Genomic DNA, 49990 nt, shown 5'->3' with positions numbered 1-49990 from the left:
GGGCTGAGGGAGCGGAGGGGGCTGAGGGAGCGGAGGGAACGGAGCGAGTAAAAATCGGGCGAGCGACGGCTCGCCCGAAACGGTCGCCGCCCTGAAATCGGTCGCCGCCCCGGGAGCCGTCGCCGGCCCGGAAACGGTCGCCGCCCGGAAGCGGTCGCCGCGGCCGAACGGTTGGATTCAAGTCCGCCGCAGGGGAAGCGGGTGGTATGCAACCGGGAGATCGCGTCCGCGTCGAGCGCGGGGACGTCACGAACGAGGGCGTACTGCTCCCCTCGACGACTCGCGACCACCTCGTCGTCAAGCTCGACGGGGGGTACAACGTCGGCGTCGACCGCGACGAGGCCGACGTCGAAGTGCTCGAATCGGGCGCCCGCGACGTCGACGACGGGGCCGACGCGGGCGGCGGCGAGGCCTCCGAGATCACCTTCGACGACGACCTGCCGACGGTGTCGCTCATCTCGACCGGCGGGACGATCGCCTCGACCGTCGACTACCGGACCGGCGCGGTCACCGCCCAGTTCGACGCCGAGGACGTGCTTCGGGCCGTGCCCGACCTAGCCGGCCGCGCGAACTACCGCGGGCGCGTCGTCGCCAACATCCTCTCCGAGAACATGGAGCCGTCCATCTGGCGGGAGCTCGCCGAGGCGGTCGCCGAGGAGGTCGCGGCCGGCGCCGACGGCGTCGTCGTGATGCACGGCACCGACACGATGCAGTACTCCGCCTCCGCGCTCTCCTTCATGCTCGACTCGCCCGTTCCGGTCGTGTTCACCGGGAGCCAGCGCTCCGCGGACCGCCCCTCCTCGGACAACGTGATGAACGCGGTGTGCGCGGTCGAGGCCGCGAAGGCCGACCACGCGGAGACGCTCGTCTGCATGCACGCGAGCCCCTCCGACGACGCCTGCGCGCTCCACCGCGGCACCCGCGTCCGGAAGAACCACACCTCTCGCCGCGACGCCTTCGAGACGGTCGGCGCCCGATCGCTCGGCGTCATCGACTACGAGGCCGCGGCCGAGGCGGGCGCCGAGGGCGACGCGGCCGACGCCGCCATCGAGTGGAACCGAGAGCCGCTCCCGCGGGGGAGTGAGGCGAGCGAGGGCGACGGAGACGCGGAGGCCGGCCTCGCGCCCGACCTCGACGGCGACGTGGAGCTCGCGAAGTTCACGCCGGGCATGGACCCGGCCGCGTGGGACTACCTCGACGGCAAGGACGGCGTCGTGATCGAGGGGACCGGTCTCGGCCACGTCCACACCGACCTCGTCCCGCGGATCGCGGAGCTGGTCGAGGACGGCACCGTCGTCGCGATGACGAGCCAGTGCCTCGACGGCCGCGTCTGCGACCGCGTGTACGACACCGGCCGCGACCTGCTCGACGCGGGCGTCGTCGAGGCGGGCGACACCCTCCCCGGCACCGCGAAGGTGAAGCTCATGTGGGCGCTCGCGAACCTGTCGGACCCCGCCGAGGCGATGGCCCGCGACCTCGCCGGCGAGCTCACCGAGGAGTCGCAGCCCTGGCGATGACGGAGTCGGACGGGGAGCCGCCGCGCGCCCCCGGCTCGACGCCCGCCGGACCGACCGTCGTCGTCCGCGAGGCCCGCCCCGCCGACGCCGACGCGGTCGCGGCGTTCACGCGGGACACGTGGGGCGAGCGGCACGAGGACTACCTCCCGCGGGTGTTCCCCGACTGGGTCGCCGCCGACGACCCTGACCGCGGCACCTTCGTCGCGACGCTTCCGCCCGAGGCGATCGACGGAAGCGACGCGGTCGCGGGGAACGACGACCGCGATCCGGGTGACACCGTGATCGAGGGCGACGGCGCGGGCGCCGCCGCCCCCGGCGAACCGGAGGCCGTCGTCGGCTGCATCCGGGGCGCCCTGCTCACCGAGTGGGAGGCGTGGGGACAGGGGATCCGCGTCGACCCCGCCGCCCGCGGCTTCGGCGTCGGGACCGCCCTCTCGACCGGCGCGCTCGACTGGGCGCGCGACCGCGGCGCGACGGTCTGCCGGAATATGGTCTTCTCGTGGAACGTCGCCGGACTCGGCCAGTCTCGCGCGGTCGGCTTCGAGCCGGAGACCGAGTTCCGGTTCGCGCGGCCGGAGCCGGCGGCGGACGTCGGCGATCCGGAGACCGCGGCGACTGCCTCCGACTCCGACGGGCTCCGCGTCCTCGACGGTCCGGACCCGAACGCCGCGTGGGCGTTCTGGGCCGACAGCGACGCCCGAGACCACCTCCGGGGCCTCGCGCTCGACGACGGCGAGTCGTGGGCCTGTTCCGAACTCACTCGCGAGCGGCTCCGGGTCGCGGCCGACGACGACCGCCTCCTGGCGGTCGCCGACGCCGACGCGCTCGCCGGGGTCGCGCTCCGGGCCCGCGTCTCGGAGCGGCCGGGCGACGACGAGGACGACGCCCCCGAGCGCGTCGCCGTGTACGGCGTCGCCGCCTGGCGAGACGTCGACGCGGCGGGCGCGCTTTATAAATCGATCGCCGCGGACGCGGCCGCGGTCGACGCCGACGCCGCGCGCGTGCTGATCCCCGAGACGGTGGAGCACGTGAGCGACACCGGCGCGAACCGGGTGCCGGTCGCCGGCGAGCCCGACTTCGTCATGCGGGCCGACCTCACGGGCGAACTATAAGCGTCGCCCGCCGAACAGGGTATCATGACGCTCCTCTCCGGGGTCGCCCTCCCGTGGTCGCTCCCGCTCACGCTCGTGGTCTACGGGGTCGTCGTCGCCGCCGCGGCGTGGATCTACCGCGACGCGAGGGAGCGCGGGAGCCGCTACGCGCCCCTCTGGGCGGTCGCGACCCTCGCGTTCACCATCGTCCCCGTGCTCGCGTACCTCTACCTCCACCGCGACGCCGGCCCGGCGCGGTGAGCGTCGCGGACCGTTTTTAGGCTCGGGACACAGATCGACGATCGGAATGCCCTCCACCGCTCGCTCCGGTCCGTTGAGCGCGCTCGCTCGGGGTCGCCGCTTCAGGGCGCTCGCGCTCTTCGTCTCGAATCTCCTCCCGCTCGCGGGCGTCGTCGCGCTCGGCTGGAACGCGGCCGCGCTGATGACGCTGTACTGGTTCGAACTCGGGATCGCCTCGCTCTGGGCCCTCGTCCGCGCGCTGTTCGCCGGCCGACCGTCCGAGATCGAGCGCACCGCGCTGATCGCCGGGCCGCTCGCGAGCCGCCGCGCCGCGCTCTCCGTCCCTCGCACGGGAGTTCAGATCCGTCTCTCATCGCTGCTCGTGCTCCCGGTCATCGCTCCGATACTCTGTGTCGTCTGGCTGTTCGTCGGGGGACTCACGGTGGGCGTCGTCGCCGACGGCGGCCTCTCGCCGAACGCGCTCGACACCGTGACCCTCGCGGTCCTCGCCGTCTTCGTCGGCGAGGGAGCGACGACGCTCGCCGAGTACTTCGCCGGCGGCGAGTACCGCGACCACAGCGCGCAGACGGCCGTTCGCGGCGTGTTCGTCCACGCCGGAGCCGTGTTCTTCGCCGCGCTGTTCACCGTCGCGCTCGTCGGTGCGGCGACGCTCGACGGGGACGCGCCGATATCGGCGCTCGATCCCGGCGCGGTCGGCCTCCCCCTCCTGCTCGGCGTGATCGGGTTGAAGGCCGCCGTCGACCTCGCGGGGCTGTACCGCGACCGGCTGGACGCGTTCGACGAGTCGCAGGCGTTGGACCTCGGGTTCTCGTACGACCCGCCGACCACCGACTCGGTCCACAGCTCCCTCGACGGTCCGGTCGATGCGGTCCGTCTCCCCCGGCGCTCGCGGTTCGCCGGGGCGCTCGCGACGGTCTCCGTCCACCCGGGGCTGTGGTGGCTCGCCGCTGTCCCCGCGTTCGTCGCGGCGCTGTTCGCGATCGGCGGCGACTGGACGACCGTCACCGTCCTCTCGGTCGTCGCCGTCGCAGTCCCGCTCTCTCTCGCCGCGGTCGACCACGAGCTCCGGCACGGTCTCGTCGCGTACCGCGCCGGCGACGACGCGCTCGTCGCCCGCGACCGCCTGTTCGGCGCGACGCTGTGGCGCGTCGAGTCGTGGGATGAGACCGGCTTGCGCGTGGAACGGACGTGGCTCGACCGCCGGCTCGGCACCGAGACGGTCGTGATCGAACTCCGCGACGAGGAGCACCGGGTCCCGGGGCTGTCGGACCCCGACACGGTGCTCGCGGCGTTCGATCGGCGCGCCGATCGACCGGACGACTGACTTCGCGTCGCCCTCGGGTCCGCTATCGATATCGATACCCGAACCCGAACGCCTAATTACGCCCGCGGCGGCCGTGGGGACATGGTCGCCACGCTGCCGGACCTCCTGCGACTGCTCGTCGTCCCCGTCTTCGCGTGGGCGGCGCTGCGGGACGTCCGGACCCGACGCCTCCCGAACCGGATCTGGCCGCCGCTGTACGCGTTCGGGGCGCTGCTGTTGGTCTGGGAGGTGGCGTCGATATGGCCGATCGCCGGGATAGAAGAGACGCGGTTCGCCGTCCAGGTCGCGATCAGCCTCCTGTTCGTCGCGCCGCTGGGCTACGCGTTCTGGTTCCTCGGCGCGTTCGGCGGGGCGGACGCGAAGGCGCTGATCGCGCTCGCGATTCTCTTTCCCACCTTCCCGGAGTACGCCGTCGCCGGCGCGGAACTCCCGCTCGTCGAGACCCAGATCGGCGTGTTCTCGCTCACGGTCCTCACGAACACGGTGCTGCTCGGGCTCGCGTACCCCCTCGGCCTCGCCGCGGTGAACCTCGCGCGCGGCGAGCGCTCCGCGAACATGTTCCTCGCCCGCCCGGTGGCGACGGAGTCGCTGTCGGACCGCCACGGCCGGCTCTTCGAGGACGACGACGGGGAGACGCGGAGCGGGCTGGACCTGGACGCGCTCCGGATGTACCTCCGGTGGCGCGGACTGCGGCTCGCCGACGTCCGCGCCGACCCGGGCCGCCTCCGCGACCCGGAGAGCGTCGGCGAGACGTTCGAGCCGACCGACGGCGGGACGCACGTCGGCCCCCTGACCGACGGTGGGACCGCGGCCGACTCGGACGTCGAGGCCGCCTCGCAGTCGGGTCTCGGACCGGCGGCGTTCGACGACCCGTGGGCCGCCGAGCGGTTCCTCGCCGAGATCGACCACGGCGCGTACGGCACCGACGCCGAGACGCTCCGCGGCGGACTGGCGGTCGTCGCCCGGAAGGACCGCGTGCTGGTGTCGCCCGGCATGCCGTTCGTCGTCCCGATGGCGGTCGGGCTGGTCGTCGCGCTGACGTACGGCGACGCGCTGTTCGCGCTGCTCGGCGTCGTCGGACTGGTCTGAGAGAACCCCGCGGGACGGTCGTCGCGCGGCGCCGCCAGCTCCCGGCGCTGTCAGCTCCCGGCCCGGAGGTCCCCGACCGTGAGCACGCGGGTCCCGACGGGCCGTTTCACGAACTCGCCGATCTCTCGGCCGAGCAGTTCGCTGACCCCGCGCTGGGCCGACACGTCGAGGAGGCGCTGATCGATCCGGCCGTCGACGACGACCGTGTGCGGCGCCGTCTCGGCCGCCTCGACCGCGTCGAAGGCGTCGGCGGCGTCGACCTCCGCGAGGACGCCGCGGTCGTCGCCGAGCAAGCGGGCGCGGTCGCTCCCCGAGTCGACGACCTCCTGTACGTGCTCCTCGATCGATCGCGGCTCGTCGTCGACGGGGGCGTCGTCTGACGGTTCGGCCGGCTCCTCGTCGGTCTCCGTTCCCGACCCCTCGTCGGTCTCCGTTCCCGACCCCTCGTCGGTCTCCGTCATCGGCTCCTCGCCGGGTTTCGTCCCCGACCCCTCGCTGGTCTCCGCCCCCGACTCCGCTTCGGCCGTCTCCGCGGACCCGTCGTCCGCCGGTTCGGTGGCCGTCGCCTCGGCGTCGACGACGTCGACCTCGACAGAGTCGGCGCCCCCGTCGTCCCCCGCGGTCGCGGGGTGCTTCCCGACGGCCTCGACCAGGGCGCTCTCCGTCTCGTCGTTGGCCGCACCGGCCACGACGCCGTCGGTCTCCGGACCCTCGGGGTCGGGCGAACCGGGGTCGGAGGCGTCGGGGCCCGGCGTCTCGGACCCGCCGTCCTCCGCGTCGCCGCCGGTCCCTCGACCCGCGTCGTCCTCCCCGACGCCCTCTCGCCCGGCACCGCCGGCGTTCTCGCGTTCCACGTCCCCGGGACCCTCGTCGTCCGCGGCCGCCTCGCGGAGGTTGGGCTCGTCGGCGAGGGTGTCGTACGGGACCTTCCCGCGGAGCGACTCGAAGACGGCGTTGCGGTCGAGGTCCTCGACCGACTCGCCGGGCGGCGCGAACGCGACGTAGTCGACGTCGCCCACCTGCGCGAGTTCGCGGAGGATGAGCTCGCCCCCGCGGTCGCCGTCGAGGAAGGCGGTGACGGTCCGGTCGGCGGTGAGCTCGGCCACCGCGTCCGGGACGTTCGTCCCCTCGACGGCGACCGCGTTCTTAATTCCGCACTCGAGCAGCGTGAGCACGTCCGCGCGCCCCTCGACGACGATGACGGCGTCGGAGTCGCCGACGCGGGGGCCGGCCGGGAGCCCCTCGTAGTCGACGATCCCCTCGACGCGGGCGGCCTCGCGGACCTCCTCGAGGATGTCGTCGCTCGCGAGGCTCGTCTCCTCGAAGCCGCCGGCGATCAGCTCCTTGGCGCGCTCGACGACCTCGCGGCGCTTCGCCGCCCGCACGTCCTCGATGCTCGTCACCTCCACGGAGGCCTGGCAGGGACCGATGCGGTCGATCGTCTCCAAGGCCGCCGCGAGGATCGCCGTCTCGACTTTGTCGAGGCTCGACGCGACGGTGACCTCGCCGAACGACTGCCCGTTCTCGGACTGGACGGAGACGTCGATCCGGCCGACCCGCGACGACTCCTGGAGGTCGCGGAGGTCCAGCTCCTCGCCGAGGAGCCCCTCCGTCTGGCCGAACACCGCGCCGACGACGTCGCTGCGCTCGACGACGCCGTCCGCCGCGATGGTGGCGTGTATCAGGTATTTCTCTGTGTCTTTCATGATGGTGAATGGTGATGATCGGGCGGCGTCGCCGCCCGTGCGCTGTTGTGCGCGTCGCCGAAAATAGTTATCGCACCCGCCTCCGTCGAGGCCCTTTGAAGAAATATATTCTACAAAAGCCAATATCGAACTCTTTTGGTAAGATTTATCCGTTCAAAGTAGTTATAGTTCGACATGAGGAGACCTCGGAGAGATATCGTGTGGATTCCGACGTTCGCACTGCTCGTCGCGTTCGCGGTGCCGTGGCCGCTGTGGGGCGTCGACCGCGTCGTCGCCGGGCTGCCGGTGTGGATCTGGTGGCACGTCGCGTGGCTCGGCCTGTGTACGGTCCTGTTCTCCCGGTTCGCTCGGAGCGGCGCGTGGGAGCGCGGGATGGGGCTCCGCCCCGGCGGAGACGGCGACGACCGGGCCGCGGGCGGCGACGCGGGGGCCCCCGCCGCCGGGGGTGAGCGGCCGTGACGCTCGGGCTCTCGCTCGGGATCGTCGTCGGCTACCTCTTCCTCGCGCTCGCGGTGGGCCTCGTCGCCTACCGCGTCTCCGAGACGACGGCCGAGGACTACTACCTGGCCAGCCGGTCGATCGGGACGGTGGTCCTGCTTTTCACCACCTTCGCCACGCTGCTGTCGGCGTTCACCTTCTTCGGCGGTCCGAACCTCGCGTTCGCCGCCGGCCCGGAGTGGCTGATCGTGATGGGGACGCTGGACGGCGTGCTGTTCGCGGTGCTGTGGTACGCGATCGGCTACAAGCAGTGGCTGATCGGGAACCGCAACGGCTACGTGACGCTCGGGGAGATGCTCGGCGACCGGTTCGGCTCGACGGGCCTCCGCGCGCTCGTCGCCGGCGTGAGCCTCCTCTGGCTGTTCCCGTACGTCATGCTCCAGCAGATGGGCGCCGGCGAGGCGCTCGTCGGGCTCACGAACGGCGTCGTCCCCTACTGGGGCGGCGCGGCGCTCATCACGGCGTTCATGATCCTCTACGTCGTCCTCGCCGGGATGCGCGGGGTCGCGTGGACGGACACGATTCAGGGGCTGTTCATGCTCTCCGTCGTCTGGGTCGCCGCGGTCTGGGTGGTATCCGCCGTCGGCGGCGTCGGCGCGGCCACCGGCGCGATGCTCGACGCTCGGCCCGACTTCGGGTCGTTCGGCGGCGGGACCTACTCCGTCGGGTTCATCGTCTCCACGGCGATCACCATCGCGTTCGGCGTGACGATGTTCCCGCAGATCAACCAGCGGTTCTTCGTCGCGAAGTCGGGCGAGACGCTGAAGCGGTCGTTCGTGCTGTGGCCCGTGCTCGTCCTCCTGCTGTTCGTCCCCGCGTTCATGCTCGGCGCGTGGGCGGCCGGGATGCCGGTCGACGTGCCGGAGGGCGCGAACGTGCTCCCGGTCGTGCTGAACGAGTACACGCCGGCGTGGTTCGCGGCGCTCGTGATCGCCGGCGCGATGGCCGCGATGATGTCCTCGTCGGACTCGATGCTCCTCTCGGGGTCGTCGTACTTCACCCGGGACCTCTACCGGCCCGTCGTCAACGCCGACGCCTCCGAGCGACGCGAGGCGTGGGTCGCCCGGATCGGCGTCGCCGCCTTCGCGCTGCTGGCGTTCGCCGCGAGCCTCTTCCGGCCCGGCACCCTGATCGAGGTCGGCAGCACCGCCTTCTCCGGGTTCGCGCTGCTCGCCCTCCCGGTTATCTGCGCGCTCTACTGGGAGCGGACCACCCGCACCGGGATGATCGTCGGCGTGCTCGTCCCGCAGCTCGCGTACCTCGCGGTGGTGCTGTCGGCGGTCGTCGGCTTCGTCCCGACGCTCCCCCGCACAGTCGCCGGCGGGTGGGACGTCGCGCTCGGGCTGATGGCGCTCTCGGCGCTCCTCACCGTCGGCGTCTCGCTCCTCACCGCGCCCAGCGCGGAGGGCGACGCCTCGCGGTTCGCGGTCGCCGGGGACTGAGTCCGATCGGGGAGAAAGAGCGCGCGGCGGCCGGCTACTCGGACGCCTCCGACTTCTGCACCTTTGAGACGACGACGTCCCAGTCGGGGTGGCCGGGCCCGTTCCGGCAGTCCCACCCGCCCTCGACGTCGATGCCCTCGTCGTGCGCCTCGCGGAGCAGCGTCTGCAGCTCGTCGCGGAACTCCGCCTCAGCCGTCGGCGCGTCGTCGTCGGGGCTCATGCGGACCGCGCTCCGTCGCTCTCGACGGACGAGAGTTCCGCTCGGACGGGTCGCACCGGGGACGTCACCGAGCTCGGACCGAAAATGACCGAATCGAGGGTAGCACCGCTATCACTAACATACATGCGTAGATCGAACCGGCCGCGTCGGTTCAACTGTACTACTGTTAGTACAGTAGGTATTTATAACGAGTGGCTGTCCCCGTCGGAGGGGGATCGCCTCCTCGTCACGCCGGGGCGACGGTCCCCTCGATGAGCCGGCGATGGCCGCGTTTGATCCGGGAGGAAAGCGACTGCTGGGAGATGCCGAGCTCCGCCGCGACCTCGTCCAGCGACGCCGTTCGCGGCGAGTCGAAGTAGCCGCGCTCCTACGCCAACACGAGCGCCTCCCGCTGGGTCTCCGTCAGGTCGTACCCGTCCCCCTGGACCGGCAGGAGCGAGTGGACCGCCGTGATCCCGATGTCGATGTCGCGGTCCTGGCAGTCCGTCCGGAACTCGCCGATCGCCTCGCGGTCCTCCCCACGGACCTCGAACCGCCAGCCGTCCCGCGTCCCCGCGCCGGAGAGCACGGCGATGTTGGCGTGTGCCAGCGCGTTCAATACGCCGTAGTAGTCGTCGTCCCACTCCGCGCGCATCATGTACTCGTCGTCGACGTCGTCGACGAGATCGACGCCGGCGACGCCGCGATGGGCCTCGAACGCGGACTCGATGTCGGCCGGGCGCGCGCCGCGGACCCAGAAGTAGGGGACGACCACCTCCCGTTCAGGATGAGCCGCTCCAGCTCGACCGTCGCCCCCGGGAGGTTCCCGAAGACCGTCCCAGCGGGAACTCATCCGCCGGGCTCGTGAACTCTATGACCGTGGCCATACCGAACGGTGACGCGCGACGCCCATAACCGACGACGATGGTGTACCAAGCAGCGCGGTCGCGGCGGGGGTCCCGCCGTCCGCCCCCGCGATCGCCCAAACCCTGATATACCAAGCTTTCCCTATTTAACGGGGAATCGAGAACGGATCAACGAGTCCAACCGATGAGTGTAATCGTGGAGTTCCGCGTCCTGTCCAGCGATTTCGAGCTCGGCCAGATCCTCTCCGTCGAAGGGGACTCCACCATCGAGCTCGAGACGCTCGTCCCGCTCGGCGAGGCTTCCGTCCCGCTGTTCTGGATCCGCAACTCCACGCGCGAGTCGTTCGTCGAAAGCGTCCAGCGCCACCCGTCGGTCGAGGAGGCCACGCGGGTCGACGCGTTCGAGGAGCGGACGCTGTTCACCCTCGACTGGGACGCGAACCAGGACCACCTCGTCAGCGCCGTGCAATCGAACGACGGACAGATGTTGAGCGCCGTCGGATCGGCGGCGTCGTGGACGTTCGAGGTCCGGTTCCCGACCCACGAGTCGCTCAGCGCGTTCTCGACGGACTGCGAGGAGGCCGGCATCGAAATGACGGTGACGCGCGTGTACAACCCCTCTGAGCCGGACGTACAGCCGTGGCTCGGCCTGACGGAGCCGCAGCTCGAGGCGCTCACGCTCGCGATCGAGATGGGGTACTACGACATCCCGCGCGGCTGTACGACGAAGGAGCTCGCCGACGAGCTGGGTATCTCCGACCAGGCCGTCACCGAACGACTCCGGCGCGCCATCACGGCGCTGGTGACCTATACCCTCCCGATCGACAGTGAGAGCCGGTGACACCGGTCGCCGAAAGTCAAAAGACCGTTTACCACCGACTGCGGGTATGAACGAGCCCGGCACCGAGGGCGTGCTGTTGGACCAAGGGGCGCTCCACGATCGGCTCGACGACGCGCCCGGGTGGCTGCGGGAGCACTACCGGACCTTCCGCGAGTCGATGCTCGGCGAGCGCGACGGCTCGCCGTTCCCCTGCTACTTCGGCATCGAAGTCGAGCGCGAGGGCGACCTGCTGTACGCCGCCTGCGAGTCGACGACCGACCCCGCCGCGCTCCTCCGGTTCCGCGACGTCCTCTTGGAGTACCTCGACGCCTACGAGGACCACGCCGACCGCGCTCCCCTCGCCGTCTTCTTCCGACCGCCCGACGGCGACCGGGGCGAGGCGCACTACCACGAGCGGCTGTGGCACGTCCTCGAGTTCCTCCACGTCCACGACCCGGAGCCGTGGCCGGAGGAGATCCCGACGGACCCTGACACCCCGCGCTGGGAGTTCTGTTTCGGCGGCGAGCCGCTGTTTCCGACCTCCCGAGCGCCCTTCTACGACGAGCGGAAGAGCCGCTACTCGCCCGTCGGGCTGGAGATCACCGTCCAGCCGCGCGCCGTCTTCGAGGGGATCACCGCCGACACGGAGGCCGGCGAACAGGCGCGGGAGGCGATCCGCGGGCGCATGGAGGAGTACGACGGCGTCTGTCCCCACGCCGACCTCGGCGACTGGGGCGTCGAGGGCGACCGCGAGTGGACGCAGTACCTGTTCCGCGAGGACGACGCGGCGAGCCCCGACGCCTGTCCGCTGACGCCGACCCGGGAGCACCCGAAAGCGCCCGAGGCGCTGCTGGAACCGGGCGCCTGGCGCCGGTTCGCGGAGTCGCCGCCCTCGGAGAGCGCCTCCGGGTCCGACGCGGACGCGGCCGTCACCTCGGGGCTCGACGATGACTGAGGCGGACGTCGCCGACTCGGCCCGCTCGGAGGGCGGCTCCGCGCCCCCCGACGACGCGGTCCTCCTGCTGATCGACTTCCAGGTCGGCTTCGACGAGCCGGGGTGGGGCGAGCGCAACAACCCCGACGCGGAGGCGGTCGCGGGCGCGCTCCTCGACCGGTGGCGCGCGGCCGACCGCCCGGTCGCGCACGTCCGACACGCCTCGACGGAGCCGGACTCGCCGCTCCGCCCCGACGCCCCGGGGTTCGCGTGGAAGTCAGAGACGGCGCCCGCCGAGGGCGAACCGACCTTCGAGAAGTCGGTCAACGGCGCGTTCCTCGACTCGGGGCTCGACGCGTGGCTCCGCGAGACGGACCACGAGTCGCTCGTCGTCTGCGGGCTCACCACCGACCACTGCGTCTCGACGACGACCCGCGAGGCCGAGAACCGCGGCTACGACGTGCGCGTCGTCGCCGACGCGACGGCGACCCACGCCCGCGAGGGGTACGACGGAGAGGCGATCGGCGCCGACACGTCCCACCGCGTCGCGCTCGCGCATCTCGACGGGGAGTTCGCGACCGTCGTCGAGGCCGAGGACCTCCGTTAGGCTCCGCCCCGTCAGTTTCCGGTCGGTTCCGATCCGGTCAGTCGTCCGCGGTCCCCGCGGCCCCGCCCTCGCCGTCGTCTCTCGCGCGGTCCGCGGCGTTCGCGAACATCCCCCGCCGCGTCGTGTACGCGAAGTACGCGCCCAGCCCGAGGAACCCGACGACGTTCGAGACGGCGACCGCCCAGAACACGGCCTCGACGCCCCAGCCGAGTCCCGGCGCGACGGCGACGCCGAACGCCCCGAACGTCGCCGTCGCGGGCACGGCGGCGACCGCGATCGGGAACCGGATCCCCCAGTACTTGAGAACGTCGGCGGCGAGCGAGGTCCGGGTGCGCGAGGCGCCGTTGAATCCGGCGAGCAGCGTGTAGGTCCCGCCGAGCGCCCAGTAGGAGACCGCGAGCAGCCGCAGGTACAGCACTGCGAGCGACCGTCCACCCGGCGTGAGGTCGGGGGCGAGGAGGTCGACGACCCCGCCGGCGACCGCGAACTGGACGGCGCCGAGCGCGAGGAACGCGCCGACGATTATCCCGGTTCCGACCGTCGCGGTGCGTCGGGCGCGGCGCGGGGCGTCCGCGCCGAGGTTCTGGCCGATCATCGACTGAGCGGCCTGTTGGGTCCCGAGCGCGGGGACGACCGCGAGGGTCGCGACGCGCGCGCCGACCGTGTACGCCGCGACTCCGGCCGCGCCGCCGGCGACCGCGACGAGGCTCACGACCAGCACGCGCACCAGTTCGGTCGCGCCGCGCTGGCCGCCCAGCGGGAGCCCGACGGAAACGATCTCGCGGAGGTCGCCGGCGTCGACGGCGAGGGCGTCTCGGGTGAGCCGGAACGTGTCGCGACCGATCCCGGCCGCGTACGCGAGGACGTGAACCAGCCCGGCGACGCCCGCGAGCACCGTTCCGAGCGCCGCGCCCTCGACGCCGAGCGCGGGGAGCGGGCCGAGCCCGAATATCAGCGTCGGCGCCGCGACGAGGTTGACGAGGACGCTCGCGACGCTCACGTGGAGGACGGCCCGCGTGTCGCCGTAGGCGGTGAAGCAGTTCTCGACGGTGTCGCCCACCGCGCCGACCGGGAGGACCGCGGCGATTATCGCGAGGTAGGCGGCCGTGGTGCCGGCGAGCGCTGGGTCGGCCCCGAGGAACCGCACCAGCTCCTCGGCGTAGAGGGCGACGGGGACCGCGACGGCCGCCGTGACCGCGAGGGCGACGAGGCCGCCGTTGACCGCGACGCGACGGGCCCCCGCGTCGTCACCGCCGCCGGCCCGCTGCGCGACGAGGAGCTGCGTGCCGACCGCGGCGACGACGACGACCGCGCCGAGGAGCGACTGGATCGGGAGGCTGAGCCCGACAGCCGCGACCGCGTCCTCGCTCACGCGGCCGAGCCAGAACGTGTCGACGAGGGCGTTGGCGACGTAAACGAGGTTCTGCGCGACGAGCGGGGCCGCGAGCAGCAGGAGCACCCGCCCCACCGGCCCGTCGGTGATCGCCTCATTGTCGACGTCGAACATCGGATAGTTCCGTATCTGGGGCCTCTAATAAAACGCTATTGGTGTCGGATACGATACGTTTTGTCCCCGGGTGAGCGGTGGTGAACTCGTCGGTGTGATCCTCACGTTTTTGCACTCGGCCGCCGTGGTTCGGGTATGCAACGCGGCCGTCGAAAGCCGGACTGGCTGAAGTCGCGGCCACCGTCCGGGTCCCGGTTCACGGAGATCAAGGAGCGCCTCCGCGAGCGCGACCTCCACACCGTCTGCGAGGAGGCTAACTGCCCGAACATGGGCGAGTGCTGGTCCGGCCGCGACGGCCCCGGCACCGCGACGTTCATGCTCATGGGCGACCGCTGCTCGCGGGGCTGTAACTTCTGTGACGTCGCGACGGGCGGGATGGAGCCGCTCGACCCCGAGGAGCCGGAGAACGTCGCCGAGGCCGTCACCGAGATCGGGCTCGACTACGTCGTCTTGACCTCCGTCGACCGCGACGACTTGGCGGACGGCGGCTCGGCGCACTTCGCCGAGACGATCCGCCAGATCAAGCGACGGGATCCGGAGGTCCTCGTCGAGACGCTGATCCCCGACTTCCAGGGGGACCCGGCGGCGATCGACCGGATCGTCGACGCGGGGCCGGACGTGATCGCGCACAACGTCGAGACGGTCGAGCGCCTCCAGTGGCCCGTGCGCGACCGCCGCGCCGACTACGAGCAGTCGCTCGCGGTGCTCGACCGCGTCGACCGAACGTCCGACGTGCACACGAAGACGAGCCTCATGCTCGGGGTCGGCGAGTACGCCCACGAGGTGTACCGGACGCTCGGCGACCTCAGCGAGGTCGGCGTCGACGTCGTCACCTTCGGGCAGTACCTCCGGCCGTCGCGCTCGCACCTCGACGTGTTCGACTACGTCCACCCGGACGCCTTCGAGACGTGGCGCGCGGTCGCCGAGGAGGAGTTCGACTTCCTCTACTGCGCCTCGGGGCCGATGGTCCGCTCGTCGTACAAGGCCGGCGAGCTGTTCGTCGAGGCGCTGCTCCGCGAGGGCCGCTCGCCCGAGGACGCCCGGCGGCACGCGCGCGCCGCCGGTGGCGACTGATCGAGACGACCCGACCGACGGACGTCCTCGAACGAACGATTCTTCGCTCCGGACCGACCGCGCGCGAGCCGCGCCCGTCTCCCTCTGAACCGGCCGGCCTGCGAGGCCCGAGGTCCCCGATAGCGATACTGTCTAAAATTCGGCACGATCGACGCGAAACGCGCCCCGAGCGCCGGTGGAAGTTATATACCTTATATGAGAGTTATTGACAGGACTTGTGTAGGAGTTGACAGGGATATACTTATCAGAGAGGGGTCTATATGAGTGGGTATGTCATACCACAAACGACGGCGTGACGTGTTGAAGACTGTCGGTGTCGCTGGCGCGGTCGGACTCGCCGGCTGTGCGGGCGGGGACGGCGGCGACGGGAGCGACGGCGGGGACGGCGGCGACGGCGACGACGGAATGGACGGCGACGATGGCAGCGATGGCAGCGATGGCGGAGACGGCGGCGACGGTGGCAGCGGCGGTCCGGACCTGCTCACCGTCATCGGTTACCCCGAGAGCGGGATCCAGCTGTTCCGCGACTACTACGCCGCGTCCGACGGGGCGGAGGACATCCTCATCCCCGACGGGCTTCAGGACCCATCGTTACCCGGGCAGGTCGGCAACGAGATGAGCAACGTCACCGGGACCGCGCCGGCGGCGGGCGGCCCGAACCAGGAGGCGTTCGAGAGCCTCTACCAGGACGCCTACGACGAGACGCCGGGCGTGTTCACCTCGCAGTCGTACGACTCCGCGGCCGCGCTGATACTCGCGAACGTCGCGGCGGGAGAGAACAGCGGGACGGCGATCCGCGACCAGCTCCGGCGGATCGCGAACCCGGACGGCACCGCGTACGGTCCGGGAGAGTTCCTCGACGCGGTCGAGGCGGCCGCCAACGGCGAGAACATCAACTACCAGGGGGCGTCCAGCGCCGTCAACTTCGACCAGAACGGCGACCCCGCGTCGGCGGCCTACTCCATCTGGGAGTTCGCCGGGCAGGACGCCGACTCCGTCGACGTCCAGGAGACGCAGAGCTTCGAGGGGGAGAACCCCGACGGCGCCGGCCCCTCGGCCGACTCGTCGCCCGGCGGGCTCGGCCGCGAGGTGAGCGTCGGGATCCTGCTTCCGGAGACCGGCGACCTGGCGTCGACGGGGCAGCCCATGATCCGCGCGGCCGAGATCCCGGCCCAGCAGGTCAACGACTCCGACCTCGACCTGACCGTGAACGCTCAGTTCGAGGACACGAACACCTCGCCCGACCAGGGGGTCAGCGGCGCCGAGTCCCTCGTCAGCGCGGGGGTTCCCGCGGTGTGCGGGACGGCCTCCTCCGGCGTGAACGTCCCCGTCTGTCAGGAGACGCTCATCCCGAACGAGGTCGTCGGCTGCTCGCCGTCCAGCACCGCGCTGTCGGTGACGAACCTCGATGACGACGACTACATCTTCCGGACCGCCCCGAGCGACCAGCTCCAGGGCCGGGTCATGGCGCAGGTCGCCTCGGAGCGGCTCGGCGCCTCGACCGCCGCGACGCTGTACGTCAACAACGACTACGGTCAGCAGCTCTCCGAGCGGTTCAGCAACGTGTTCGAGGACACGTTCGACGGCGAGGTGTTCGACCAGATCAGCTTCAACATCGGCGAGTCGTCGTACTCCAACGTCATCGAGCAGGCGCTCTCCAGCGGGAACTGACCGCGATCGGAACCGACGCGTCTCTCGGGCGGCCGATCAAGCGCTACTGTTTTTTCAGACTACCCGACCGAGAAGCGGTGCGGGTCTGACGCGCATCGCTCGCGAGCGACGCGTCGCTTCTGGGCCTTTCGCTCCGCCTCAAAAACGGACCGCCGCCGCGTGGGGCCGACGGCGCGCGGACGCGACCGACTACCCGCCGAGGAACTCCCGGCGGACCTCCTCGTCGTGCAGCAGCACGGCCCCCTCGTCCTCGAACCGGTTCTGCCCGTTCGCGAGCACGTACCCGCGGTCGCAGCGTCTGAGCGCCTCCTTGGCGTTCTGTTCGACCATCAGGACCGCCGTCCCCGACTCGTTGATCTCGTCGATCTTGTCGAACATCTCGTCGACGAGGTCGGGGGCGAGCCCCGCGCTCGGCTCGTCGAGGAGGAGGAGATCGGGGTCGAGCATCAGCGCCCGACCCATCGCGAGCATCTGGCGCTGACCGCCGCTCATCGTCCCCGCCTGCTGGTGTTTCCGCTCCTCTAAGATCGGGAAGCGATCGTACACCTTTCGGAGCTCCTCCTGCGGGACCTCGTCGAGGATGTACGCGCCCATCTCGAGGTTCTCCTCCACGTCGAGCTCCGCGAAGATGTTCTCGTTCTGCGGGACGTACCCCAGTCCCTTGTGGATGACGTCCTCGGGCTTCGTCCCGCTGATGTCCTCGCCGTCGAACGTCACCGTCCCGCCCATGTGCGTCGTCAGTCCGAACACCGACTTCATCACGGTCGACTTGCCGGCCCCGTTCGGGCCGACGATGGTGACGTACTCCTCGTCGTCGACGTCGAGGTCGACGTCGGTGAGGATCTGGAGGTCGCCGTAGCCGGCGTCCAGGTCGCGGACCTCGAGGAGGCTCACACCTCACCCCCGAGGTACGCCTCGATGACCTCCTCGCTCTCCTTGATCTCCGTCGGGGTCCCGTCCTTCAGGATCCGGCCCTGGTGCATGACGATGACCCGCTCGCAGTTGTTCATGATGAGGTCCATGTCGTGTTCCACGATGAGGAAGGTGTACCCCTGCTCGCGCAGCTCGTGGACGTGTTCGAGCAGCCGCTTCTCCAGCGAGGGGTTGACCCCGGCGAACGGCTCGTCCAGGAGCAGCACGTCCGGGTCCGTCAGGAGCGCTCGGGCCATCTCCAGCAGCTTCCGCTGGCCGCCGGAGAGGTTCCCCGCGTACTCCTGCGCGAGGTGGTCGATCTCGAAGAAGTCGAGCACCTCCCAGACCCGTTCGAGCTGTTCGGTCTCCTGCTCGCGGACCGCCCCGCGCGTCATCGGCATGATCGACCGCCACAGCGACTCGCCGACCTGTCCCTTCGGCGCGAGCATCATGTTCTCGAGGACCGTCATCTCCTCCAGCTCGCGCGCGATCTGGAACGTCCGGGCGAGCCCGCGGTTCGCGACCTCGTGGGGCTGGAGCCCCGTGACATCCTCGCCGTTGAACCGGACCGCCCCCTCGTCGGGGTTCAGCATCCCCGTGATGAGGTTGAACGTCGTCGACTTCCCGGCGCCGTTCGGGCCGATGAGTCCGGTGAGCGTCCCCTCCTCGACATCGAAGCTGACGTCGTCGACGGCGACGATTCCCCCGAACTCCTTGCGGAGCCCCTCGACCTCGAGCGGGGCGTACCGCTCCCCGTCGCTCCCGCTCGGGAAGTCGGCCTCGGACCCCATCGCCTCGTTCAGACCGGTCTCGGACGCCGACCCGTCGGCGGGGGCCTCGCCCGCGGCGTCGTCGCCGTCCGTCTGGGCGTCGTCCGTCGCGGCGTCATCGACCGGCGTCGACGCGCTCGGGGCGGACTCGTCGGTCTCGCTCATCGCTCTTCACCCCCGTCGGCGGCCGCCGGCTTTCCGGGCGCCTCGTCGGTTCCCGGCCGCGCGAGGTCGACGCTCGACGCGGTCTCCTTGCGGTGGCCGAGCAGCCCCTCCGGTCGGTTGTGCATCAGCCAGATCAGCACCACGCCCATGATCACCAGCCGCAGCTGGCTGACGCTGTCGAGCGTGTACAGGACGAACGGCATCGGGTCGAGCGAGGCGAACCCCGCCATCGCCTCGCCGAAGTTCCGCGGCGCGTCGCCGAGCTCGAACGCCGTCTCGACGAGGTTCTTGAAGTACCGCGGCCCCTCGTACAGCAGTCCGGCGAATATCGCGCCGCCGAGGAAGCTCCCGGTGTTCGAACCCGCGCCCCCGATGATCAGCGCGATCCAGATGAAGAACGTGATGTTCGGGCGGAACGAGGGCGGCGTGATGCTCCCGCGGCTGGAGTACCAGAGGATCCCGCCGAGCCCCATCAGCGCGGAGCCGAGCACGAACGCCGTGAGCTTGAACCGGTCGGTGTCTTTCCCCAGCGCGTTCGCGACGTCCTCGTCCTCGCGGATCGCCTTCAGGACGCGCCCGAACGGCGACTTGCCGGTCCGCGAGAGCAGGACGTAGAACAGCCCGACGCCGACGAGGAGGAGGATCCCGTACGCCACCCCGTCGATCACCGGCTTGGGGTTGTTCGGGATGTAGTTCCGCTCGACGAACGCGACGACGCCGAGGTACGGCTCCCAGAGGAACAGGGATCTGAGCAGCGCCTCGAGCGGGTCCGCGTAGTTCAGGATGAGCCCGCCGCCGCCGCCGAGACCGACCGTGTCGGCCGTCGGGTCGAACGTGAACAGCCAGAGGTCGATCGTGTCCGGCACCGTGAACGTCTGGAACGTCCGGGACATCATCGTGAACCGGACGATCTCGGAGAACGCGACCGTGACGATCGCGAGGTAGTCCGCCCGGAGGCGGAGCGCGGGCAACGCGACGAGGAGCCCGAACAGCCCCGCCGCGATCACGCCGGCGGCGATCCCGACGCTGAGCGGGAGCCCGAAGCCGCCGACCTGCGCGGCGCCGCCCTCGGCGACCGGCGGCTTCGACACCAGCGCGGTCACGTAAATGCCGATTCCCATGAAGCCGACGATGCCGATGTTGAACAGCCCGGTGTACCCCCAGTGGAGGTTCAACGCCAGCGCGAGCATGCCGAAGACGCCGATGTAGAACGTGAGGTTCGCGACCGAGTTCAGCTGTCCCCGGAGCCCGTATCCGAACGCGACCCCGGCGAGGATGTACGCGAGGTAGAGCGTTCCGAGGACGGCGAGGACGAGCGTCACGTCCCGCTCGAAGAGGCCCTCGATCCGCCCGCGGATGTCAGTGGCGCTCATGCCGTCGTCCTCCCGCTGAAGATGCCTTCGGGCTTGAACAGTAGGATCACGATCATCACCAGGAACGCGGCCGCGCGGCCGAACTCGGAGGGGATCCAGACCACGGAAACGGACGCGGTCAGACCGATGATGATGCCCCCGCCGATCGCGCCGTAGATCGACCCGATACCGCCGAGGATGACCGCGGCGAACACGAGCAGCAGCAGCAGCCACCCGTCGTTGAACCCGAGCGTCCCCTTCCAGAGGACGAACATGTAGCCGGCGACGCCCGTGAGCCCGGCGCCGACGATCCACGTCGTGCGGATGACGCGCTCGGTCGGGATGCCGGTGATCCGCGCGAGGTCCTCGTTGTCGGACATGGCGCGCATGGCCTTCCCGAGCTTCGTCCGCTGCAGGAGCAGGTGCACCCCCAGCATGAGGCCGCCCGCGACGACCACGAGGCTGATGTCGTGGGCCGTCACCCGGAACGTCCCGTCTATCGCGGGGACGTTCACGCGCGGGACCGACCCCGCCGCGGTCGTTCCGCGCACGCCCGCCCCGTAGACGAACTGGAGCAGGTACCGCAGCGCGAACGCGACCCCGATGCTGGTGATGAGCAGCGCGATACCGCTCTCGTCGCGGATCGGCCGGTAGACGAACCGGTCGATCGCGAGCGCCAGCGCGATCGTGACGATCCCCGCCAGAAGAGCCCCGAGGACGACGGCGATCGGCGCGGTCGTGACCCCGATCCCGAGCGCGCCGCCGAACACCGACCCGCCCGCGCCGACGAGCAGGAGCGCGCCGACGCTGTTCTCGCCGATCCCGGCGACGAGGTAGCTGGTCCCCATCCCGGCGAACGCCCCGGTAGTGAGGTAGTCGCCGTGCGCGAAGTTCGCGAAGTTGAGAATGCTGTACGTCATCGAGAGTCCGATACCCGCCAGACCGATGATCAGGCCCCGAAGTAACCCGTCCCAGATCAGGGACGCGAGGCTGCTGATCTGAATCCCCCCGGTCAGGAGCCCGGAAACGAGCGACCACGCCATCCACAGGGCCACGAGCAGGACCCCGATGGCGAGCGGTTCCTCGCTGAGGGTTCGGCGGTATCGAACGTACGTTTCAGAGACACTCACGTGATAACACTCCTCATCATAGCGTATGAATCAACCTATAAGACGTTTTCTACCCAAAATCCACCGACGTATGCCGTGTTTAGACACATAAGTAGTGTCTGAGGAATATAACCACATGCGCGCTCGACTGCCGAACACGCCGCCCCGCTCGACCGGTCACCGCGGGCCCATCGGTCACCGATAGTCGAGGCGGCGACGGAAAGGCGGTGTGAACGCGGCGAGAAAGACGGTGTCAACGCGGAGAGAAAGGCGGTGTCAACGCGGCGAGGCCGACCCGATGGTCGAAGGGGCCGCCTCTCGACCGCGGGCTTCCTCTCGGGTCGTCGCCCGACGCGCCCCGAGTCAGTACCCCTGCGCGTTGCCGTCCTTCCGGGGCTCGGTGGCGGCCGAGAGGACCCCGTCCTCGTTGCGGACGATCTGCGCGCCGCCGAACTGGACCGGCGAGAGCGTTCTGACGTCGTGGTCCTTCCGAACCAGCTTCGCGGTGACGTCGTCGTCGAAGTGCGGCTCGACGCCCAGCTCGCCGCTCTCGCGGTACCGCCACCGCGGCTCGTCGAGGGCGCGCTGGAGCGGCATGTCGTAGTCGACGACGTTCGATATCACCTGCACGTGCCCCTGCGGCTGCATGTACCCGCCCATCACGCCGAAGGCGGCCCAGTCGTCCTCGCCGAGGCGAACGATCGCGGGGACCAGCGTGTGGAACGGGCGCTTACCGGGTTCGAGGCTGTTCGGGTGCTCGGGGTCGAGCGAGAAGGACGCGCCGCGGTTCTGGAGGGCGATCCCCGTCTCTCCCGCGACGAGCCCGGAGCCGAAGCCGGCGAACCGCGAGTTGATGTAGGAGACGACGTTCCCCTCGTCGTCGGCGACGGTGAGCAACACCGTGTCGGCGTCTTCGGCGTCGGCGTTCGGTACGCCGAACGAGACGTCGTGGTCGGCCGTGGGCCCGACGCCGGCCGCCCGCTCCGCCGCCCAGTCGGCCGACCCGAGCGGCGGGATCTCCTCGTACTCGGGGTCGGCGATGTAACGGTGGCCGTCGTGAAAGGCCAGCTTCAACGCCTCGGCGAAGTAGTGGACGCGGTCGGCGGTGTCGTAGCCGTGCTCGCCGGCGCCGAGCTCGCTCGCGATGTTGAGCGCCTCCAACGCGATGAGCCCCTGGTTGTTCGGCGGGAGCTCGTACACCTCGGCGCCGTTGTACGTCGTCGAGATCGGGTCGGGCCACTCGACCTCGAAGTCGGCGAGGTCGTCCACGGTCATGAACCCGCCCTGCGACTGGATCTCCCCGGCGATCGCCTCGGCGATCTCCCCCTCGTACACCACGTCTGCGCCGTGCTCCGCGACCTTCTCCATCGACTCGCCGAGCCGCGGGAGCGTGACCGTCTCGCCGACCGCGGGCGCCTCGCCGTCGAACAGGAACGCCTCCCGGGCGTGGTCGTCGGTGAACAGCTCCTCGGCGCCGGCCCAGTAGGACGCGATGACCTCGGAGACGGGGTACCCCTCGGTGGCGTATCGGATGGCCGGTTCGAGGGCGTCGGCGAGGGTGAGCCGCCCGAGCTCCTCGATCGTCGCCTCCCAGCCCCGGGCCGTGCCCGGAACCGTGACCGCGTGGGGACCGTAGAACGGCATGCCGGCCTCGTCGGTGTCGTCGACCGCGTAGCCGCCGTCGTCGGGGTAGTACGAGGAGACGTCGTCGGTCTCCCGCAGCGAGTCGCGGACGTTCTCGATCGTCGCGTCGGCGGGCGCGCCGCCGCAGGCGCGCATCGATCCCACCTCGCCGTCGGCCGTTCGGTACAGCGCGAAGACGTCGCCGCCGAGCCCCGTCGACGTCGGCTCGACGACGTTGAGCGCGGCCGCCGTCGCCACCGCCGCGTCGAACGCGTTCCCGCCCTCGCGAAGCGTTTCGATCCCGGCCTGGCTGGCGAGGGGCTGGCTGGTGGCGACGACGCCGCGCTGACCGTACACCGTCGATCGGCGAGAAGTGAACCGGTCCAAGTCTGGTTCCATACCCTCGATCCGGCGCCCCACATGATAAACGTCGGACCGGATCTATTCGGTCGAATCGGCCCCGGCCACGCGATTCCGCACCTGGCTCCCTCGTCCTCGCGGGGCGTCCCCTATGTTTTCCTCCCGGACGAGGGTCCGTTTCGCTGTCACACGTCCCTCACACCCTCGATGATCGTTCGTGTCAATACCGCTTATCGAAACAGAACCGGCGGATTACTGAACGGACGGTGGTTTGCGATAAAGAATAGAATGGTTTTTAACAGACGACGCGTACGTGTGGGTATGTCTCATTCCGACAACGGACAGACGCGATCGGCAACGACTCGCCGACGAGTTCTCGCCGCGATGGGCGGCGCGAGCGTCGTCGGTCTGGCGGGCTGCGTCGGCGGCGACGGCGGCGACGGCGGCGACGGTGGCGACGGGTCCGACGGCGGCGACGGCACGAACGAGTTCGTCGCCTCGGCCGCCGCGAATCCGGGCACGTTCGACCCGACGATCATCACCGACGCGACCTCCAACTCCGTCGTCGGAACGATGGCGTACGAGCGACTGGTCGCACTGACCTTCGACTACTCCGAGATTCGCGGCGAGCTCGCCTCCGAGTACGAGCAGGTCGACGACACCACCTTCCGGTTCCAGCTCCGCGAGGGCGTCACGTTCCACAACGGCGACGAGTTCACCGCGGAGGACGTCGCGTTCTCCATCAACCGGACGAGCGGCACGACCAACGACGCCGACGTCTCGTTCATCGAGAACGTCGAGATCCTCGGCGACTACGAGGTCGAGATCACGTCGAGCGACCCGCACGCGCCCTTCTTGAACGACCTCGCCGCGGTCCCGATCCTCACGAGCAAGACGGACGCGATCAGCGAGAACCCGGAGCAGGACGAGCACGACTTCACCGAGCAGACCCTCGGGACCGGCCCGTGGGAGCTAGAGGAGTTCTCGGCCGAGGACCGCGCCGTCCTCGTCCCCTACGAGGACTACTGGTACGACGGCGACGAGTACCCCGGCACGGCGCCGTGGGACCAGGTCACGTTCCGGGTCATCCCGGAGCAGGTCTCTCAGGAGGAGGCGATGGCCGCCGGCGAGCTCGACATGATCGACAACGCGGCCCCGTTCGAGCTCGACCAGTGGGAGAACCAGACCGGCGAGGTCGTCACCGGCAGCGCCGTCGGGTTCGACTTCATCTCGTACCCGGTCAACCAGAGCCCGTTCACGAACGAGAAGCTCCGGCGCGGGATGACCCGTCTGCTCCCGAAGTCCGATGTCATCGAGGCCGTCTTCGGCGGCTACGCGACCGAGCTCGCGGCCCCGATCAGCCCCGGTCTCGGCGCGTTCTGGGACCCCGAACACGAGCAGAACCTCCTCGACGAGTACGTCGGCCAGGACGAGGAGGAGGGGCTCCGACTCATCGGCGAGGCGTTCGAGGAGGAGGACATCGAGGCGCCGTTCGACGTCTCCTTCATCACCAACGTCAACCGGACCCGCGAGCGGTGGATGGAGATCATCCAGCAGACGATGGACGAGACCGAGTACTTCAACGCGGAGCTCGACGTCCGCGCGTTCGACGACCTCGTCCCGTTCCTGCTCGACCCCGAGGGCGCCGCGGCCAGCACGGACGTCGTCGGAATCGGTTGGACCGGCGGCTCCGACCCCGACGGCCACGTGAACCAGCTGCTCCACTCCAGTCAGCACGTCCCCGACGGGTTCAACTGGAACCTCTACGAGAACGAGGAGATGGACCAGCTCATCACCGAGGGGCAGACGACCCTCGGCGCCGAGGAGCGGCTCCCGATCTACCAGGACCTGCAGGAGCTCGTCGCGCAGGACGTGCCGATGGCGAACATGTGGACCGGCGACCAGATAGACGTCCTCAACCCGGAGAACATCGAGTCGATCGATCAGTGGAGTCCCCACCCCAACTCCAGCAACCGGTACAACACGCTGTACAAGCCGCACCTCGACGAGATCGTCTACCCGGCGGAGTAACGGCCACGAACACCCGATAGCCCTCTCATTTCACCTCGATGAGCCTTCAACGATTCGTACTCAAACGCGGCCTGATAACCATCCCGCTACTGTTAGGGATCTCCCTGCTCACCTTCGGGATGGTCCACGCCATCCCCGGTGATCCGATCGACTTCATCACGCTGTTCACGGACCTCGATCCGCAGACGGAGATGGAGATACGAGCCGAATACGGTCTCGATCAGCCGGTGTACATCCAGTATATCGACTGGGTCACCAGCGCTGCGACCGGCGACTTCGGCCGGTCGATCATCACCCGCGACCCGGTCATCGACGAGATCATGACTCGGCTCCCGTACACGCTCGTGATGGGGATCATGGCGTTCGGCGTCACCCTCGTCACGGCGATCCCCACCGGCGTGATCGCGGCGTACTACCGCAACACCAAGATCGATCAGGCCAGCCGCGTCTTCGCGCTGCTCGGGATCGCGATTCCGAACTTCCTGCTCGGCCTGCTGCTGCTCCTGATCTTCGCGAGCTGGCTCGACCTGTTCCCGATCCTCCCGCCGACCGATCAGGGAATACTCAGCTACGACATGCTGGTGTACACGCTGTTGCCCGCGATCACCATCGGCACCGGCTCCACCGCCCTGTTGATGCGACTGATGCGGTCCTCGATGGTGGAAGAGCTCGACAAGGACTACGTCCGGACGGCGCGCGCGAAGGGCCTCCCGGAGCGGACGGTCGTGCAGAAACACGTCCTCCGGAACTCGCTGATCTCGGTCGTCACCGTGGCGGCGATCCAGGTCGCGTTCATCATCAGCGGCTCCGTCGTCGTCGAGATCGTCTTCTCGTATCCGGGCATCGGCCGCCTCCTCGTCAATCGAGTGGGGAACCGCGACTTCCCGGTGATCCAGGCGATCGTCCTCCTGATCGGCGTCGCCGTGATACTCGCGAACTTCGTCGCGGACGTGCTCTACGCGTACCTCGACCCCCGAATCCGATACTAAATAATGTCAAGCGAAACCTCACAGCGGACGACGGAACGCGGACGAATACGGGTCACCGGCTTCGACGTCGACCGCGTCGAGTCCCGGGACCCGCTCTCCTCGTGGGAGCCGGACCTCCAGTCGGAGGAGGGACGCGGTCGCCTCGAGTACGCGTGGAAGCGGTTCAGACGCAACCGCCTCGCGCTGTTCGGCGCGGCCACCATCGGCTTCATGATCCTGCTCGCGGTGTTCTCCCGACCCATCCAGCTCCCGAGTAGCTTCCCGGTGCTGGCCGGCCAGACGGTACAGCCGTTCTCGCTCGCGCCGGCCGACCCCGCGAATCAGGACGTTATCACCGGCTACCGGGAGCCGACGCTCGAAAACGTCCTCACGTGGCCCCCCACGGGCCTCTACCTGTTCGGCGCCGACTGGGCCGGCCGCGACATCCTCTCGCGGGTGATGTACGGCGGCCGCTGGAGCCTCTCTATCGGCTTTATCGCGGTCGCCATGGCGCTGCTCGTCGGGATCCCGCTCGGCTCGGTCGCGGGCTACTACGGCGGCAAGGTCGACGAGCTCATCATGCGGATCGTCGACATGCTGTACGCGTTCCCGTTCATCGTGCTCGCGATCGCGGTCATCGCGGTGCTGGGGCGCGGCTACTGGGAGATGATCCTCGCCTTGGTCGTCGTCGGCTGGCTCCCGTACGCCCGCATCATCCGCGGCGAGATCTTAAGCGTCAAAGAAAACGAGTACGTCACCGCCGCGAAGGCGCTCGGCTCCCGCGACCGGTCGATCATCGTCCGCCACATCCTGCCGAACGCGATGGCGCCGGTGATCGTGCAGGCGACGCTCAGCATCGGCACCACGGTGCTCGTCGCCGCGGCGCTCGGGTTCATCGGGCTCGGCCTGTCGCCGGCGAGCGCGGAGTGGGGCGTCATGCTCAACGTCGAGCAGGACGCGATCGCCCGCGGTCGCTGGTGGGCCGGGCTGTTCCCGGGCCTCGCCATCTTCGTCTTCGTGATGGCGATCAACCTCGTCGGCGACGGCGTCCGCGACGCGTTCGACCCGCAGGGCGATCAGACGGACTCCGACACCGGGGGGCTCCGCTGATGGCGATGCTCGAAGTCGAGGACCTCAACGTGCGCTTTTACACCGACGACGGCGTCGTCAAGGCGACGAACGACCTCTCGTACCGGATCGAGGCCGGCGAGCGGTTCGGCGTCGTCGGCGAGAGCGGGGCCGGCAAGAGCGTCACCAGCCTCGCGCTGATGCGCCTCATCGACGAGCCGGGCGTCATCGAGAGCGGGGAGATCCGTTTCAAGGGGCAGAACCTCCTCGAGATGAACGAAGAGGAGATGCGCTCGCTCCGCGGCAACGAGATCGCGATGATCTTCCAAGACGCCGAGACCGCGCTGAACCCCTCGTACACGGTCGGCGAGCAGATATCGGAGGCGATCCGGTACCATCTCGACCTCGACGAGGCGGCGGCCCGCGAGCGCGCGATCGAGACGCTGGAGTCGGTCGGGATCCCGTCGGCGGCCGAGCGGTACAGCGACTACCCGCACGAGTTCTCCGGCGGGATGCAACAGCGCGTCGTGATCGCGATCGCGCTGTCGTGTGACCCCGACCTCATCATCGCCGACGAGCCGACCACGGCGCTCGACGTCACCATCGAGGCGCAGATCCTCGAGCTGTTAGAGGAGGTCGCGACCGAGTTCGACACCGCGATCCAGCTCATCACCCACGACCTCGGCGTCGTCGCCGAGTTCTGCGACCGCGTGATGGTGATGTACGCGGGCCACCCGGTGGAGATGGCGCCTGTCGAGGACGTGTACTACAACCCGCAACACCCCTACACCGTCGGACTGATGAGCTCGATCCCGCGGATCGGCGACGACCGCGATCGGCTACAGACGATCCCCGGGCGGATGCCGGACCTGATAGAGATGCCGCCGGGGTGTAACTTCCATCCCCGGTGTCCGTACGCCGAGGAGTCGTGCACGCGCGTGGATCCGCAGCTCGTCGACGTCGAGACCGGCGATCCCGCGGACCCGATCAACAGCGACGCGCAGACCGCCGCGTGCCTCGCGCACACCGGCGAGCTCACGGGGGAGCTGGAGTACGAGGTGACCGTCCGCGGCGAGGACGACTTCCCCGGGCCGGACGGCGCGTCGAGCTCCGCGGAGGTGACCGACCGATGAGCGGCTCCGAGCCGCTCCTCCGCGTCGAGGGGCTCGAGAAGTACTACGAGTCCGAGAGCGACTTCATCGACCGACTCCTCGGCCGCCAGAAGAAGGTGAAGGCGGTCGACGGCGTCTCCTTCGAGATCAACGAGGGCGAGACGCTGGGGCTGGTCGGCGAGAGCGGCTGTGGAAAGAGTACCATCGGTCGGTCGATCCTCCAGCTCCGGGAGCCGACCGCCGGATCGGTGTACTTCAAAGGGCAGGATATCACGACCCTCTCCGACAGCGAGCTCCGCGACCTCCGGAAGGAGATGCAGATCATCTTCCAGAACCCACAGTCGAGCCTCAACCCGCGCCTGACGGTGAACGACATCATCGGCGAGGCGCTCGACATCCACGGGATCGAGGGCGACGTCACCCGCGACGCCCGCATCAAGGATCTGCTCGAACGGGTGGGGCTCAACGCGAGCCACGCCAACCGCTACCCGCACGAGTTCTCGGGCGGGCAGCTCCAGCGGATCGGGATCGCCCGCGCGCTCGCCGTGGACCCGGACTTCATCGTCTGCGACGAGCCCGTCTCGGCGCTCGACGTGTCCGTGCAGGCGCAGATCCTCAACCTGCTGGAGGACCTCCAAGACGAGCTGGGGATCGCCTACCTGTTCATCGCGCACGACCTCTCGGTCGTCGAGCACATCGCCGACGAGATCGCCGTGATGTACCTCGGGAAGATCGCCGAGATCGGCACCCCTGAGGAGCTGTTCGTGCCGCCGCAACACCCCTACACCGAGGCGTTGCTGTCGGCGATTCCGGAGCCGGACCCGTTGTGGGAGGGCGACAGGATACTCCTGGAGGGGTCGGTCCCCTCGCCGATCGACCCGCCCTCCGGGTGCAAGTTCCACACGCGGTGTCCGCGCGTCATTCCGCCGTCGGACTACGAGTTCGAACAGGAGGAGTGGCGCGCCGTCATGTCCTTCCGCCACCGCGCCCGCGAGGAGGACATCGCTGTCGAGACGTTCGGCGACGACGACGATGCGCTCACCGAGGCGCTCCGCGACGAGCTCGACCTGCCGTCGTCGCTGACTGACCCGGAGGCGGAGCGGGTGGTCGAGGAGGCGCTCCGGTCGGTCGCGGACGAGGAGTTCGCCGCCGCGGAGAGCGTCCTGAGAGAGACGTTCGAGACCCCCTGCACGACGGACGAGCCGGCGCTCCGCCGGACCGACGCCGGACGGGTCGCGTGCCACCTCTTCGACCCGGCCTACGAGAGCGGACCGACCGACGGGACGAGGACCGACGACGGGGCAGTGACCGGGGACGGGGCGGCGGCGAGCGGCGACGACTGAGCCCGTTCGGCTCGGCGTCGACCTCGCCCGCCCCGACGACACGCTTATTCCTCCCGACGGGTACCCTCACTCATGCGTCGATCACGCGGGCGTGACGGGGTCGACCGGTCCGACGACGACCCGTTCCGACCGAACGAGTCCGCCGAGCGCCACCGCCCTCGGGCCGCCAGAACGCTTCCGGCGGCGACGCTGACCCGGTGGCTGCTCCCGGCGCGGCTCCACCGCTGGGCGGTCTCCGTCAGCGTCGACACGCCGGCGGCGGCGTACGAGCGGGGCGAACCGGTTCCGGTCGCGATCGAACTCCGGAACCCGCTGCCGGTCCCGGTGACGGTGCGGACTACGTCGCCGGTCCCGTGGACGTGGCACGTCGACGGCCACCGCGACGCCTCGCACGTTCCCGAACCGCTCCCGGAGTCGGAGACTCGGTTCACGCTCGACCGCGGCGAACGCCGTCGGTTCACCCGGCGGTGGGAGCAGAGCTTCCGGGTCTCGAAGAGGGACTGGGAGCCGGCCGAACGCGGCGAACACACCATCGGAGCCGGGCTCGCCGTGGACGACCCGGCCGGAAAGGGCGTGTACGACGAGACGACAGTGCGTATCGAGTGACCGGGGCCGTGGGCCAGCGGCCGCCGGCCTACTCGTCGGCGTCGCTCGGGATGTCGATCTCCTCCTGATGATACCGCTCGGTCGCGAGCTCCGCGACCGTCCGGAGCGACTCGACGAGCTCGTCCGACTCGTCGAGCGCGTACCCGTTCGGCTCGCGGCCCTCGGTGCGGTCGATCGCTAGGAGTCCGAACGGTTCGAGCCCGTCGAGCCCCTCGTGGACGACGGTCTGATCGACGCCGGCGCCCGCGGCGATCCGCTCGACTGACAGGGGTTCGGAGGCGTAGAACAGCGTCGCGACGATCCGAGCCCGCACCCGATTCGCGAACAGGAGCGCGAGCCCGTTCTCCTCGACGAGTCGCGTGTACTCCTCGGTCGATTGCTCGTCCATGCCCGTCGTTCACGAGCGAGCGGGATGACGGCTTCGGAATCCGCGGTCCTCGGTGGCGGGGATCTGAGCCGGCCGCGGTGGCGATTGCTGTGGGAACGTTTAACGTGGCCGGTGTCGTCCGGTCGGTAGATCGCATGACGGGTGACGACGACGCGACGGCGGACGCCCCGGACCGGTCGGTCGACGACCGTCGGCGCCGCGCGCTGGTGTACGGTGGACTCGCCGCGCTCGCGGGCACGGGCACCGCCGGCGCGTGGTACGTCTCACGCGACGATCCGGCGCCGCCGCAGGAGCCCGACGACGGGGAACCGGAGGAGACGGGAGCGCCGGACGAGGTCGACCACGACGGCGAGACGGCCCCGTCGATCGTCCGGCGGTACGCGCCGGACCTCTACTTCGGGGCCCTCGAGAAGTGGTACCCCACGGACCCCCGTCCGTACGTCGTCGAGACCGCTGCGGGCTCGGTCGTCGACGGATTCACCGCGCTCGACGGTTACGCGGCGGCGTTCCGCGAGGCGGGGGCGCCGCCAGCACCGACCGTGTTCTACAACGTCGTCGAGGCCGCCGAGGGAGTCGACGCCCTGCAGTACTGGCTCTACTCCGCGTTCGACCAGTTCGCGGTCAACTTCCACTGGCACGACTGGGAGCTGTTGCAGGTGTTCGTCGAGCGCGAGACCGGCGAGCCGCTGCTGCTCTCGGCGAGCGCTCACTCCCGCGCGAGCCCGAACAACGAGTTCCTCGAGCCGGAGATCCCGGACGGGGCCCGTCCCGGGATCCTCTCCGAAGTCGGCTCGCACTCGAGCGCGAGCGAGGTCAACGGCCTCGTGCCGACCTTCGAGCGGTTCCCGACGGCCGACCTGCTCTCCGACGTGACCAACGACGTGGTCGACGTCTCGGCGTCGCTCCGCGCGCCATTCGCGTACGGGCTTCCCCGCGACGAGGGGGCGCGGCTCCCGTTCGTGCTTCCCGAACTCGACGGCGTCCCCCTCCACGAGCACCCGTCGCTCTCGATCGACCGGACGGACCTCATCGACGAGCGGGTGACGGTCGGATCGTGGGGAGGGCTCCCAGTCCCGCCCGGCGACCTTCCGCTTCGCGAGCCGGGACTCGTGCTCGCGCACCCCGAGAGCCGCCTCGCGACCGGCGAGGGCGACGGCGACGCCGCGGCCGACGCCACCTACGCGCTCGAACCGATCGCGCCGCTTCGGGAGGCGATCGACGACTTCGTCGGCCCTCAGCTGAGCTTCGAGTTCGCGGTCCCAGGGTTCGCCGAGGACGCGATCGCGAGTCACATAACCTCGGTCGGGGTCCCGTGGGAGCAGGACCGGTTCGCGGATCCGCTCTCGGACGTGACCGACCCGGCCCACCGAAGGCGGGTCGACGGCGCCGAACCGACGGGGCTCACGGATCGGGTCGTCGGACGGGTGCGACAGCTCCGCGCGGGCACCGAGGGCGCACTCGACGGCGTCTCGGACGCGGCGCGCGACGCGGTCGCCGGCGTCGCCGGCGTCTCGCTGTTCGCGCCCCAGACGGAGCTCGCCGTCCGACTGGCGAGCGAGGATCCCACGGCGACGGCGACCCGCGGCGGGGCGTTCGGCTTCCTCCGCGTCGAGCCCGGGCCGCACCTCCTCGTGGTCAACGGCCCCGGGTTCGCCCCGATCGCGGAACGGTTCGTCCACGAGGGCGGACTCGTCCGCGCCGGCGGCGACGGCGAACTCGTCGCGGTGGCGACCGAGGACGCCGGGTGGATCCGCGGCGACGGGCGAGAGACGGGGGGAATCGACCGGATCCGAGTCGTCGAGGACTACGCGGGCGTGATCTACGAGGGAGCGCCGGCGGAGACGGACCGGTTCGCGGTCGCGGTTCACCGCGAGGGCAAGTACACGGTCGAGGTGGTCGACCGCGACGGTCGCCTCGGGGCCTACCGGGTGACGGCGGACTCGTTCGACGCGAACGGGGAGGCGGTCCGCGAGGAGGTCCGGACCGGGAAGCTCGCGCTCGCGCGGACCCTCCGCGACGAGGTCGCCGAGCTGTACGGGCTCGCGGAGTCGCTCTCGGAGTCCGCCCGCGACGACTCCGACGGCGAACACGACCCGGCGCTCGACCGGCTCAGCCGCGCCCGGCGCGCGGCCGACGGCGCGGTCGCGGCCGCGGAGGACGGCGAGGAGGAACCGGCCGACGATCGGCTGTTCGACGTCGGGTCCGCGCTTTCGGAGTTCCGAGAGCTCCTCGCCGGCGAGGACCGGAGCGGATACGACGACGCGGCGGTCGCGGCGATGGCCCCGAAGGCGCTCGCGGGGATCGAGCGGGTCGACGCCGCCGTCGACGCTCCCCTCTGACCGGCGGAGGGAGACCGCGGGCTCCCGAATTTCACTGGGCGGTGGGTTCGCCGAAGCGACCCCGTCGGACTCACCGGCGGCCGTCGATCGGCCCATCCAAAACGCCGCCGTGTCGCGTTCGTAAACCCGCATCCGCGATATCAATAACGGGTCGTCACGGATCGCCGCGGACTCACGCGTCGCTCCGGTCCGACGCCGCTCGGCGCTCGCCGCCGGGGTCTCGACCTCGGTCGCGCGCTCTCGCCCCCTCTTCGGAGTAAGCCGGTCGTACCGCCTTTGCAACCCCATAACTAACCGATCGGGACTGCCATCCACCGTATGGCCGTTACTCCGCTCACACCGTCGTTCGACCTCTCCCCGTCGTCGGGAATCGGCGCCCCGCCGCTCCAGTTTTCGGGCGACTTCCTCGAACTGGCGGTGGTGTTTTTCCTCATCGCGATCGTGGCGGCGATCTTCGGCGCGCGCGGGGTCGCCGGGGTCTCGATGGCGGCCGCGAAGTGGCTCGTCATCGTCTTCGTCGTGCTGGCGATCATCTCGGTGCTGCTCTGAGGGGGTCCCGACCGTGGTCGCCGAGAGCAGAGAGCGCGCGAACGCGGGCCTCGGCTCCGTGAGGTCCGCGATCGACCCGGTGACGCGGTTCGAATCGCGGCGTCCGGGTCTCCGATAGATGGACGCCCAACGCTGGTGGCCGCCGCTCGTCGAGCTCGCGGCGATCGCTTGGATCGCGCTGTTCCTCGCCGACCTCGCGATCGGCGTCGATCTGCTCGTCGCCTCCGCGGGGACCGAGAAGGCGGTCCGCGGCGCGCTGCAGTGGCTCCTCGTCGTCTTCCTCCTCGACCTCGTGCTCCTCTATCGGTGGTCGGACAGCGGCCCGAGGGAGTTCGTCCGTTCGAACTGGGTTCTCGTCCTCACCGCGGTCCCGTGGTTCCGTCCGTTCCGACTCCTCCGCGTCGGTCGCTCGGTGCGCGCGTTACGGCTCCTCACCGGATCGCGTCGGATCGGGTCGCTCCTGACAAAGCTCCGCCGCAAGTGTCGGAGCTTGTGGCGACGCTTACGCGACTGAGGTCCTCGCCGAGGTCGGAATCCATTCGTCGAGCGACGGTCTCCACTCATCGAACGGCCACCGCACGCCCCGCTCGCCGTCGCCGGTGGCCGGCGCGCGCTGGTAGTCGACGAACCGAACGTCGACGCGGACCGATCGAGCCGTCCGGTTGTCGATCTCGGCCTGGAGATCGGTCGCGAGCCGCTCGTGTTCGCTGTCGCCGGAGCGCCCCACAGTTACCGTCACCGAGACCTCGTCGCTGAACGCGCCCGCGTCGTTGTACTCGGTCGCGACGCCGGCGAGCTCCAGCTCGCTGTACTCCTCGCCGTCGAGGACCGTTTGGACCCCGTCGTTCGCCTCCTGCTCGAAGACGAGGTGCTGGTACGTGCCGAGGGCGGTCACCGCGACGACGACGACGAACAACAGGACGATCACGGCGTACGCGCCCGACCGCAGCGAGACGTCGGCGCTCTCGCGGACGGCGGGAATGACCGACGAACGGTAGCCGAGCGCGACGAGCGTGAGGTACGCGGTGAGGTTGATGAAGACGATGTTCATCAAGAGCAGGACGGTTCCGCCCGCGACGACGAGCGGCTGGCCCCAGGCCGTGCCGATGCCGGCCACCGCCGCCGCGGGGACGATGGCCGCCGCGACGGCGACGCCGGCGATGGAGACGGGGAGGTCGGTCGCGATCGCGAGCGCGCCGGCGAACCCGGCGGAGACGGCGATGGCGAACGTCAGGAGGTTCGGGGTGACGAACGCGCCCACCTGCCCGATGGTCGCGACGTCCAGCGTCGACGGGACGAATCCGCTCCGCTGCAGGAACACGCTCATCGCGACCGCGCCGAGGTACGCGACGACGAGTCCCGTCACCTGCGAGGTGGCGCTGTCGACGACCATCTCGTGGTCGCTGATGACGGCGCCGACGCTCGCGGAGAGCGTCGATCCGGCGAACGGCGCGATCACCATGGCGCCGACGATGACGATCGCGGAGTCCAGGAGGAGGCCGCCGACCGCGACGACGGCGCTCGCGACGGCGAACGCGAGGTAGGTCGCCGTGTCCGGCGTCAGATCCTCCGCGCGCGCCCGGATTTCGACGTTCGGAGCGCCTCTTTTACCCTTCGGCCCCTCGACGTACCGGTCTTCCAACTCGTCCGCGTTCGGCACCGTCGCCTCCTCGACGTCCGTGACGACGGTGTACGTGTCCTCGTCGAGTCCGGCCTCGTACAGCCGGTCGAGGACCACGCCCACGGCGCCTGACGGCACCGGTATCTCCGCCAGACTCCCCTCTCGACCACCGTTCGCGTCGGTGAAGACGAACTCCACCTCCATCTCCGAGAGCGCCTCTCGGACGGCGTCGCGGTCGTCTTTCGGGACGAAAACCTGAACGAGTCTCACACCGGCCAGTCGCGGCAGATGCGTTTTACTAATCACCTGCTACGGATCAGTAACGGAGAACATATTCGACCGAGCGGTCCGACATCGAGCGCAACGCTCGACGCTATCGGAGTTAAAACCGACTCACGACACGTGAGAAACCGGTCCGGACGCTCGCGACCCGCGTAGCGACGAGGCCAGGGCCCTCTACTCGTGAACCGCTGACACCTCGCCGGTTTTGCGACAGTATAACTAATGAATCGTCTCCGCCACTACCCGCATGGACACCGCGTCACTCGCGACACCGGTCGACCGACGCCCGCCGTCGACCGTGAGGCCTCGACCCCCGTTCGACGCCCTCGATGACTGAAGACGGAGCCTCCGTCGGCGCATGAGGCCGTCGGGATCCGACGACGCGAGGGGCCCCTCCCGCGCGTCGGTAAGGCAACTCGCGGCGGCGGTCGTCGCGCTCGCCCGGAAAAACGATATCGGCGTCGTCGCTTCGGGCGTCGCGTTTTACCTGTTCAACTCCCTCGTGCCGCTGCTGTTGTTCGCGTTTATCGGGCTCTCGGCGGCCGGGTGGCTCGGCCCCGCCGTCGGCCTCTTCGGAGCCGTGGCCGGGATCGACGCCGGCGCGCTCGCCGCCTCGTTGGATTCGATCGTCGGCGACGACGCGGACCGACGACGGGCGGTCGTCATCGCCGGTCTGATCCTGTTGTGGAGCTCGCTGCGATTGGTGCAGGCGATCAACGTGTCGTTCCAGACGATACACGGCGTGCGCCACGAGCACTCGGTGGTCGAGACCGTGTTGGACAGTCTGATCGTGTTCGCGACGATCATCGTCCTCGTTCCCGTCGGGTCGCTGCTCGTGGTGGCGCTGACGGTCGCGACGGACGTCTCCGTCGTTAGGGCGGTCAGTGCTCCGCTGCTGTGCGTCGCGCTCTTCGCCGGGTTTCTGCCGATGTACTACCGGTTCTCGGCCCCGGAGACGACGCTCTCGCAGGCGTTTCCGGGCGCGGCGCTCGCCGCGGTCGCGTGGGCGCTCTGCGCCGTCGGGCTCCGGCTGTACATCTCGACCTCACAGAGCGTCAGACTGTACGGCGTCGCCGGCGGCGTCCTTCTGGTGTTGACGTGGCTGTACGTCGGCGGCCTGACGCTCCTCGCCGGGGCGGCCCTGAACGCCGTTCTGACGGGGAGCGTCGACATCGACGCCGGCGAGCGTCCCGACGGGTGACCGGGAGACGGGCGGCATCGGAAGAAACGGTGGCCTCGGCACTCACGACTCACAACCTATCCATAGTGAATGTACTTAACACAGTTATAGACGCCGCTCAGTCCATTATCTGTTCACTTTCGATTACCACTCTTCGGGCGGTCGACCCTACGTGGAAGCTCGGACATGCCGTACGGCTTCTCGATACTACTGACCAGCCGCGCTGTTTATGCCTGTGTATTTCTACCATACATATATAAACAAAAATCAATACATCAGCGTTGCCCGATTCCGGCGCCAACCCCCTTATCGAACCGTTTCGCTCGGTTCCTGCCGGAACGCATCGCGGAGACTGGCAAAACACCGTTTGACGAAACTAATAGATCACCGACATATCATGTTTCGACACGGCCGAACCGCCTCAGCGGAGCAGCGCACGCCTGGCTGCACCACACAGCGCTCTCGTTCACCATGACACACGAAGCAAAAGTTGTTGACACGTATCAGATCACGCCCCGAGTGAAAGGGTTCCGTCTGCGAGTACCCGGTCACGAGTTCGAGTACGACCCGGGACAGCACACGACGATCCGGTTCGAATCGGGCAACGAGCGAATCGTCCGCCCGTACACGCCGACGAATCTGCCCGGTAGCGAAGAGCTGGCACTGACGATCAAACGCTACGATGACGGACTGGCGTCGTCGTACATGCACCAGAAGCGACCGGGTGACACGGTCGAGATCGGCTCGATAGAGGGCGCGTTATCACTCGTCGACACGAGCCGAGACGTCGCTTTCCTCGCGTCCGGCACGGGCCTCACACCGATGATGGCGATGCTCCGGCAGTATCTGCGCGAGGGCACTGGCCACGCGCACATCCTCCTCGGCGAGAAGCGAGCGGAGACCATCATTCACCGAGAGACGCTCAATGAACTGGCGGCGAACAATCCCAATCTCAACCTGACCTTCGTGCTCTCGGACCCCAACTGGGAATGGACCGGGCGGATCGGATACGCACAGGAACACCTCGAAGACCTGTTCGACGAGTTCACCGAGCGGGACTTCTACGTGTGCGGGGTCCCGCCGATGGTCGTCCAGGCGAAAAACCGACTGGCCGAGCTTGGAGCGCCCGACGAGCGAATTCACAGCGAAGGCTGGGAAGACAGCGTCGTCGCAGACGACTAACGAGGAGTGACGATATTCGGTCAGTGCAAGGACCGTTCGCAGTCGGTTCGCTTGATCTGACCGTCCCCGGTTCGGCTCCTGGTACGGTATCCCGGTAGGCCCGGCTTGACTATCGTTTGAGACGGCGCTCGGAGAGCCGCGGACAGCCGAGTCGGTCCATCGTGCCGTGCGCTACGAGTTCACGGAGTAGACCAAGATCTGCGCTCGCGTACGCTTTCAGGCAGTGAGCGAGTTGTACCGAATCGACCGATCCGTCCTCGGGACCGAGATACCGCTCGACGAGCGTCGCATAGTCACCGTCGGTCATCCGTGGGTCAGATACGTCCGAGAGCGGCATGGTGTCGACCTCGCCGCGCCAGTCTGCCCGGTCGATCCCGATGTCGTAGTCGCTGAGTAGAACCGGATCGACCTCGATGCCAAGTTGACGAGCCGCTTCGACAACCGTGTCAGCCTCCGATCTGACCGGGACGCTCTCCGGGGTTGCGTGGAAACACCCGTTCAGCACCCGCTCTGCTCCGGTCCCAACGACATCGCCCCCCGATGCTTGCGCGAGACGTTGATAGAGCATTTCGAGCGGAAAGCGGTCGTATCCACGCGTCACAAGCGTTGCGCCTTCTGCCTCCGAAAGGTCTTCGACGACGTGCTCGAGCAGGAGCTGTTCGTCTCGCGTGTCGGGTTCCTCGCGATGATATACCGTCGCATCACTGGACCGGTCACAGTATGCGAAACAAACGGCGGCGATTTCGTACGTCTCCGGGTCTTCCACCCGGATACCCCCCGCCTCATCCGTCGGCCGGGGTTGGACGGTCACAGCGATACGTTCGTCGCTTGCCCCTAGCTGGACCAGCCACGGCGTGTCAAGTTCAGCCAGTGGCGGGTGTGTCTGAGGCTCCGGTGCCTCGATACGTTCCACGCCACTGTTACCGGATGGAAACACGAGCTGGGCCCCGAGTGACCTCGACCGGACGACCCGGTCGAACCGGTACCATTTGCCCGTCTCCAACGACGATTCAGTAGCTGATGGCTCTTGGACTGCTACCCGTAGCTCCGTCCCCTCGATATCGGTACAGTATACCATGGACGTGGGTTCGGCCGGGTCGTCTGCAACGTAGTCAACCCGGAGTGGAACCTCTAAGCCACGCTCCGCCGGAATCTCCCTCGAGGCTATCATCTGTTCGAGAAAATACGGCCTGTACGGTCAAAAACTACAACCTGTCTCTGTGGAGTGTTAATCGGGAGTTCATCAACCTCCTCTGCAACTAATCGTTCTCACTCTTTTCAGAGATTCTGAATCCATCGTCGGACATATTCTCTGTCTCTGTGCTAATTCGTATAGCTCTTGAGACAGAGTCGTACGGACCATTGCCTCACGTCGTCTCTAACCGCTCAAATTGTACTCTATTCGACCTCAAATGACGACTGTCCCCTCTTAGAGGGCAGCAGACGCGATTCTCAGACGTTCGTGCACTTCTCCTCGAAAATGTATGGATAGAAAGCTGGCCTCGGCACTCATAGGGCTCGTCATCGCCTCCCTCGTGCCGGCCCTAACTTCGATCCCGCTCTGAGGGGACGTTCCCCGTGCGCGACCGGAACGTGGCGAGTGCGGACCGGTCACCGATCGAGTTCTGACCGCGGCAGAGCGTCGGAACGTCTCTCCCGCAGCCCGGACTTTGGGGCGAACGCGTCCGTCAGAGAAACCGCCTCGGCGCTCGTGACTCTCGAGCTACCGGCGGTGAATAGTGCACTCCGCCGATTCCGACGAGAAGGCCGATTGCGGTCGAAAGCCAGTCGATCGGTCGGTCCGACCGGTCGGCAATCGGCGCCGCGTCCGGGCTCAACCCCCGTCGTCGACCTTCCCGAGACGGATCGGTTCCTCGTCCCCGTCTGAGCGTTCGACCCGGACCGTCCTGGTCGGGAACGCCATGTCGAACCCGGCGTCCGCGAACGCCCGTTGAATCTCGCCGTTCACGGCCCCTCTGACCTCCTTCCAGCGGTCGAGGGCCTCGATGTGGTACTCGAGCCTGATCCGCATCGCCGAGTCCCCGTAGTCCCAGAACCACGCGCCAGTCCGCTCGGCGTCGACGCCGTCGACCTCGTTCGTCGTGTCGACGACCAGTTCGACGGCGGATTCCATCTCCGCCGGCGTCGTGTCGTACGACAGCCCGAGGAAGGTCTTCACCCGTCGGGTCGGCTCTGCGGAAATATTTCGCACCTCGGCCTTCGCGATCGACGCGTTCGGGAGCGTCACAACCCGCCCGTCGAAATCTCGGATGCGCGTCGTCCGGAGTCCGATCTCTTCGACGGTACCGGTCGTCCCCTCGATATCGACGATGTCGTCGACGAGGAAGGGCTTCGTCGAGAGGATGTGCGCGCCGCCGAAGATGTCGGCCATGGTCTCGCGGGAAGCGAAGGCGACTGCGACCCCGGCCACGCCGAGTGAGGCGATGACGGCCACGACGTCGTACCCCAGCGAGTCCAGCACGACGATGCCCGCGACGGAGACGATGGCGATGTTGGCGATCCGGCTGACAATCGGAACGAGCTCGTCGTCGAGCTTGGACTCCGTGCGTTCGACGTACCTCATGAGGTAGGTCTCGACGAACCCGTCCGTCAACCGGACTGCGATCCACGCGATAGCCACGATGACGGGAATCTCGACCGAGGCGTTCAACACCGACTCCAGCGGCTCGACCGGCGAGAGGATGCGTCGTCCCGCGACCGCACCGAACACGACGCCGAGGAGGACGACGGGCCGCCCGAGCGCGTAGACGACGATGTCGTCGACCTCCGTCTCCGTCGCTTCGACTTTCCGCCGCAGTCTACGCCGGTAAAAGAAGCTCAGCGACCGGCCGACCACTGCACCGAGGCACAGCACGGCGAAAAACAGGAAGTACTGCTGGATCGTGCTTCCGAAGTACGTCTCCGACAGCAACGAGACAACTGGCATACAGGAGGCGTGTTCCCCGGTATCATAACTCTATGGCCGCGTCCGACGCACGGGTCGCGTCTGCCGCGTATCGGTGCGTCACTCGCCGGCGGCGACCGGGCGGTCGACGGAGTGCGTCAGGGCGAACGCGAAAACGTGGCCTCGACGCTCGAACCCCGACGACTTACCAGTACCAACCGACTTCGGCCTGCGATTATACAGGCTGGAAGGCGAATACACCCGCCTTTAGGCGGGTGATGAAGCCGACATGGTGGGAAGCAATCCACTGGCCCAACGTCTGTACCGAGTTTCATATACCGAGGTTTAACTGACAGGCCGCTCTATACGTAGTTAGGAATCGGTCGGAACGGAGCGGATTCCGAACCGTCCTTCAGAGGCGGCCTGTCCGCCCGCGTAACGAGGCAGTATCTGAAAGGGCAGTCGGTGAACGCTACATCCTCGAAGGGTGTGTCTGTGTTGACTGCTCGAAGCGAGTCAGACGATATCCCCAACTCCGGTGATGCCTGCCAGCGTCCCCGTGACAAAAACAACACTGGGACGCCGTACACGGCCGAGGATAGGGGTAACGGCCAGTTGGCATGGCCAGCAGTCCACCAGTCCGACACTGTGGGACTACCCGTGCCCGAAAGGACTGGGAGTCCGGTAATTAGACTGCGAACCTGAAACTCCCACCGCTCGGGATTCCTCCGCGTTTACGCGAAGGAGGATGTCAACTAGCAGTGCTGAATACTTCTATCATTCTTATCGCGGGAGGCGAGATGTTCTGTATCCGGGTCACCGAATCGGTCTTCGCCGCGAGCGGTATACACTGTCCAGCCACGACGATGGAGCCAATCTGCGACAGGAAACCAGATACTCTCGTCACAGTACTACGGCCTCATGCCTGTGCGGACTCTGCGGACCGAAACTCGTCGGCTACGACATCGTCTCGAACTGGGGGAACTGGGTCTACCAGACCGGCGTCGGCAACGACTCGCGGGACAACCGCTTCGAGGTGCTCTCGCAGGGCGAGTACCACGACGACGCGGCCGCGTACATCAGGACCTGGCTCCCCGAACTCGACGGTCTGCCGGCCGAGTACGCTCACCGCCCGTGGCGGCTGAGCGACGACGAGCAGGCCAGCTACGGCGTCGAACTCGGCGTCGACTACCCGCGGCCGGTGATCGATATCGAGCGTCGGTACGCGGAACTTGGTTGATGACGGTGCTCCCAGGGGTCTGAAAGAATGTCCGCGGGGTGACAGACTGCGGGGAAATACTGTTCGTGGGTCGTGGTGCCGAATCGGAGGGACACCCTGTACGGAGCGTGTCGCGGAGTGTCCAGCAGTGACGTTTCCGCGTCGGGCGTCGGTTCCTACAGCGTGGGGACCAGGCCGCGGATCGCGATTTCCGCCACGGGCTGGACGGCTGTCCTCACCGACTACTCATCGGCAACCTCGACGCTGACACTCTCGCCATCCTCGAGGAGACTCATGTTCTTCACTTCGACCCGCATCGCCTGGTCTGCGGATAGTTTCTCGTCGTACTCGTGGTCCTCGTCCTCGACACGGATAGTGCCGTCCCCGGAGGCGTCGACCGGTTCAGCGATATCGAGCGTCTCGGAATCTTCGGCCGTCAGCGACGGCTCGAAGACGTCCGTCACGGTTCCATCGGAATCGATCTTGGCGACGACCTGATCCTCGGCGTCGGAGCCGGGTGCGACGGCGACCTGCACCTTCTCCGTGCCCGCGACGACGTCGAAGTGGACGCCGTCACCGGCATCGAGGCTGCTCTGGACCTGCTCGTCGGACCAGGCTGTCTCGATGGCCTCGTCGACCTCGTCCGAGGACAGTTCGTCAAACGGATCGGTTATCTCGACCGTGTAGTCATCTGGAAGCTGTTCTCCGGATGCGTCACCAGAGCTCGCTCCGGCTGCGACGACGCCACCGGCTCCAACGGTGAGCATCGCCGCGAGGGCGAGCGCGATTAGCTTCGTTCGCATTGTGTATCGGAGTGATCCGTTCGGAGGATCGCTCCACCTGGACCTTGTAGGAAAAACCCCTTAGAGACCCGTTGAGAAGGCGTTTGAAACGGTTTCGAAACGGGTTTCGGCTACAGGAGCAAAACCATGTTACCCATCCCGCGGCGTTTGCGCTCGACGAGGTTTTTCGTCTCCAGGCTGTCGAGCGTGCGGCTGACCGTCGCCTTCGAGAGATCCGTCGCGTCGACGATGTCGCTTTGGGCCATCACGCCGTCCTCGTCGAGGATCGTCTCGTAGATCTCACGCTCGTTTTTCGCCAGGCGCTCGGCGGTTTCCTCCCACTCCTCGCGGCGCGCGTCGAGGAGGTCCCCGCTCGGTGCGAGCCCGTCGTTCCCATCCGTCCGCACCGCGCCGCCGGCGGAATCCGGCGGTCTCCGGTCGATAGCCGGTGATTTGGCATCTCTACCCGACCAATCCGTTGTAACGAGGTACGTCCCGCTCGAACCGAGCAGGACCGCAGAGACGGTGATGACCGCTACATCACGGTACTGGAAGTACCCGCCCAGTTCCGCGACCTCCGTACCGCCTTCACCGACAGAGACGACGACTGGTGTGGGGGTTATCAGCTGTACCGCGAGAACGACTGTGGCGGCGACGAAGACGACCGCAGCGAGGAGCTGCTTACCGTGGAGGGCCTGCAAATCCATAGGTTGATACTTCGAATCCCTTCCCTAATCTCCGTCGATATCGACTGGCAAAATTCGGCCCGAAACCGGGTTGAAACGCCTGCGAAACGCGTTTCGAACGCGTTTCATCCCAGTACTCATGAGCTCTTTCACCCAACGGTCACGTATGAATGAGGACGCCCGGACTGGCCTCGTCGTCCTCCTCGTGCTCGCGAGCGTCGGCGTCGGTCTCGCGGGCACACTCGCCGCGCTCGGGGTCGGGGACCCCATCGCCGACAGGGACCAGGTGGGAGAAGTCAGCATCGCTGGTACCAACGTGACCGCCTCCAGCGACAAGAGTGACACCGCGGTGGTGACGAATGTCTCGGAGACGAGTGATATCGAACTCACCGAAGACGGAGGCGATATTTTGATCACGACGCGAGAGAACGACCGGTTTACTCGGCACGAACGGGGACGCGCTGTCGAGATTGTCCGGGCCAACCGGACCGTCGCGTCGTACCTCGAAACGGTCGAAAACGAGGAACTCACGGTCGAACCTATAAGAAAGCTGAACTCCGGGGAGGCACAGACCGCGACGTTCACATTCGACGTCGAAGAGACAAACAGCACCCTCTCCGCCGGGGAGACGGTAAAGATCAGAAACCTCACAGTCGAGAAATCGGACGACACCGTGACAGTCGACAGAGAACCGTCTTACGTCGAGGACCGGGCAGTCGTCCGGATCGGGCGCGCCGGCAGGGAAGACGCCAGATACCGCGCGGAAATCGATCTCGCAAACGAGACGGTCGTCGACATCACCGACATGGGTGAGCTGTAGTGGACTGGAACTCGAATATGGGACAGCAGTCTCGGATCGATAACCGTGGATCTCGCTAGGGCCGAAACACGAGGCAATAGCACTCAGTTGTGGGGTCGTGTATGAGTCTGAATGTATTGTCGACGTAAATCGGTGGCCTCGGCACTCATAGGGCTCGTCATCGCTGGTGCCGAGGCAGCTCGGAGCGGTGCGTCGTCATCGGCCGCTCGACGGTAGTCGCCTCGCGGACTAAAGCCGACGGGTCGGCGGCGGGGCTAACCGGGTCGGAGTCGCCGCGGTCAATACCCGAGATCCTCGTACTCCTGGGGGTCTTCTCCCGGGGCCAGCCGCAGGAACCGGAGCTCCCGCACTCTCTTCACCGTCCGGCCGGCGTCGACGGGGGCGACGAACCGCGGCGCGCGGGCGGCCGGCAGCGGGTCGCCGCCGCGCTCGACGGCCAGCACCGCGTCGAGCGCCGTTTTCAGCGGGACGCAGACGGCGTAGCCGTCGGCGGCGACGCGGACGTGGGTCGCGTCTGGGGCGACCGTCACGTCCGGACGGTCCAGCAGCGACCCGACGGCGACCCCGCGCCACGCGCCGCCCCACCGCTCGCCGCTGGCGCACAGGAACTCCTCGGCGACCGATTCGAGCGCCCCGTCGTCGAACTCGTCGCACGCGACGACCCCGTCCGCGAGCCCGGACAGCTCGACCTCGACCGACGCCGCTACGGGCGCCGACGCGTCGGGGTCCCGGTCGCTCACTTCCACGGCGGATCGCCTCCGCGTTCGCTCGGGCACATGCCCGTTGATGACGAGCGCGCGGGTTTGAATGGGCCGCCTCGTTCCCGCGACCTGAGGCCCCGCTCGAACGGGTTCGCGGCGTCGCCGCTCGGTCGTCGTCGGCATCTGGAAAAAACGCGGTCGGCGGGCGGTCAGTCGCCGCCGTGACAGGACCCCGCGTACGCGTTCCATCGGTCGATCCCGTTGGGGAGTCGCCCGTCGTCCGTCGCGTCGAACGCCGCCGCGCACTGCGCGATCGCTTCCTCCGCGGTCGGCAGTTCGTCGTCGCGGTCCGGCGTCTCCGCCTCGATGCTCGTCTCGCGCGTACTCGGACCCTCGGGGCGCGTCGCCGCCGATTCCGAGCCTGCGTCAGTCGTGTACTACGGGTGGCACGATTCTCCCGAGACGGGCATCCTTAATAATAGTTCATGTTTGTTTATCGGGCCGCGAGCGTCGGCCTCGCGCCCCCGACTACTCGTACGACTCGGGCTCGATCCCGGAGAGCCGCATCGCGTTGCCGGTGACGCCGAGGCTCATTCCCATGTCGCCGACGACGACCGCGACGGCGACGCTCACCAGCCCCAGCGGCACGCCGAGCGCGAGCAGCGCCTTCACCCCGAGGCTCGCCCAGACGTTCTGGCGGATGACCCCGTTGGCCGTGTGCGAGAGCGCGTAGAGGTACGGGAGCTTCGCCACGTCGTCGCCCATCAGCGCGATGTCGGCGGTCTCCAGGGCCGTGTCCGTCCCCGCGGCGCCCATCGCGACGCCGACGTCGGCCGTCGCCAGCGCGGGGGCGTCGTTGATCCCGTCGCCCACCATCGCGACCTCGCCGTACTCGGCCCGCAGCGACTCCACCGCCGCGACCTTCTCCTCCGGCAGGAGCTCGGCGCGGTACTCGTCGACGCCGACCGACTCGGCTATCGCCCGCGCCGTCCCCTCGTTGTCGCCGGTCAGCATCACGACGCGCTCCACGCCGAGCTCGCGGAGGCGCTCGACGGCCCGCTTCGATTCGGGGCGAACCTCGTCCGCGACGGCGATCGCCCCGGTCAGCTCCGTCGCCGTCCCGACGAGCACGACGGTCTTCCCCTCGCTCTCTAAGGCGGCGAGCGACCCCTCGGCGAACGCGCCGTCGCCGGCTCCTCCGGACCCGCCGTCGTCGCCCTCGGTCACGACCCCGCCGTCCGCGACCCCGCCGTCGGTCTTTGCACGGGCCCGCGAGAGGTCGAAGCCGAGCCCCTCGAACAGCGCCGGCTTCCCGGCGTAGTACGTCTCGCCGTCGATATCCGCGCGGACGCCCTTCCCGGTCAGGCTCTCGAACCCGGCCGGCTCCGCGAGGGCTCCCACGCCCGCGCGCTCGGCGCGGCCGAGGATCGCGGCGGCGATCGGGTGTTCGCTCCGGCGCTCCAGCGCGGCGGCCCGACGGAGCAGCGTCTCCTCGTCGGCGCCGCCGAGCGGGACGAGATCGGTGACGGCGAGTTCGCCCCGGGTGAGCGTCCCGGTCTTGTCGAGCGCGACGGCGTCGACTTGGCCCATCACCTCCAGGTGGTTGCCGCCCTTGATCAGGACGCCGTTCTTCGCCGCGCTGGTGATCCCGGAGACGACCGAGACCGGCGTCGAGATGACGAACGCGCAGGGGCAGGCGATCACGAGCAGCGTGAGCCCGCGGACGAACCACGTCCCCCAGTCCGCGGCGAAGACGAACGGGTAGCCGGCGAGGTCGACGGTCACCGGCTCGCCGATCACCAGTGGCGGCACCGCGGCCGTCAGAATCGCTAAGACGACTACGACCGGCGTGTAGTAGCCCGCGAAGCGGTCGACGAACCGCTCCGTCTCCGTCTTCTCCGCCTGCGCGCCCTGCACCAGTTCGATGATCCGCGAGAGGGTGGAGTCGCCCGCGGTCGAGGTCACCTCGATCTCCAGGTACCCCTCCTCGTTGATCGCGCCCGCGAACGCCTCGTCGCCCGGGGCCTTGTCGACGGGGACGCTCTCGCCGGTGATCGGGGACTCGTCGACCGCGCTCTCCCCCTCGATCACCGTCCCGTCGAGCGGGACCTTCTCGCCCGGGCGGACGATCACGGTCTCGCCGACCGCGACGTCGTCGGTCGGGACGGTCGTCTCGCCGCCCTCTCGCCTGACGGTGGCCTCGTCCGGGGACAGCTCCATCAGCTCGCGCAGGGAGTCGCGGGCGCGGTCCATCGCGTAGTCCTCCAGCAGCTCGGCGACGCTGAAGAGGACCGCGAGCGTGGCGGCCTCGACGAAGTAACCGATCCCGGTCGCGGCGACGATGGCCGTCCCCATCAGCAGGTCGATGTCGAGGCTCTGGTTCAGCGCGGAGTAGTAGCCGCCGCGGACGACGGGGATCCCGCTGGCCGCGACGGCGCCGACGAACAGGACGTCCGCGAGCGTGAGCGGGACGCCGAGCACGCTCGCCACCGCGGGGTTCGAGCCGGTCAGGACGAACTCGAACAGGAGCCCGCCGACCACGAGGACCGCGCCCAGCCACGTCTTCTTCGCGCGCGGCGTCGTCCAGACCTCCGACGGGGGCGCGACGGCGACGTCGCCGGACGCCCCGTCGGCGGTCCCACCGCGGTCGCCGTCGGCGCTCCCCTCGCCGCCCGATCGGCCGCCGGTGACCTCGTAACCGGCTCCTTCGATCGCCGCGACGACATCGCTCTCGTCCGCGCGATCGGGGTCGTAGGCGACCGTCGCGGTACCGGCGGTGGGGTTGAGCGCGACGTCGGTCACGCCGTCGACGCGCCCCAGTGCGCTGTCGACCTTCCCGGCGCACGACGGGCAGTCCATCTCGGGGACCGCGAGGCCGGCGGTCAGCTCGCGTCGTCCGCCGTCCGTGCCGGTATCGGCGGCCTCGTCCCCGCGTGCGTCTCCGCGTCCGTCCGGCTCGTCACTCATTACGTCGAGAGAGGGCCCTCATATCGATAAGCCTTGTTTGGATATTTCCAACTGGCGCCGATCGACGGCGGCGGCACGGTCAATCGAACGACGCGGGGGCGCCGTCGCCCGCGACCGACCGGGCGACGTGCGCCTTCGCCAGGCGCTCCTCGGCCCGACGGAGCCGGTAGGTGAGCGTCGAGCGCGGCACGTCGAGGTGGGCCGCGAGCTCCCCGGCGTCGACCGCCCGCGGCGACTCGTAGTAGCCGTGCTCGACCGCGGCCCTGAGCGCGGCCTCCTGCTCCGGGGAGAGCCCGACGCCGTCCGCGTCGCCCCGCGTCTCGTCGCCCGCCGAGGTGTGCGCCGTCCTGAGTAGCTCCATGCGGGCGGCGTCGCCGACGGCGGTCCGGAGGGCGTCGAAGAAGGCCCCCACGTCGCCCTCGCCGGAGTGGATGAGCCGCCAGGTGTAGTGGCGCCCCTCGTGGCGGGTCTCGAACAGCACGCCGTCGCCGAGGTGGTCGCGGGCGATGTGCGGGACGGACGCGCAGACGGGCGTGGGCTCCCAGTCGGTGTACAGCACGAGCGTGTCGTCGGTCCGGTCGAGGACGCGGGTGGTCTGGGTCGCGCCGCAGTCCTCCGTCGCGAGGCAGTCGGCGTAGTAGTCGCCGTCGGTGAAGGCGGCCTCGACGGCCGCGAGCGCGTCCGGCGCGCCCGTGGCGTGGTCGACCCGCCAGAGGTGGTCGTCGGTGGCGTGCAGCGACAGCGACCGCACCCGCGCCCCGGGGTGGGCGGCGAGCGCGTCGGCCACCCTGTTGCGCCCCGGTTCGTACTCGAGGGCGAAGACGAGTTCGCGCATGGGGGCCCGTAGGTGACTGTCGGACATAACAGGTGGCCTCGGCCCCAGCGCTCCGCCTCCGCGACGCGTCTGCGCTCGATTTCGAGCTTCGCGGCCGAATCCAGCGATCGCGGGTGAATCTGTGCGCGCCGCGCCCGCGGAGTCGACCGCAAATCGCGGTTTGCTATATCTTCATGCGGTTTATTTTCCTGGTGTCCGAACGTGTTCGGGCGGGTTTCGCCCCCGTGAGAACGCGCGAAACCGAGTTCGGGGGGTCGTTCGTACGCCGAGTATGGTCGAGAAGACGGACCGAACCGCCGGAGCGGGGGGCCCACGCTCGGCGGACGGCCGGCGCTTCGAGGTGTTCGTCCGGGAGGAAGAGGCGGATCCGCTCCGTCACGTCGGCACCGTCGCGGCGCCGACGCCGGACGTCGCTCACGAGGAGGCGAGCAAGCTCTTCGCCTGGTACGCCCGCGACGTGTGGGTCTGCCCCGCCGAGGAGACGCACCGCTACTCCGCCGAGTCGCTGGCGGCGGACGAGCGGTCCGGCGACGAGTCGGCCTCACGTGACGACGCGAGCGACGAACCGCGCGTGTACGAGGAGACCGAGGGGACGCCCACCGTCGCCTGCGGCAGCGCACCGGTCGAGAACGACTCGGACCCCGCACGCGAGGACGAGACGGCCCCGGAGGGAGACCGATGATCTCCGTCAGCAAGCTCCTCTGCGGGCTCGACGCCGAGAGCGACGGGCTCCGGTACGACGCCGCGGGGGACTCGAAGAAGCCGCAGATAACCGATGACAAGCAGCGCCGCCCGGTCGTCGTCTGGAACACGACGAAGCGGTGTAACCTCTACTGCGAACACTGCTACGCCGCGGCCGATCGGGAGGGGGCGCCGAACGAGCTGTCGACGGCGGAGGGGAAGGCGCTCATCGACGACCTCGCCGAGTTCGGCGTCCCGGTGCTCCTCTTCTCCGGCGGGGAGCCGCTCGTCCGCGAGGACCTCCCGGAGCTCGTCTCGTACGCCGACGACGCCGGGATCCGACCCGTCCTCTCGACGAACGGGACCCTGCTCACCCGCGAGAACGCCCGAGAGCTGAAGGCGGCGGGACTCAAGTACGCCGGCGTCTCCGTCGACGGGCTCCCCGAGCGCAACGACCGGATCCGGGGAGAGGAGGGGGCGTTCGACGCCGCCGTCCGCGGGATCGAGGCCTGTCTCGACGTCGGGCTCAAGACCGGGCTTCGCTACACGATCACCGAGCACAACGTCGACGACCTCGCGGGCGTCGTCGACCTCCTCGTCGACGTCGGCGTCGACCGCTTCTGCTTCTACCACCTCGACTACGGCGGGCGGGGCGCCGAGATCGCGGACGTGGACCTGAGCCCGGAGGCGACCCGGAAGGCGGTCACGGACCTCTGTGACCTCACCCGCGAGTACCACGCCGCGGGCGAGGAGATCGAGACGCTGCTCGTCGGCAACTACGCCGACGCCGGTCACCTCGTCGAGTACGCCGACCGGGAGATCGGCACG

At 68.8% G+C, this 49990-nt stretch carries 43 protein-coding genes and 2 pseudogenes (1 of these 45 only partly in view); 27 read left to right on the top strand and 18 right to left on the bottom strand.

Annotation, left to right across the window (positions count from 1 at the left end; genetic code table 11):
- The first annotated feature begins 206 nt into the window (after nucleotides 1–206).
- From gatD to DJ74_RS10415, 5 genes are all read left to right on the top strand, one after another.
- Nucleotides 207–1517, top strand: a complete 1311-nt coding sequence (gene gatD / locus DJ74_RS10435; RefSeq protein ID WP_094523511.1) for a Glu-tRNA(Gln) amidotransferase subunit GatD — start codon at nucleotides 207–209, stop codon at nucleotides 1515–1517.
- Nucleotides 1514–2629, top strand: coding sequence for a GNAT family N-acetyltransferase (locus tag DJ74_RS10430; RefSeq protein WP_094527195.1), 1116 nt, complete (start codon nucleotides 1514–1516; stop codon nucleotides 2627–2629). Before gatD ends, DJ74_RS10430 begins: the two co-directional genes overlap by 4 nt.
- A 24-nt stretch (nucleotides 2630–2653) precedes the next feature.
- Entirely contained in the window at nucleotides 2654–2869 is a 216-nt protein-coding gene (locus tag DJ74_RS10425) for a hypothetical protein (protein WP_094523515.1), read from the top strand.
- 46 nt (nucleotides 2870–2915) lie between these two features.
- On the top strand, nucleotides 2916–4193 hold the full coding sequence (locus DJ74_RS10420; RefSeq protein WP_094527194.1) for a DUF6498-containing protein: 1278 nt from the start codon (nucleotides 2916–2918) through the stop codon (nucleotides 4191–4193).
- A gap of 81 nt (nucleotides 4194–4274) precedes the next feature.
- Complete coding sequence (locus DJ74_RS10415) at nucleotides 4275–5282, top strand: A24 family peptidase (protein ID WP_094527193.1); 1008 nt, start codon at nucleotides 4275–4277, stop codon at nucleotides 5280–5282.
- A 50-nt stretch (nucleotides 5283–5332) separates the two neighbouring features.
- On the opposite strand, the gene dnaG is transcribed toward DJ74_RS10415, so the two are convergent.
- Nucleotides 5333–6988, bottom strand: coding sequence for a DNA primase DnaG (gene dnaG / locus DJ74_RS10410; protein ID WP_094527192.1), 1656 nt, complete (start codon nucleotides 6986–6988; stop codon nucleotides 5333–5335).
- A 174-nt stretch (nucleotides 6989–7162) separates the two neighbouring features.
- Between dnaG and DJ74_RS10405 the strand changes: the two genes are divergently transcribed.
- Nucleotides 7163–7447, top strand: a complete 285-nt coding sequence (locus DJ74_RS10405; protein WP_094523523.1) for a hypothetical protein — start codon at nucleotides 7163–7165, stop codon at nucleotides 7445–7447.
- On the top strand, nucleotides 7444–8928 hold the full coding sequence (locus DJ74_RS10400; RefSeq protein ID WP_094527191.1) for a sodium:solute symporter: 1485 nt from the start codon (nucleotides 7444–7446) through the stop codon (nucleotides 8926–8928). Before DJ74_RS10405 ends, DJ74_RS10400 begins: the two co-directional genes overlap by 4 nt.
- 34 nt (nucleotides 8929–8962) lie before the next feature.
- On the opposite strand, the gene DJ74_RS10395 is transcribed toward DJ74_RS10400, so the two are convergent.
- Nucleotides 8963–9148, bottom strand: a complete 186-nt coding sequence (locus DJ74_RS10395; RefSeq protein WP_094527190.1) for a hypothetical protein — start codon at nucleotides 9146–9148, stop codon at nucleotides 8963–8965.
- A gap of 226 nt (nucleotides 9149–9374) precedes the next feature.
- Nucleotides 9375–10014 (bottom strand): annotated as a pseudogene (locus tag DJ74_RS10390) (helix-turn-helix domain-containing protein).
- Between the two features lie 163 nt (nucleotides 10015–10177).
- Between DJ74_RS10390 and DJ74_RS10385 the strand changes: the two are divergent.
- The 3 genes from DJ74_RS10385 to DJ74_RS10375 are packed head-to-tail and all read left to right on the top strand — an operon-like array spanning nucleotide 10178 to nucleotide 12354.
- Nucleotides 10178–10834, top strand: a complete 657-nt coding sequence (locus DJ74_RS10385) for a helix-turn-helix domain-containing protein (RefSeq protein WP_094527189.1) — start codon at nucleotides 10178–10180, stop codon at nucleotides 10832–10834.
- A gap of 46 nt (nucleotides 10835–10880) precedes the next feature.
- On the top strand, nucleotides 10881–11768 hold the full coding sequence (locus DJ74_RS10380; protein ID WP_094527188.1) for a YqcI/YcgG family protein: 888 nt from the start codon (nucleotides 10881–10883) through the stop codon (nucleotides 11766–11768).
- On the top strand, nucleotides 11761–12354 hold the full coding sequence (locus DJ74_RS10375; protein WP_094523533.1) for a cysteine hydrolase family protein: 594 nt from the start codon (nucleotides 11761–11763) through the stop codon (nucleotides 12352–12354). The genes DJ74_RS10380 and DJ74_RS10375 overlap by 8 nt, the downstream gene beginning before the upstream one ends.
- Before the next feature lie 37 nt (nucleotides 12355–12391).
- Here the strand turns inward: DJ74_RS10375 and DJ74_RS10370 are convergent, their stop codons facing one another.
- Nucleotides 12392–13861, bottom strand: a complete 1470-nt coding sequence (locus DJ74_RS10370; RefSeq protein WP_094527187.1) for an MATE family efflux transporter — start codon at nucleotides 13859–13861, stop codon at nucleotides 12392–12394.
- Nucleotides 13862–13996: 135 nt separating this feature from the next.
- Between DJ74_RS10370 and lipA the strand changes: the two genes are divergently transcribed.
- On the top strand, nucleotides 13997–14935 hold the full coding sequence (gene lipA / locus DJ74_RS10365; protein ID WP_094527186.1) for a lipoyl synthase: 939 nt from the start codon (nucleotides 13997–13999) through the stop codon (nucleotides 14933–14935).
- Nucleotides 14936–15205: 270 nt separating this feature from the next.
- Nucleotides 15206–16606, top strand: a complete 1401-nt coding sequence (locus DJ74_RS10360) for an ABC transporter substrate-binding protein (RefSeq protein WP_094527185.1) — start codon at nucleotides 15206–15208, stop codon at nucleotides 16604–16606.
- 189 nt (nucleotides 16607–16795) lie between these two features.
- On the opposite strand, the gene DJ74_RS10355 is transcribed toward DJ74_RS10360, so the two are convergent.
- The 5 genes from DJ74_RS10355 to ggt all read right to left on the bottom strand — a co-directional run bounded on the left by DJ74_RS10355 (nucleotide 16796) and on the right by ggt (nucleotide 22936).
- Nucleotides 16796–17500 (bottom strand): ABC transporter ATP-binding protein, encoded by a 705-nt coding sequence (locus DJ74_RS10355; RefSeq protein WP_094527184.1) that lies wholly within the window; start codon nucleotides 17498–17500, stop codon nucleotides 16796–16798.
- On the bottom strand, nucleotides 17497–18309 hold the full coding sequence (locus DJ74_RS10350) for an ABC transporter ATP-binding protein (protein WP_094527199.1): 813 nt from the start codon (nucleotides 18307–18309) through the stop codon (nucleotides 17497–17499). The genes DJ74_RS10355 and DJ74_RS10350 overlap by 4 nt, the downstream gene beginning before the upstream one ends.
- 140 nt (nucleotides 18310–18449) lie before the next feature.
- Entirely contained in the window at nucleotides 18450–19826 is a 1377-nt protein-coding gene (locus tag DJ74_RS10345) for a branched-chain amino acid ABC transporter permease (protein WP_094527183.1), read from the bottom strand.
- Nucleotides 19823–20935, bottom strand: coding sequence for a branched-chain amino acid ABC transporter permease (locus DJ74_RS10340; protein WP_094527182.1), 1113 nt, complete (start codon nucleotides 20933–20935; stop codon nucleotides 19823–19825). The genes DJ74_RS10345 and DJ74_RS10340 overlap by 4 nt, the downstream gene beginning before the upstream one ends.
- Nucleotides 20936–21277: 342 nt before the next feature.
- Nucleotides 21278–22936 carry a gamma-glutamyltransferase gene (ggt, locus tag DJ74_RS10335; protein WP_094527181.1) on the bottom strand — a complete coding sequence of 553 codons (1659 nt, stop codon included), beginning with the start codon at nucleotides 22934–22936 and terminating at the stop codon, nucleotides 21278–21280.
- Between the two features lie 282 nt (nucleotides 22937–23218).
- Between ggt and DJ74_RS10330 the strand changes: the two genes are divergently transcribed.
- From DJ74_RS10330 to DJ74_RS10305, 6 genes are all read left to right on the top strand, one after another.
- The gene (locus DJ74_RS10330) at nucleotides 23219–24928 is read left to right on the top strand and encodes an ABC transporter substrate-binding protein (RefSeq protein WP_141212698.1); all 1710 of its coding nucleotides are present in this window, start codon (nucleotides 23219–23221) and stop codon (nucleotides 24926–24928) included.
- A 38-nt stretch (nucleotides 24929–24966) separates the two neighbouring features.
- A complete protein-coding gene (locus tag DJ74_RS10325) occupies nucleotides 24967–25917 on the top strand; it encodes an ABC transporter permease (RefSeq protein ID WP_094527179.1) in 951 nt (316 codons plus the stop codon).
- A 3-nt stretch (nucleotides 25918–25920) separates the two neighbouring features.
- Nucleotides 25921–27006 (top strand): ABC transporter permease, encoded by a 1086-nt coding sequence (locus DJ74_RS10320; protein ID WP_094523552.1) that lies wholly within the window; start codon nucleotides 25921–25923, stop codon nucleotides 27004–27006.
- Nucleotides 27006–28097 carry an ABC transporter ATP-binding protein gene (locus DJ74_RS10315; protein WP_094523554.1) on the top strand — a complete coding sequence of 364 codons (1092 nt, stop codon included), beginning with the start codon at nucleotides 27006–27008 and terminating at the stop codon, nucleotides 28095–28097. The genes DJ74_RS10320 and DJ74_RS10315 overlap by 1 nt, the downstream gene beginning before the upstream one ends.
- Complete coding sequence (locus DJ74_RS10310) at nucleotides 28094–29419, top strand: ABC transporter ATP-binding protein (protein ID WP_094523556.1); 1326 nt, start codon at nucleotides 28094–28096, stop codon at nucleotides 29417–29419. The genes DJ74_RS10315 and DJ74_RS10310 overlap by 4 nt, the downstream gene beginning before the upstream one ends.
- A gap of 72 nt (nucleotides 29420–29491) precedes the next feature.
- A complete protein-coding gene (locus tag DJ74_RS10305) occupies nucleotides 29492–30025 on the top strand; it encodes a hypothetical protein (protein ID WP_094527178.1) in 534 nt (177 codons plus the stop codon).
- Nucleotides 30026–30053: 28 nt separating this feature from the next.
- Here DJ74_RS10305 and DJ74_RS10300 read toward each other — a convergent pair whose 3' ends face one another.
- Complete coding sequence (locus DJ74_RS10300) at nucleotides 30054–30413, bottom strand: hypothetical protein (protein ID WP_094527177.1); 360 nt, start codon at nucleotides 30411–30413, stop codon at nucleotides 30054–30056.
- Nucleotides 30414–30547: 134 nt separating this feature from the next.
- On the opposite strand from DJ74_RS10300, the gene DJ74_RS10295 reads away from it, so the two are divergent.
- The 3 genes from DJ74_RS10295 (at nucleotide 30548) to DJ74_RS10285 (ending at nucleotide 33815) form a co-directional block, all read left to right on the top strand.
- A complete protein-coding gene (locus DJ74_RS10295) occupies nucleotides 30548–32752 on the top strand; it encodes a hypothetical protein (protein WP_254922163.1) in 2205 nt (734 codons plus the stop codon).
- A 318-nt stretch (nucleotides 32753–33070) separates the two neighbouring features.
- A complete protein-coding gene (locus DJ74_RS10290) occupies nucleotides 33071–33301 on the top strand; it encodes a DUF1328 family protein (RefSeq protein ID WP_094523562.1) in 231 nt (76 codons plus the stop codon).
- Between the two features lie 118 nt (nucleotides 33302–33419).
- Nucleotides 33420–33815 carry a hypothetical protein gene (locus DJ74_RS10285; RefSeq protein WP_094523564.1) on the top strand — a complete coding sequence of 132 codons (396 nt, stop codon included), beginning with the start codon at nucleotides 33420–33422 and terminating at the stop codon, nucleotides 33813–33815.
- On the opposite strand, the gene DJ74_RS10280 is transcribed toward DJ74_RS10285, so the two are convergent.
- Nucleotides 33804–35192 (bottom strand): DUF389 domain-containing protein, encoded by a 1389-nt coding sequence (locus DJ74_RS10280; RefSeq protein ID WP_094523566.1) that lies wholly within the window; start codon nucleotides 35190–35192, stop codon nucleotides 33804–33806. The genes DJ74_RS10285 and DJ74_RS10280 overlap by 12 nt on opposite strands.
- A 370-nt stretch (nucleotides 35193–35562) precedes the next feature.
- On the opposite strand from DJ74_RS10280, the gene DJ74_RS10275 reads away from it, so the two are divergent.
- Both DJ74_RS10275 and DJ74_RS10270 read left to right on the top strand, forming a co-directional pair.
- Nucleotides 35563–36405, top strand: coding sequence for a YihY/virulence factor BrkB family protein (locus tag DJ74_RS10275; RefSeq protein WP_094523568.1), 843 nt, complete (start codon nucleotides 35563–35565; stop codon nucleotides 36403–36405).
- A gap of 450 nt (nucleotides 36406–36855) precedes the next feature.
- A complete protein-coding gene (locus DJ74_RS10270) occupies nucleotides 36856–37566 on the top strand; it encodes a ferredoxin--NADP reductase (protein WP_094527176.1) in 711 nt (236 codons plus the stop codon).
- A gap of 109 nt (nucleotides 37567–37675) precedes the next feature.
- Here the strand turns inward: DJ74_RS10270 and DJ74_RS10265 are convergent, their stop codons facing one another.
- Both DJ74_RS10265 and DJ74_RS10260 read right to left on the bottom strand, forming a co-directional pair.
- Nucleotides 37676–38737, bottom strand: a complete 1062-nt coding sequence (locus tag DJ74_RS10265) for a hypothetical protein (protein WP_094527175.1) — start codon at nucleotides 38735–38737, stop codon at nucleotides 37676–37678.
- A 663-nt stretch (nucleotides 38738–39400) separates the two neighbouring features.
- On the bottom strand, nucleotides 39401–40513 hold the full coding sequence (locus tag DJ74_RS10260) for a mechanosensitive ion channel family protein (protein WP_094523574.1): 1113 nt from the start codon (nucleotides 40511–40513) through the stop codon (nucleotides 39401–39403).
- Between the two features lie 904 nt (nucleotides 40514–41417).
- Between DJ74_RS10260 and DJ74_RS20030 the strand changes: the two are divergent.
- A pseudogene (locus DJ74_RS20030) lies at nucleotides 41418–41711 on the top strand (FAD-binding domain-containing protein); the annotation flags it as partial.
- Nucleotides 41712–41932: 221 nt separating this feature from the next.
- Here DJ74_RS20030 and DJ74_RS10250 read toward each other — a convergent pair.
- Together DJ74_RS10250 and DJ74_RS10245 are read right to left on the bottom strand one after the other, a co-directional pair.
- Nucleotides 41933–42457, bottom strand: a complete 525-nt coding sequence (locus DJ74_RS10250; protein ID WP_141212697.1) for a hypothetical protein — start codon at nucleotides 42455–42457, stop codon at nucleotides 41933–41935.
- 146 nt (nucleotides 42458–42603) lie between these two features.
- Nucleotides 42604–43179: a MarR family transcriptional regulator gene (locus DJ74_RS10245; protein WP_094527172.1), complete on the bottom strand. Its 576-nt coding sequence runs from the start codon at nucleotides 43177–43179 to the stop codon at nucleotides 42604–42606.
- Between the two features lie 145 nt (nucleotides 43180–43324).
- On the opposite strand from DJ74_RS10245, the gene DJ74_RS10240 reads away from it, so the two are divergent.
- Entirely contained in the window at nucleotides 43325–43978 is a 654-nt protein-coding gene (locus tag DJ74_RS10240; RefSeq protein ID WP_094527171.1) for a hypothetical protein, read from the top strand.
- A gap of 278 nt (nucleotides 43979–44256) precedes the next feature.
- Here the strand turns inward: DJ74_RS10240 and DJ74_RS10235 are convergent, their stop codons facing one another.
- The 3 genes from DJ74_RS10235 to DJ74_RS10225 form a co-directional block, all read right to left on the bottom strand.
- A complete protein-coding gene (locus tag DJ74_RS10235) occupies nucleotides 44257–44724 on the bottom strand; it encodes a molybdopterin-dependent oxidoreductase (RefSeq protein WP_241881416.1) in 468 nt (155 codons plus the stop codon).
- Between the two features lie 483 nt (nucleotides 44725–45207).
- Nucleotides 45208–47646, bottom strand: a complete 2439-nt coding sequence (locus tag DJ74_RS10230) for a cation-translocating P-type ATPase (RefSeq protein WP_094527170.1) — start codon at nucleotides 47644–47646, stop codon at nucleotides 45208–45210.
- A gap of 79 nt (nucleotides 47647–47725) precedes the next feature.
- A complete protein-coding gene (locus DJ74_RS10225; protein WP_094527169.1) occupies nucleotides 47726–48481 on the bottom strand; it encodes a helix-turn-helix domain-containing protein in 756 nt (251 codons plus the stop codon).
- Nucleotides 48482–48752: 271 nt separating this feature from the next.
- On the opposite strand from DJ74_RS10225, the gene DJ74_RS10220 reads away from it, so the two are divergent.
- Both DJ74_RS10220 and DJ74_RS10215 read left to right on the top strand, forming a co-directional pair.
- On the top strand, nucleotides 48753–49163 hold the full coding sequence (locus tag DJ74_RS10220) for an Htur_1727 family rSAM-partnered candidate RiPP (protein ID WP_094523588.1): 411 nt from the start codon (nucleotides 48753–48755) through the stop codon (nucleotides 49161–49163).
- A protein-coding gene (locus tag DJ74_RS10215) for a TIGR04347 family pseudo-SAM/SPASM protein (RefSeq protein WP_094523590.1) crosses the window boundary here: on the top strand, nucleotides 49160–49990 show its 5' portion. Its footprint extends 393 nt past the window's final position; the window shows 831 of its 1224 coding nt (coding positions 1–831); the start codon lies at nucleotides 49160–49162; its stop codon lies beyond the right edge, outside the window. The genes DJ74_RS10220 and DJ74_RS10215 overlap by 4 nt, the downstream gene beginning before the upstream one ends.

The sequence above is a fragment of the Halorubrum sp. Ea8 genome (genome assembly GCF_002252925.1).
Taxonomy (GTDB): Archaea; Halobacteriota; Halobacteria; order Halobacteriales; family Haloferacaceae; genus Halorubrum.
Note: the sequence above shows the minus strand (reverse complement) of the source record. Positions and strands in the feature narration are given on the sequence as shown.

Coding starts and splice junctions, on each gene's coding strand:
- DJ74_RS10295 (WP_254922163.1), top strand. CDS start 30,548: ATGACGGGTGACGACGACGCGACGGCGGACGCCCCGGACCGGTCGGTC.
- DJ74_RS10250 (WP_141212697.1), bottom strand. CDS start 42,457: ATGCTCACCGTTGGAGCCGGTGGCGTCGTCGCAGCCGGAGCGAGCTCT.
- DJ74_RS10395 (WP_094527190.1), bottom strand. CDS start 9,148: ATGAGCCCCGACGACGACGCGCCGACGGCTGAGGCGGAGTTCCGCGAC.
- DJ74_RS10245 (WP_094527172.1), bottom strand. CDS start 43,179: ATGGATTTGCAGGCCCTCCACGGTAAGCAGCTCCTCGCTGCGGTCGTC.
- DJ74_RS10385 (WP_094527189.1), top strand. CDS start 10,178: ATGAGTGTAATCGTGGAGTTCCGCGTCCTGTCCAGCGATTTCGAGCTC.
- DJ74_RS10330 (WP_141212698.1), top strand. CDS start 23,219: ATGTCTCATTCCGACAACGGACAGACGCGATCGGCAACGACTCGCCGA.
- DJ74_RS10285 (WP_094523564.1), top strand. CDS start 33,420: ATGGACGCCCAACGCTGGTGGCCGCCGCTCGTCGAGCTCGCGGCGATC.
- DJ74_RS10320 (WP_094523552.1), top strand. CDS start 25,921: ATGTCAAGCGAAACCTCACAGCGGACGACGGAACGCGGACGAATACGG.
- DJ74_RS10275 (WP_094523568.1), top strand. CDS start 35,563: ATGAGGCCGTCGGGATCCGACGACGCGAGGGGCCCCTCCCGCGCGTCG.
- DJ74_RS10380 (WP_094527188.1), top strand. CDS start 10,881: ATGAACGAGCCCGGCACCGAGGGCGTGCTGTTGGACCAAGGGGCGCTC.
- DJ74_RS10350 (WP_094527199.1), bottom strand. CDS start 18,309: ATGGGGTCCGAGGCCGACTTCCCGAGCGGGAGCGACGGGGAGCGGTAC.
- DJ74_RS10240 (WP_094527171.1), top strand. CDS start 43,325: ATGAATGAGGACGCCCGGACTGGCCTCGTCGTCCTCCTCGTGCTCGCG.
- DJ74_RS10415 (WP_094527193.1), top strand. CDS start 4,275: ATGGTCGCCACGCTGCCGGACCTCCTGCGACTGCTCGTCGTCCCCGTC.
- DJ74_RS10230 (WP_094527170.1), bottom strand. CDS start 47,646: ATGAGTGACGAGCCGGACGGACGCGGAGACGCACGCGGGGACGAGGCC.
- DJ74_RS10220 (WP_094523588.1), top strand. CDS start 48,753: ATGGTCGAGAAGACGGACCGAACCGCCGGAGCGGGGGGCCCACGCTCG.
- DJ74_RS10325 (WP_094527179.1), top strand. CDS start 24,967: ATGAGCCTTCAACGATTCGTACTCAAACGCGGCCTGATAACCATCCCG.
- DJ74_RS10405 (WP_094523523.1), top strand. CDS start 7,163: ATGAGGAGACCTCGGAGAGATATCGTGTGGATTCCGACGTTCGCACTG.
- DJ74_RS10310 (WP_094523556.1), top strand. CDS start 28,094: ATGAGCGGCTCCGAGCCGCTCCTCCGCGTCGAGGGGCTCGAGAAGTAC.
- DJ74_RS10370 (WP_094527187.1), bottom strand. CDS start 13,861: ATGTTCGACGTCGACAATGAGGCGATCACCGACGGGCCGGTGGGGCGG.
- DJ74_RS10300 (WP_094527177.1), bottom strand. CDS start 30,413: ATGGACGAGCAATCGACCGAGGAGTACACGCGACTCGTCGAGGAGAAC.
- gatD (WP_094523511.1), top strand. CDS start 207: ATGCAACCGGGAGATCGCGTCCGCGTCGAGCGCGGGGACGTCACGAAC.
- DJ74_RS10375 (WP_094523533.1), top strand. CDS start 11,761: ATGACTGAGGCGGACGTCGCCGACTCGGCCCGCTCGGAGGGCGGCTCC.
- DJ74_RS10265 (WP_094527175.1), bottom strand. CDS start 38,737: ATGATAGCCTCGAGGGAGATTCCGGCGGAGCGTGGCTTAGAGGTTCCA.
- DJ74_RS10270 (WP_094527176.1), top strand. CDS start 36,856: ATGACACACGAAGCAAAAGTTGTTGACACGTATCAGATCACGCCCCGA.
- dnaG (WP_094527192.1), bottom strand. CDS start 6,988: ATGAAAGACACAGAGAAATACCTGATACACGCCACCATCGCGGCGGAC.
- DJ74_RS10360 (WP_094527185.1), top strand. CDS start 15,206: ATGTCATACCACAAACGACGGCGTGACGTGTTGAAGACTGTCGGTGTC.
- ggt (WP_094527181.1), bottom strand. CDS start 22,936: ATGGAACCAGACTTGGACCGGTTCACTTCTCGCCGATCGACGGTGTAC.
- DJ74_RS10420 (WP_094527194.1), top strand. CDS start 2,916: ATGCCCTCCACCGCTCGCTCCGGTCCGTTGAGCGCGCTCGCTCGGGGT.
- DJ74_RS10315 (WP_094523554.1), top strand. CDS start 27,006: ATGGCGATGCTCGAAGTCGAGGACCTCAACGTGCGCTTTTACACCGAC.
- lipA (WP_094527186.1), top strand. CDS start 13,997: ATGCAACGCGGCCGTCGAAAGCCGGACTGGCTGAAGTCGCGGCCACCG.
- DJ74_RS10430 (WP_094527195.1), top strand. CDS start 1,514: ATGACGGAGTCGGACGGGGAGCCGCCGCGCGCCCCCGGCTCGACGCCC.
- DJ74_RS10345 (WP_094527183.1), bottom strand. CDS start 19,826: ATGAGCGCCACTGACATCCGCGGGCGGATCGAGGGCCTCTTCGAGCGG.
- DJ74_RS10260 (WP_094523574.1), bottom strand. CDS start 40,513: ATGCCAGTTGTCTCGTTGCTGTCGGAGACGTACTTCGGAAGCACGATC.
- DJ74_RS10225 (WP_094527169.1), bottom strand. CDS start 48,481: ATGCGCGAACTCGTCTTCGCCCTCGAGTACGAACCGGGGCGCAACAGG.
- DJ74_RS10305 (WP_094527178.1), top strand. CDS start 29,492: ATGCGTCGATCACGCGGGCGTGACGGGGTCGACCGGTCCGACGACGAC.
- DJ74_RS10290 (WP_094523562.1), top strand. CDS start 33,071: ATGGCCGTTACTCCGCTCACACCGTCGTTCGACCTCTCCCCGTCGTCG.
- DJ74_RS10425 (WP_094523515.1), top strand. CDS start 2,654: ATGACGCTCCTCTCCGGGGTCGCCCTCCCGTGGTCGCTCCCGCTCACG.